Below are 54,249 nucleotides of genomic sequence, written 5' to 3'. Positions count from 1 at the left end.
TCGCCGGGCTGCTCTCGACGCTGCTCAACCCGAAGGTCGGCCTGTTCTTCCTCGCGGTCGTCCCGCAGTTCGTCTCCGCGCACGCCGGCTTCGGCGAGACCATGCTGCTCGGCGCGGTGGACGCGGTGGTCGGCGGCCTCTACCTGGTCGCGGTCACCGTGCTCGCCTCGCGGCTGGTCGCCTGGCTCCGGCGCCCGCGGGTGACCCGCATCCTGGAGCGAGTGTCCGCCGGCGTGCTCGCCGCGCTCGGCATCGGCACGGTCGTCGCGGGCGCCGAGGGCTGATCCCGCCGGTCAGGGCGAGAATGGACGCATGCCCATCCTCAACAAGGACATGCAGGTCTGCATCTCCCTCGCCGGTCGCCCGAGCAACATCGGAACGCGTTTCCACAACTTCCTCTACGACGAGCTCGGTCTGAACTTCGTCTACAAGGCGTTCAGCACCGACGACCTGGAGGGCGCCGTACGCGGCATCCGGGCGCTCGGCTTCCGCGGCTGCTCCGTCTCGATGCCGTTCAAGGAGGCGATCATCCCGCTGGTCGACAACCTCGAGCCGTCCGCCCTCGCGATCGAGTCCGTGAACACCGTCGTCAACGAGGACGGTCTGCTCACGGCCTCGAACACGGACTACGAGGCGGTGGCCCTGCTGCTGACCCAGCAGCGCGTCGACGCCGCAAAGAGCGTGCTGGTGCGCGGCTCCGGCGGAATGGCCAAGGCCGTGGTCGCCGCGTTCCGGGGTTGTGGATTCGAGAACGTCACGGTGCTCGCCCGCAACGAGCAGGCCGGCCCCGCCCTCGCCGAGAAGTACGGCTATCGCTGGCTGGCCGACGACCCGGCTCCCGCCCACGACGTGATCGTGAACGTGACACCGCTCGGGATGCGCGGCTCCGAGGAGCGGACGCAGGCCTTCTCCGACGAGCAGATCCGGCGTGCGGACACCGTCTTCGACGTCGTGGCCTTCCCGGCGGAGACACCGCTCGTCGCCGCCGGACGCGCCGCGGGGAAGACGCTGATCACCGGCGCCGAGGTGATCGCGCTGCAGGCGGCCCGCCAGTTCGAGCGCTACACGGGCGTCGCGCTGACCGCCGACCAGGTGGCCAGGGCTTCCGAGTTCTCCCGCGCGGAGTGAGGCGCGAAATCGCCCGTGCCAGGAGGCGAGCGCGCGGAGTAGCCTGAGCGCCACCGGACGGGGAGGGCACGATGGGCATCGGAAGCGGCATCTTCATCTTCGTGGTCGGGCTGATCCTGGCATTCGCCCTGAACGTCGAGATCAGCTGGATCGACCTTAAGGTGACCGGCTACATCCTGATGGGGGCGGGACTGCTCGTGTTCGTGCTCTCGCTGTTCCTCACGTTCCGCAGGCGCACCCGCACGGTGACGACCCGGGACACGATCGATCCCGCCAGCGGCGAGCGCACCGAGCAGCGCCGGACCGACGATCGGTGACCGCGGGCGCGCCTAGAATGGCCCTCGTGTCCGATGATCTGCTCGCCCTGGAGAACCAGGTCTGCTTCGGCCTCGCCGTGGCCGCACGCAGCGTCATCGCGCTGTACCGGCCGGTGCTCGAGCCGCTGCAGCTGACGCATCCCCAGTACCTCGTGATGCTCGCCCTCTGGGAGGCGGAGCCGCGGTCCGTCAAGAACCTCAGCGACGCCCTGCAGCTGGAGCCGGCGACGCTCTCCCCGCTGCTCAAGCGCCTGGAGGCGACCGGCTACATCGAGCGCAGACGCAGCTCGACGGACGAGCGGGCGCTCGAGGTCACGCTGACCGAGCGCGGCCGCGCCCTGCGCGCCGAGGCGGAGACCATCCCGCCGCGCATCGTCGAGCGCCTCGGGCTGCCGCCGGCCGATCTGGTGAACCTGCGGGAGAGCCTGCACGCCATCATCGCCGCAGCGGTGCGCGCGGAGTAGCGCTCAGGCGATCTGCGCGGCCTCCGGGCACACCAGCCGGGTCGCGTCCCGCTGACCGCCGGGGCGGAGCACCGTGTGCTCGGTCATCGGGCGGCCGCACATCGGGCACGGGGATGCAGTGGAACGCACGTCGGGACCCTCCGGGTGACCGGCTCCGAGCTGCGCGGGACCGGCGACACGGATGAGCTTCTCGTTCCAGCGCGAGTACCAGCTCGCGAAGCGTCCGGACATCTCTCCTCGATTCATTAGGGCACTAACTAATAGTGTAGCGCGCGTTGACCCTGACCCGGTGGGGAAGGTTTACGCTGTGGGCGGAGGATCCCGATGCAGATCAGCGAGCTCGCCACGCGGGCCGGCGTGACCGTCAAGGCGGTGCGATACTACGAGCGCCTCGGCCTGCTCGTGCCGCAGCGCCTCGCGAACGGCTACCGCGACTACGGCGCCGAGGAGTTGCGCGCCGTCCGCGAGATCCGCGAGCTCGCCGCGACCGGGATCCCGCCCGGCAAGGCGGCCCCGTTCATCGCCTGCCTGCACTCCGGTCACGAGCGCAGCGACGAGTGCCCGGCATCCGTCGAGGCCTACCGCGACGGCATCGCCGAGCTGGACGCCGCGATCGAGACCCTCGCGCGCCGACGCGAGCAGCTCGCACGCCGCCTCGCAGACACCGAAGGGCATCCCGTGGCCGCGCCGGAACCGCTGTGCGGGCTCGCGCTCAGCGCCACTGCACCGAGATGAAGAACGCGCCGGCGTCCTGGAAGCCGGTGATCCCGCCCTCGACATCCACCTCGATGGAGCCGGTCGACGTGATCGTCCCTGTCTCCCCCGTGGCGGGGATGCTGTAGTCGGCCGAGAAGTCGGCGGCCCCCGCGGACGCCGTCTTGACCGGCCAGCACCCGGTGCCGTCGCGCTGGCCCGGCAGGCCGCACTGGTCGCTCCACGCCGAGACGGTCACCTTCGGCGCGGTGGCCAGCGTCCACTTCTGGTTCGTCCAGACCTCACCGTCCGTCGCGCCGTCGGTGAGGCCGAAGGAGCATCCGCTCGGCTTCGGGCCGCCCTGCATGCACGACTGGACCCACGCGTTCGCGGCGGCGACGGCGGCATCCGCGCCTTTCTGCGTGAGCTCGGCGGTCGCCGTGAGCTCCTCGCGCTGCTGGAAGCCGGTTATGGCCACGCTCGACCCCTTCACCGTGAACCACGGGCTGCCGCCGGGAACCTCGATGGCGTAGCGCCCGGGGAAGGCGAGAAGTGCGGGATGGCGCGCCGCCTCCACCTTCGCCCCGGCGATGGTCGCCGTGATGCTGCCGGGCGCGCCGACGTGCACGTCGATCATGGAGAGCTCCGCGGGCTGCAGCCGCCACGCGACGATGCCGAACAGCGCCGCAGGGGTCCAGCCCCCGCTCTTCAGCGACAGGCTCGAGTGGGCCGTGTGGCCTCCCGCCGTCGTCTGCACGTCGACGACGGCGCGATCCCCGTTCGTGCGCACCCGGACGACGCGGAAGCCGGAGAGCCGCTCGGTCGCCTTCGCGTACGCCGCATCGGTGAGCAGCACCTCGTTCGGGTCGGTCTTCCTGCCCTCCATCCGCATCGCGGCCTCGACATGCCCCGCACGCACCTGGCCGAGGTAGGCGGTCACGATGCGTGCAGGATCCGCGGCGGCCTTCGCCTGCAGCATCAGCACGAACGAGGTCACGCCGAGCGCGAGCAGCAGCGCCATCCCCCCGGCCACCAGCGCGATCCACAGCGGTCGTCTCATTCCGTTCCCCCTCGACGGACGAATCATACCGACGGATGACCCGCTCCCCACCACGGGTGGATGTGCCGGCCCACGCCCCCGGCTTGACTGGATCCATCGGCCAGAGAAGGGGAAGGACATGACGACACTGGAGCACCGCATCCCGCTGCGGGGGGTCGCGCGGAACCGGGGGGTTTTCGCGTCGCTCGCGGGGAACGCCTATCTGAGGCTCATCGCTGTGCTCGTCGTCATCGCGGCCGGCGCCGCGCTCCTCACCGTCGGCATCGGACTGGCGCTCGACGTCATCGTCCCTGTGCTGTTCGGCGACGAGCTGCACGCGCTGGCCGCGCTCCTCCCCCACGGCTGATCCCGCCCTCCCGGCCCTAGCCCTGCGCCTGCCGCGGTCCTAGAGTCCAGCCATGGCTCTGCTCTATACAGCGAACACCTCGTTGGATGGTTACACGGTCGACGCGTCGGGATCGTTCGACTTCACGGTCCCCTCCGAGGAGGTCCACGCGTTCATCAACGACCGCCAGCGTCCCGTCGGCACCTATCTCTACGGGCGCAGGATGTACGAGACGATGCGGGTCTGGCAGGAGATGCCCGCCGCAGGGGATGCGGATGTCGTCGTCGACTACGCCGCCATCTGGAAGGCGGCCGACAAGGTCGTCTACTCGTCCACGCTGACCGAGGTCAGCACCCCGCAGACCCGGGTGGAGCCGCGTTTCGACCCCGCCGAGGTCCGCGCCCTGGTCGACGCGTCGCCGACGGATGTGGAGATCGGCGGTCCGACCATCGCGGCCGCCGCGTTCCGCGCCGGTCTGATCGCCCAGGTCGAGCTCTTCGTCGCTCCGGTCGCGGTCGGAGGCGGCCTGCCCGCACTCCCCGCCGGCCTGCGCATCGACCTGCGCCTGCGCGATGAGCGCGTCTTCGAGAACGGCACCGTGTACCTGCGCTACGACGTCAGCGCACCTGCAGGGTGACGCTCGGCCGGTCGAGCGCGCGCTCGAGGTCGTCGACAGTCACACCGTGCTCGCCGAGGATCGCCACCGGATAGAAGAAGGAGTCGAGACCGGCGGGGGTGCGCGGCGGCGCCATCCCGTCCACCTCGAACGGCAGCGGATGACCGGACGTGCGCGCGACCAGGCCGCCGTCGTCCCCGAGCTCCAGCGACACCGATCGGGTCGGCGCGCCGCGCTCCAGGAACGCCCAGCTCATCGCCGGGAGCCGCACGTCGATCATCGCGCGGTAGACGTCCCGCTGCTCGCTGAGCAGCGCGGCGGCCCCGCCGACCGTCTCGCTCGCGCCGTGCAGCAGCATCCACCCGTTCATGGACGACGTCAGCACCAGCAGGCCGGCGCCCTGCCCGAGGTGCGGGTTCTCGCACCACGAGAACTGCTCGTCGAGGATGTCCGCCTCCAGCTCCGTCGCGAGCCCGCGCGCGGGCAGGGCGGGCAGGAAGACCCAGCTGCCGCCCGCGAAGATCTCGAAGAGCGCGTCGCTCAGCACCGGGACGTCCTCGGACACGCCACGAGTCTACGGTCCCGCCGGGCCGCGGTCAGCGCTCCGCCGACTCGAGCTCCGCGCGCAGCCGCCGCGCCAGCTCCACCGCCGCGGAGAGCTCGTCGAGGGATGCGGCGCGAGCGGTGCGCGCAGCCCACGCCTTCCGCCGGGGCCGGATGCGCGCCAGCACCGCGCGCCCCTCCTCCGTGAGGGAGACGAGCGGCGCCCGCGCGTCCCGAGGGTCGGGCGTTCGGGCCACCAGCCCTGCGGCCTCTAGCTGCGCGACACTCTCGCTCGCCGACTGCCGGCGCATCCCCCGCCGCCTGGCGATCTCCGCGACGCTGAGCGGACCGGAAACCAGGGCGCCCAGCGTCCGCCACCGGGATGCGCTCAGGCCCTCCTCCGCCACGATCGCGTCCCCGGCCCTGGCGAGGGCGTCGGAGAGCCGGAAGACCTCGTCGACCAGCTCGGTGAGGCGCTCCCCTTCTCCACTCACGGGGTCTCGCTCAGGCAGACGACGTGCCCGTCGGCGTCCCGGACGACCGCCATCCGCTCTCCCCACGGCCGGCGTTCGGGCGCGTCGATCAGCGAGCCGCCGGCCGCGACCCAGCGCGCCACCACATCGTCGAGGCGAGAGACGGCGAAGGTCACCGCCACCGCGGTGTCGGACGCCGCCGCCGGGCGCTCGTGCAGCATGATCTCGACGCCGTCGGCGCTGCGCAGCCACGCGAAGCCGTCCGCCCGGCGCTCGAGGAGCAGACCGAGCACTCCTTCATACAGGGGCAGCGTATCGGCCAGGTCGGACGACGAGACGATCACGCGATGGAGGGCGGCAGCAGGCATGCGGCCATCCTGCGCGGATTGACAGGAGCCTGTCAATATGGGAAATCAGCCCCGTTTGGGGGGCACGCGCACTCTTGTCCTCATTTTGGAGGACAGCCTAGGGTTGCCGCACTAGGGACCACACTGAGGAACAGGCAGGAAGGACCCGACGATGATCAAGACCGGCAGCCCCGTTCTGGACACCCGCCTCATTCACGCGCTGGTCGGCCTGGAACCCGGCGCGCCGGTGGTCTTCGTCGCCTCCAACACCCGGCTCCGAGCCTCGACGATGATCGCGACGGGAGCCGGTCTCGAGGATCTCGCTTCCGTCCTTCTCGACGTCGTGAGCGTCTCCCCGACCGCCCCGCTGTGGGGCTGGCTCGCGGACCCGACGGACGACGAGGTGTACGACCTCGCCTTCGCGATCCAGGGGCTCGCCGCCGATGCGACGCGCCGCCACCTCCGGATGCGCCTGCTCGACCATGCGACGTTCGAGGCGGAGCTCCCCCGGAACGCCCTGGTCATCGAGGTGCCGAACCTGCACTCGGGATGGGCGTTCGCGGTCTTCACCGACTGACCGCCGCGCGCATACGGCGCGGTGCGGCTCCGAGGACCGTCCAGGGAAAAGCAGAAGGCCCCGGGATACCCGGGGCCTTCACGTCCGTGCGCGAGGGGGGACTTGAACCCCCACGCCCTTGCGGGCACTGGCACCTGAAGCCAGCGCGTCTGCCAATTCCGCCACTCGCGCGAACCAAGGAAGACTAACACGACGACAGCGCGGTTCACGAATCGGCGCCGTCATCCCCCGGGCGGATCTTCACCCGATACGCAGGGGCCGTGGGTGCCTTTCCAAGCGATCCGACTAACATGCATGTAGCTAGCAAGCCGGGAGCGGGAGACTGTGGGCATACTGGACAACTTCGAGCGGGGGCTCGAGCGCGCCGTCAACGGCGCGTTCGCGAAGACCTTCCGTTCCGGGCTGCAGCCTGTCGAGCTCACGAGCGCCCTGCGCAAGGAGATGGACACGAAGGCGGCCGTCGTCTCCCGCGACCGCGTGCTCGCTCCGAACCGCTTCGTGCTGCGGATGTCCGGCGCCGACCACCAGCGCATGCAGTCGATGGGCGCTGCCCTCACCGACGAGCTCGTCACCTTCGTGCAGAAGCACGCGGCGAGCCAGCACTACCAGTTCGCCGGCGGCATCTCGATCGAGCTGCAGGAGGATTCCGACCTGTCGGTGGGGATGCTGCAGGTCGACTCCGAGAACGTCAAGGGCGACGTGGCCTGGACGCCGGTGCTGGATGTGAACGGCCGTCACTACCCGCTCTCGCGTGCCCGCACCGTGATCGGCCGCGGCAGCGACGCCGACATCACCGTGGACGACACCGGCATCTCGCGCCGGCACGTCATGATCACCTGGGACGGCCACCGCGCCCAGGTGGAGGACCTCGGCTCCACCAACGGCTCGAAGCTGAACGGCGAGCCGGTCAAGAAGGCCATCCTCGACCCCGACTCCGTCATCACGATCGGACGCACCCGCATCGTCTTCCGCGTGCTCCCCCAGGCCTCTGCCGCCCCCCGCGCCTCCGCGGGTGACAACTTCTGGGGACCGGCATGAACCCCAGTGAACTCGCACTCCTCGTCCTGAGGTTCGGCTTCCTGCTGCTCCTCTGGCTGTTCGTCTTCGGCATCATCTACGCGCTCCGCACCGATCTCTTCGGGCAGCGGGTGCGCAAGCTCCCGGAGCCGCAGGCCCAGGCGTCCCCGTTCCCCGCTGCCGCGCCCGCCGCAGCGAGTGCGGTGCCGGCCGGACCGACCGAGGCGGTCATGCAGCACGCTCCGGTCTCGTCCCTGCCCTCCGGCGCGAACACCGTCTCCGGCGGTTCGAACGCCAGCACCCAGACCGCACGCCGCCTCGTGCTGACCTCCGGTCCGCGCGCAGGGACGGAGCTGCCGCTCGGCCGCGACCCCATCACCATCGGACGTTCCAGCGAGTCGGGGCTGGTCATCCGAGACGACTACACCTCGACCCACCACGCCCGCCTGCTCCTGTGGAACGACGAGTGGATGATCCAGGATCTCGACTCCACGAACGGCACGTTCCTCGACGGCCGGCGCGTGACGGTCCCGACCCAGGTCCCACTCGACACCCCGATCAAGATCGGCACGACCACATTCGAGCTGCGACGGTAGCCGTGGCAGCAGCGAATCGCGCGGCGGCCGTCTCCCACATCGGGAAGATCCGTTCGAACAACCAGGACTCGGGCTACGCAGGCCGGGACCTGTTCGTCGTCGCCGACGGAATGGGAGGCCACGCCGGCGGTGACGTCGCGAGCGCGATCGCGGTGACCCGCATCCGCGAGGCCGACCGCGAGTACGAGACGGCCTCCGAGGCGGAGTTCGCGCTGCAGTCGGCGCTGATCGCGGCGAACTCCCTGCTCGCCGAGACCGTGTTCGAGCACCCGGAACTGACCGGGATGGGCACCACGGTCAGCGCCCTCATCCGCGTCGGCGACCGGATCGCCCTCGCACACATCGGCGACTCCCGCATCTACCTGTACCGCGACGGCGAGCTCAAGCAGGTCTCCACGGACCACACGTTCGTCCAGCGCCTCGTCGACAGCGGCCGCATCACCGAGGAGGAGGCGATGGTCCATCCGCGCCGCTCCGTGCTGATGCGCGTGCTCGGCGACGTGGACGCCTCCCCCGAGATCGACACCTGGATCCTGGAGACGCAGCCGGGCGACCGCTGGCTGATCTGCTCCGACGGCCTGAGCGGCGTCGTCAAGAACGACGACCTGAAGAACGCCCTCGCTGCCAAGGAGGGGCCGAAACAGGTCGCCGACAAGCTGCTGAAGCAGAGCCTCGACGCCGGCGCTCCGGACAACGTGACGGCGGTCATCCTCGACATCGCCGACGTGTCGCGCGGCGAAGTCCTCAAGGAGCCGCTGACGGTGGGCTCCGCCGCCGCGCCGCTGCAGTTCGGCGAGCCCAAGCCGGCCGCGCGCGCGTCCCGGCTCCCGACGCTGCGCCTGCATCCGATCCGTCCAGCGACGGGTCCGACGCACTTCGAGCCGCAGTCGGAGGACTACCTCGACGAGCTGATCGAAGAGGATGAACGCCGCGCTCGCCGTCGGCGACTGACGTGGATGATCGGGCTCGCCGCGGTGGTCGTGGCGATCGTGCTCGCCGTGCTTTTCGGCTACCAGTGGACCCAGTCCCGCTTCTTCGTCGGCGAATCCCCGGCCGGCAAGGTCGCCATCTTCCAGGGTGTGCAGCAGAACCTGGGCCCCATCGTCCTCTCGCACGTCTACGAGGAGTCGGATGTGACCGTCAAGAGCCTCCCCGCTTACGACAAACAGCTTGTGCAGGGGACCATCAACGCGGACGACCTCGCCGCGGCCCAAGCGATCGTGGATCAGTTGAGCGATGCCGTCAAGAAGTGATGTCTCCGAGCGCCGCCAGGCCAGGCCGGACACCGGCCCGGTGAAACGGCTGCGCCTTCCCGCGAAGCTCCGCAACCTCGAGCTGTTCCTCCTGCTGATCGCCTGCGGGATCAACGCCGCGGCCGTCGTCCTCGTCCAGCTGGGCGCCGAGGGACACGTCGACCTCACCCTGGTCTACTACGGCGCCTGCCTCTCGGCCCTGGTCCTCGGGATGCACGTCGCCCTGCGTTTCGTCGCCCCGCAGGCCGACCCGTTCCTGCTGCCGATCGCGACCGTCCTCACCGGGATCGGGATCGCCGAGATCTACCGCATCGACATCCACTACAAGGTCACCGGGTGGGAGTCGGACGGCATCAAGCAGATCGTCTGGGCAGCGATCGCGATCGCCTGTGCGATCGCCGTCATCATCGTGATCCGCAACCACCGGGTCCTGCAGCGGTACACCTACATCTTCGGCCTCGCGGCTCTCGTGCTCCTGCTGCTGCCGATGCTGCCCGGGATCGGCCAGGAGATCTTCGGCGCACGCGTGTGGATCCGGATCGGCCCGTTCAGCTTCCAGCCCGGCGAGATCGCCAAGCTCTGCCTCGCCGTCTTCTTCGCCGGCTACCTCGTGCAGGCACGCGACTCGCTGTCGGCCGTCGGCAAGAAGTTCCTCGGGATCCGCTTCCCACGGGCCAGAGACCTCGGGCCGATCCTCATCGTCTGGCTGATGTCCATGGCCGTGATCGTCTTCCAGCGCGACCTCGGAACCGGTCTGCTGATCTTCGGCCTGTTCCTCGTGATGCTGTACGTGGCCACGGCGCGCATCAGCTGGGTGATCCTCGGCGTGCTGCTCATCGTGGGCGGCGCGGTCGTCGCCAGCCAGCTCCTCGTCTACGTGCACGACCGCTTCGAGAACTGGCTCGACCCCTTCGCTCAGAAGGTCTACGACGCCCAGGGCGGCAGCTTCCAGCTCGTGCAGGGTCTGTTCGGGCTCGCGCACGGCGGCCTGATCGGGACCGGCCTCGGTCAGGGCCAGCCGTGGGTGACGCCGGTCGCGCGCAGCGACTACATCATCGCGAGCCTGGGCGAGGAGCTGGGACTCGCCGGCCTCTTCGCCATCTTCGCTCTGTACCTCGTCTTCGTGGCGCGCGGTCTGCGCATCGGCTTCGCCGGGCAGGACGACTTCGGCAAGCTCCTGGCCGTCGGCCTCTCCTTCATCGTCGCGCTGCAGTGCTTCATCGTCATCGGCGGCGTGACCAGGGTCATCCCACTCACGGGTCTGACGACGCCGTTCCTCGCTGCGGGTGGATCCTCGCTCGTGGCCAACTGGATCATCGTCGCCCTGCTGCTGCGCCTCTCCGATACGGTCCGCAACCAACCCCGGCTGGTGGTGAACTGACATGAACCGCGAGATCAAGCGTGTCAGCACGATCGTGCTGGCCATGTTCCTTGCCCTGCTCGTCTCGACCTCCATCCTGCAGGTCTTCCAGGCGGACACCCTCTCGGCGGACGCCCGCAACACCCGCGCCAGGAACGACAGCTACTCCGCGCAGCGCGGTGCGATCCTCGCCGGCGGTCAGCCCATCGCGCAGTCGGTGCCGTCGAAGGATGTGTACAAGTGGCAGCGGGTCTACAGCAACGGGCCCCTCTACTCCGCGGTCACCGGGTTCTACCCGATCGACGGCGAGGCGACCGGGCTCGAGGGCGCCCTGGACGACAAGCTCAGCGGGTCGTCCAACTCCCAGTTCTTCGAGCGCATCAACTCGATCTTCACCGGAAAGAACCCGCAGGGCGCGACGGTGGAGACCACCATCGACCCGGTCGCGCAGCAGGCGGCGTGGGATGCGCTCGGCGACTACCAGGGCGCCGTCGTGCTCCTCGAGCCCAAGACCGGCCGCATCCTCGCGATGGTCTCGAAGCCCAACTACGACCCGAACACGCTCGCGTCGCACGACACCGAGGCGGTGAATGCGGCCTACCAGCAGCTGCTCGACGCTCCGGGCGACCCGCTGATCAACCGCACCATCGGCGGCGACCTCAACCCACCGGGATCCACCTTCAAGCCGGTGATGAGCTCGACGGCACTCGGCACGGGCGACTACACCAAGGACAGCCAGTTCCCGAACCCGTCGTCGCTGCAGCTGCCCGGGTCGCCGACGGTGGTCAAGAACGACTCGCTGACCACGTGCGGGCCGGGCGCGACCGTCTCGCTCGCAACGGCGCAGATCCTCTCCTGCAACATCCCGTTCGCCGAGCTCGGGATGCAGCTGAAGCCGGAGGTCATCAAGGACCAGGCCGACAAGTTCGGCTTCAACCAGCCGCTCAGCATCCCGATCCCCGTGGAGAAGAGCGTGTATCCGCTCTACACCAACCCTGCCGAGCGTGCGCTCGGCTCGTTCGGCCAGAAGAACGACAAGGCCACGCCGCTCCAGATGGCGATGGTCTCGGCCGCCATCGCGAACGGCGGCACGCTGATGACCCCCAACCTCGTCGACTCGATCCGCTCGTCGGATCTGCAGCCGATCGAGACCTTCCAGGCGAAGGAGTTCTCGCAGCCGCTGAGCCAGGCGAACGCCGACACGGTGAAGCAGATGATGGTCGACGGCGTCGATCACGGCGTAGCGAGCAATGCAAGAATAGACGGGGTCGAAGTCGGCGGAAAGACGGGGACGGCGCAGAACGGGGAGAACGACCCCTACACGCTGTGGTTCACCGGGTTCGCACCGGCGAACGACCCTCGGTTCGCTGTTGCAGTTGTCGTGGAAAATGGCGGTGGACGCGGTCAGAGCGGCACGGGGAACTCCATCGCCGCGCCGATCGCGAGAAAAGTACTAGAGGCGGTGCTGAATAAATGAGACCCACAGCAGGGCTCACCTTCGGAGGACGTTACGAGCTGCAGTCGCGGATCGCGATCGGCGGGATGGGCGAGGTCTGGCAGGCCACCGATCTGGTGATCGGACGCACCGTCGCCATCAAGATCCTCAAGGACGAGTACCTCGGCGACCCCGGCTTCCTCGAGCGCTTCCGTGCCGAGGCCCGCCACGCAGCGCTCGTCAACCACGAAGGCATCGCGAACGTCTACGACTACGGCGAGGAGGAGGGCAGCGCCTTCCTCGTCATGGAGCTGGTCCCCGGCGAGGCGCTCTCCAGCATCCTGGAGCGCGAGCACATCCTCAGCACCGACCGCACCCTGGACATCGTCGCGCAGACCGCCGCCGCGCTGCACGCCGCCCACGCCGCCGGGCTCGTGCACCGTGACATCAAGCCGGGCAACCTGCTGATCACGCCGGACGGCCGCGTCAAGATCACCGACTTCGGCATCGCCCGCATCGCCGACCAGGTCCCGCTCACCGCGACCGGCCAGGTCATGGGCACCGTGCAGTACCTCTCGCCGGAGCAGGCCTCCGGCCACCCGGCATCGCCGACGACCGACATCTACTCGCTCGGCATCGTCGCGTACGAGTGCCTGGCCGGCCGCCGGCCGTTCACCGGCGAGTCGCAGGTGGCCATCGCGATGGCGCAGATCAACGAGGCGCCGCCGGAGCTTCCGGCCACGGTCGCGGAGCCCGTCCGCAACCTGGTCTTCGCCTGCATCGCGAAGAACCCGGCCGACCGGCCCGCCTCCGCGGCCCACCTCGCTCGCGCCGCCCAGGCCTTGCGTCGCGGAGACGTGCGCGCCGCTGCCGCGTCGGTGCCCGCCGTGTTGGGCGCGGCGGCGGCCACGGATGCGGCCACCGTCCTGATGACCTCGCCGGGCAGCGCCCCGACCCAGGCAACGACCGTCCTCCCGGCGACCGCCGCCCAGACGGTCGAGGAGGAGACCGAAGAGGCTCCGGTCGAGGAGAAGAAGCGCAGCCCCTGGACGTGGCCGCTGATCGCCCTGATCGCGCTGCTCGCCCTCGTGCTCATCGGCACGCTGATCGCCCTGCTCGTCCAGCCGAAGTCGGCGCCGAGCACGCCCACGACGACCGCGGCCACCGCCCCGTCCCCCAAGCCGACCTCCCCGTCCCCGACGCCCAGCCCGACGAGCAACACCGTGCAGATCACCGAGAGCGACTTCCTCGGCCTCTCCGCGGACGAGGCGCGCGCCAAGCTGCAGGATCTCGGGATGGTCGCCAACGTCCAGCAGGGCACGGCCGCGACCTCGGCCAAGCAGGTCAACACGGTCTACTCCGTGAACCCGACCGGCCCGGTCCCGGTCGGCACCCAGGTCACGGTGAAGGTCTACTCCGACCTCACCCCCATCCCCACCCCGACCGACACGGTCTCGGCGAACCCGCCGTCCGGCCAGGGCATGGCGAACTCGCAGATCACGGTCTCCTTCGGTTCGGCCACCTGCCCCGCGGGCCAGAAGCTGACCGGGCGCCGTCTGTTCATCAACGGTCAGGCGCAGGCCCCCGTCCAGGACACGAAGTTCACGTGGACCCCGAACGCCGCAGGCGACTACTCGCTGACGTACTCGGTGTTCTGCAACCAGGGCGAGTCCGTGGAGTCGGGACAGAGCCCGGCGGCGTCCTACACGGTGCTCCCCGCAGTGGGACCGACCTCGCCGCCGCCGACGCCCTGACGCCAACCCCCTGACGTCGACCCCCGCACGAGGGAGATCTCTCAGAATCAGCCCGCTACACTAGCCGGAGCCACCACCCGTAAGGAGTCCGCATTGAGCCCAGATAGCCGCCTGCTCGCAGGCCGATATCAGGTGGGCGAACTCATCGGACGCGGCGGGATGTCGGACGTGCACCGCGGTCAGGACACCCGCCTCGGGCGCACCGTCGCCATCAAGCTGCTGAAGCCCTCGCTCGCCACCGACCCGGCGTTCCGCACCCGGTTCCGGCAGGAGGCGCAGGCAGCGGCCCGGATGGCGCATCCCACCATCGTGCGCGTCTTCGACGCGGGCGAGGAGACGGTCCGCGAGCCGAACGGGCACGAGGCGCAGCTGCCCTTCATCGTGATGGAGTACGTCGACGGCGTCCTTCTGAAGGATCTCATCAAGCAGGGACCGCTGGAGCCCTCCGAGGCGGTCCGCATCACCGAGGGCATCCTGACGGCGCTCGAATACAGCCACCGCGCCGGCGTCGTGCACCGCGACATCAAGCCGGGCAACGTCATGATCACCAAGACCGGGCAGGTCAAGGTGATGGACTTCGGCATCGCGCGCGCGATCAGCGACTCCTCGGCGACAGTGGCGCAGACCACCGCCGTTCTCGGTACCGCGAGCTACTTCTCGCCGGAGCAGGCCAAGGGCGAGACGGTGGATGCGCGCACCGACCTGTACTCGACGGGCGTCGTCCTGTTCGAGATGCTGGCCGGCCGCCCGCCGTTCCGCGGCGACACCCCGGTCGCGGTCGCCTACCAGCACGTCAGCGAGACGGCAGTGGCGCCGAGCTCCATCAACCACAAGGTCTCGCCGGCGATGGATGTCGTGGTCGCGCACGCGCTCGCGAAGGATCGCTTCGACCGGTACCAGACCGTCGCCGACTTCCGGCACGACCTCGAAGAGGCAGCCGCGGGACGCGTCCCCGTGCACAAGAAGGAGGACGACTTCGCGGAGAACCTCTTCGGAGCGCCTCCGACGACCTCGTCCGGCCCAGAGGCGGCCTTCCGGCAGCTCGCCGAGGACCAGACCATGGTGCGCACGCAGCGACGCCCACCGGTGATCTGGATCTGGGCCGGCGTCGCCGTGATGGCGGTCGTGATCGTCGCCGTCCTGGCCTGGGTGCTCCGCCTCGCGCCGAGCACGACGATGCCCGAGACCTCGCGCCCCGTCCCGAACCTGTCGGGGCAGACCGTCGACGCCGCGGGCAAGAAGCTCGAGGACCTGAGCCTCAAGTGGACGCAGACGCAGGAGGAGAGCTCCACGTACCCCTCCGGCGAGGTGATCCGCACGGATCCCGCCGCGGGCATCGTCATGGCGAAGGGCGAGACGGTCACGCTCATCGTGTCCACCGGGAAGAAGGCCGTCCAGGTGCCCGATGTGACGAACATGACGGCGGACGCCGCGAAGCAGGCGCTGCAGGCCGCCGGCCTCACGGTCGGACCGACGACGACGGAGAACTCTCCGAGCGTCGCCGCCAACGTCGTCATCTCCTCGAGTCCGGCGGCGGGCCAGAACGCGCACGAAGGCGACGCGATCGGGCTCACGGTCTCGAGCGGCAAGGTGACCTTGGCCGATCTGACCGGCCAGTCCATCCAAGCCGCGTCGGGGATGCTCTCCCAGCTCGGGCTCACGGCCGCTCCGAAGGCGGACCCGTCATGTCCGCAGGACAAGGGAGCGCCGCTGGTCCACACCCAGTCCGTCGTGCCGGGCGATGTGCCTCAGGGCACTACGGTCGAGCTCACCTACTGCTCCGGTTGACACCGGTCGGGTGAGCCGGCCGCTCAGCCGAGCTTGACGAGCGGGTTGAGCGCACGGGACGCCTCGGCCGCGCCGGCGAGACCGGCGGCCTCCAGCCAGTTGCCGAGCATCCGGTAGCCGCCCTCGGTGAGCACCGACTCCGGGTGGAACTGCACCCCGTAGATCGGCGCCGTCCGGTGCTGCAGCGCCATGATGACGCCGCCGCCCGTACGCGCCGTGATGACGAGCTCCTCCGGCATCGTGCCGTCCACCACCGCGAGCGAGTGGTACCGCGTCGCCGTGAACGGCTGCGGGACGCCGTCGAACAGCGCGCTCTCGTCGTGCTCGACCTGCGAGGTCTTGCCGTGCATGAGCTCCTCGGCGTTGGTCACGACACCGCCGAACGCCTCCGCGATGGCCTGGTGCCCCAGGCACACACCGAGGAGCGGCTGCCCCGTCTCGAGCGCTCGCTCGACCACCGGGATGGAGACGCCGGCGTCCGCGGGCTTGCCCGGTCCGGGGGAGATCAGGACCGCGTCGTACTCCGCCAGCCGGGCCGGAAGGTCCTCGACCGGGATGTCGTCGTTGCGCACGACGTCCGTCTCCGCACCGAGCTCCTGAAGGTAGCCGTTCAGCGTGTAGACGAAGCTGTCGTAGTTGTCGATGACGAGTACGCGGGTCACGGGCCCACGGTACCTTCCTGTGGACCCAAGAGCGAATCCACCCAGGGGAACACCCAGGTCACCAGCGCGAACAGCACCGCGACCACCAGCACGAGCACGAGCACGATGCGCAGCCACAGCGGCCCGGGGAGGATGCGCCACAACGCTCCGTACATCTCAGCCTGCCTTCACGATGGAGGCGAGCGCGGCCGGCACGTTCTGCGGCGCGGCGTAGCTCTCGAACACGTTGTAGGCGATCAGCCGCTCGCCGGCGTGGAAGGGCGGGTTGCACGTGGTGATCGTCATCAGGCGGTCCACCGGCCGCACATCGGGGTGGCGTGGCACCGCCGCGACCACCTCGATGGCCGCCGGCTGCACGAACTCGAAGTTCCGGAACACGTACGTGTACCAGCCGTCCTTGGTCTGCACGTAGATCTTGTCGCCGATGTGCAGCTTCGAGAGGTCGATGAAGGTGTTGCCCCATCCGGAGTCGTGCCCGGCGACGGCGAAGTTGCCGACCTGTCCCGGCATCTGGGTGTCGGGGTAGTGGCCGACCCCGGCCGTGTAGCTGTTCAGCACCTGCTCGACGTCAACCGTCTGACGGATGGTGCGCTTCCAGTCCGCCCCGAGCCGCGGGATGTAGATCACCGCGAACGCCTGGTAGTCGGCCGGCTGCGCCATCACCGGCGGGTCGACCGCGGCGGTGCTGGCAGAGGTCTCCACCGGCTTCGGCACCTTCATCGCGTCGTCCAGCCACTTCTGGCTCTGCTCTGCGGCCGCGGAGGTCTGCTGGCCGGCCATGACCATGTTGTTCCACCACACCTGCCAGCCGAGGAACAGCCCGACGAGCACACCCGCGGTTATGAGGAGCTCGCCGACGACACCGAGGAACGTCACGCGTCGTGCCGGGCGGCGCCGCGACCGCGCGCGCGGGCGGCGCAGCTCGGGTTCCGTCGGATCGCTCATATGACAGATTCTAAGGCGACACCCTCAGCGATAACCCTGGCGTTTCCCGGGAACCGGCGAGGCTGCGGGATGCGAACCTTCAGACCGGTCCCGCTACACTTGTCAGCTATGGCCCGCAGCAAGTCGAAGACCAAGCCCGAGCGCACCGTCCGCGCCGAGCGCAGCTCCGCCGCGTCCGGAGAAGAAGCGCCGAACCCCGTCTGGTTCAAGCCGGTGATGTTCGGCTTCATGCTGCTCGGACTGGTCTGGATCATCGTCTTCTACGTCAGCCAGAACCAGTACCCGATCCCCGCCCTCGGCGCGTGGAACATCCTCGTCGGGTTCGGCATCGCCTTCATCGGCTTCCTGATGACCACACGCTGGCGCTGACGCGCCTCCCGCTGCGCGAAGAGCCCGGGTCCGGCTTCGGCCGACCCGGGCTCTTCTGCGTCCGGAAGCGCTTATCCACAGGATCGTTCCACAGGTCCCCCAGGGAGCCACGCCCGTTCTCCCCAGTGTTAATAAGCCTGTGGAGAGTTACACCCGTGTAATTATCCCCACTGTTAATAAGGCTGTGGATAACTTATCCACGCATTGTGGGGAATTACACGAAGTGCAGCAGGCTGACAGCGAGGAGCAGCAGGCACAGCACGATGATCAGCGGCAGCTGCCACCGGCGCCGCGAGGGCCTGCGCGTCTCGACGTAGATGAGGCCGACGAGCAGGCCGCCGATGAAGCCTCCGACGTGCGCCTGCCACGAGATGTTGAACCCCGGGATGAACCCGATCGCCAGGTTGAGCGCCACGAGCACCAGGATCTGCGTCGCGTTGCCGCCGAGCCTCCGCTGGATGATGAAGAAGGCGCCGAACATCCCGAAGATCGCCCCGGAGGCGCCGAGGACGGGCTGGTTCAGCGGGGTGATGAGAAGGACGGCGACGGACCCGGCGAACCCGCTGATGAGGAACAGCCCGAAGTAGCGCAGGCGGCCCAGCATCGGTTCCAGTGCGATACCGAAGATCCACAGCGTGTACATGTTCAGCGCCAGATGGATCAGGTTGGCGTGGGCGAAGATCGAGGTGATCATCCGCCACGGTTCGAACCCGATCAGCGGCGACAGTGTCCCGGTCGGGTACGAGTACGCGCCCGCGTAGATCAGGGCATTGGTGACCTGCCCACCGATGAACGGCAGGTTCTGCAGGATGAACACCACCACGCACACGGCGATGATGCCGTAGGTGACGACAGGCGCCCCGGGCCCGGTGAACCGGCTGAGCCACGCCGGGCGCGCGGCGCGCGGAGCGGTCGAGCGCTGCTGCGCCATGCACTCCGGGCAGACCACACCGACGGCTGCCGGAGTCTGGCACTCACCGCAGATGGTGCGCCCGCAGCGCTGGCACAGCACATAGCTCACCCTGTCCGGGTGGCGATAGCAGACGCTCGGTGGTGCGTCGACGGGCTGAGACATCCTTCCTCTCCGCCCGCCCTCTCTCAGACCTGCTCGATCTCGACCGACTCGATGACCACGTCGTCGAGCGGCCGGTCGCGCGCGTCCGTCGGCACCTCGGCGAGCTTGTCGACGACCTTGCGCGACGCGTCGTCCGCGACCTCGCCGAAGATCGTGTGCTTGCCCTGCAGCCAGGTGGTCGGGCCGACGGTGATGAAGAACTGCGAGCCGTTCGTGCCGCGGCCGCCCTGGATGCCGGCGTTCGCCATGGCCAGCATGTACGGCTGGGTGAAGTCGAGCTCGGGGTTGATCTCGTCGTCGAACTGGTAGCCCGGTCCGCCGATGCCCTGGCCGAGCGGGTCGCCGCCCTGGATCATGAAGCCGGGGATGATGCGGTGGAAGATCACGCCGTCGTAGAGGTGCGCGTTCGTCTTCTCGCCCGTGGCCGGGTGCGTCCACTCGATCTCACCGGTCGCCAGGCCGACGAAGTTCCTGACCGTCTTCGGAGCGTGGTTGCCGAAGAGGTTGACCTTGATGTCTCCGTAGTTAGTGTGGAGCGTGGCGACAGCGGTGTGCTTAGACATGGCACCAATTCTTGCACAGGGGGGTAGAGGGAACTCCGAGGGTCTGTCCGGCTCTCGGGTCATCCTCAGCCCTTTCGGTGGCAAGATGGAGTGGAGTTCGCTATTCCGACGCAATGGAGGTCCCGAATGAGCCTGACACGGAAGCGCCAGAAGGAGCTGAAGCGACTGCGCAGTAACGCCGAAGACCTGTGGGGGCAGCAGCAGGAAGTGCTGAGCAACGCGAACGCCCTCGCCGCCGAGGCTCGCAAGCAGGCCGCCTACTACACGCGGGAGGAGATCGCGCCGCGCGTCCGTGAAGGCTACGACTCCTACGTGCGTCCCGCCGCCCAGACGGCGCGCGACACCGCGGGCAAGTACGCGGGTGTCGCCCGCGACCGCCTCGTCGGAGACGTCATCCCGGCCGTGGGGACCGCCGTCGGGACCGCGCTTTCGGTCGTCGACCACGCGCGCGCCGCCCGCTCGGCCGCCTTCGCCGGAGACTTCAAGAAGGCCGGCAAGGAGCTGACGCGCAAGGCGTCCGTCGCCAAGCAGAAGTCCGGCCCCGGCGCCGGAACCGTCATCGCCGTCGGGCTCGGCGTCATCGCCGCCGCCGGCCTGCTGTATGCCGTGTGGCAGACGTTCCGCGCCGACGACGAGCTGTGGGTCGCCGACGAGGAGCCCACCACCCCGCCCGCCGAGTAGCGACGATCGTCGCCGACCCGGAGGGTGGGCCTCCGGGTCGTTTCGGGGGTTTCCCCGATTCCGCTCGTCGCGGCGTTCCACGAGGCTGGACTCATGAACAGCCTCGAACGTCCTCGTGATGGCCGCATCCTCGGCGGCGTCTGCGCCGCGCTCGCGCGTCGCTTCGGCATCCAGCCGCTGACCGTGCGCGTGCTCTTCCTGATCTCCTGCCTGCTGCCCGGTCCCCAGTTCATCGCCTATCTGGCGATGTGGATCATCATCCCGTCCGAACGGGAGCGCCCGGTGACCGTCTAGGCCAGCCCCGCCATCCCGAGCGCGATGTCGACCAGCTCCACCCGCCGGTTCGGCAGCGCGGACAGCGGGAACCACCGCGCTTCGTCGGTGGAGCCGTCTCGCTCGTTCGTGAGCGTTCCGCCCAGCACCGCTGCGCGGTACACGATCCGCAGGGCATGCAGCGGGCCGGCCTCCGGCACGAAGCGGGCCTCGGCGGGGATCACCTTGGAGTCGATGCCGAGCAGCTCGTCCGCCCTGGCGGCGTAGCCGGTCTCCTCCGCGATCTCGCGGACGACGGCGTCCACGGGATCCTCGCCAGGATCGATTCCGCCGCCGGGCAGCGTCCATCCGGATCGGCCGCCCTCGTTCCAGTGCGCGAGCAGCATGCGATCGCCGTCGAGGATCACTCCGTAGGCGGCGATCCTGATATCCATTCCGTCACCCTACTGCGCGAAGTCGGACGGGAGGGGCAGGATGGGGTGGTGCCCGAACTTCCGGAAGTCACCGCTCTCGCCGCCGACCTCGGCGGGCGATTGGCCGGGCGCACCATCGATCGTCTGAGCATCGTCGCGTTCTCCGCCCTCAAGACGTTCGAGCCGTCCCCGGATGCGCTGCGCGGCACGACGATCTCCGGCGTCTCCCGCCATGGCAAGTTCCTCGACATCGCTGCGGACGACCTCCACATCGTCATCCACCTCGCGCGGGCGGGCTGGATCCGCTGGCGTGAGGGGGCTCCTCCCCCGCCGACCGGCCGCCCGAGCAAGGGCCCGCTCGCGGCTCGGCTCGTGCTCGACGACGGCTCCGGACTGGACATCACCGAGGCCGGGACCAAGAAGAGCCTGGCCATCTCGATCGTGCGCGACCCCGCCGAGGTGCCCGGCATCGCGCGGCTGGGCCCGGATCCGCTGGACCCGGCGTTCACCCGCGAGGTCTTCGCCGGCATCCTCGCGGGCCAAGGTCGCGCCCAGATCAAGGGTGTGCTCCGCAACCAGTCCCTGATCGCCGGCATCGGCAACGCGTACTCCGACGAGATCCTGCACGTAGCGAAGATGTCCCCGTTCAAGCCGGCGGCGATGACCGACGACGAGATCGACCGCCTCTACGCCTCGCTCGAGTCCACCCTCCGGGACGCGCTCGCCCGCGCCGATGGCCTCGCCGCGTCCGAGCTCAAGGGCGAGAAGAAGTCCGGGATGCGCGTGCACGGCCGCACGGGCCAGCCGTGCCCGGTCTGCGGGGACACCATCCGTCAGGTGATCTTCCACGACTCGACGCTTCAGTACTGCCCCACCTGCCAGACCGGCGGGAAGCCACTCGCCGATCGGGTGCTGTCCCGGCTGCTCAAGTAGTCAGCAGGCGCACGCCGCCGCATCGACGGGTGCGGTGAGCGGATCGGAGGCCCGGTTCACCGGTCCGTTGTCGTCCTCGACGGGGAGTCCCTCACGCGCCCAGTACTCGAACCCTCCGATCATCTCGCGAACCTCATAGCCCAGCAGGCTCAGGGCGAGCGCCGCCTTGGTCGAGCCGTTGCATCCCGGCCCCCAGCAGTAGACGACGACGGGCACGCCCGCCGGGATGCTGTGGGCGGCGCGCTCGGCGATCTCCGCGGTCGGCAGGTGGATGGCGCCGGAGGCCCTCCCCTGGCGCCAGGCCGCCTCACCCCGGTTGTCGACGAGCACGAATCGCTCGCCGGCCTCGAGCGCCGCCTGCACGTCCGACGGGTCGGTCTCGAAACGGAGCTTGCCGGCGAAGTGGCGGGCGGCGGAGGAAGCGGTTTCGGTCATGACACGAGATTAGGGTGGTCGATCGGCGAGAGGAACAGACGATCGACGGGCTTCGGTGGCTCGCACCGGCGAATCACTGGAAGAATCACCGCATGGCCGTGAATCCTCCATTCGAAGCGGATGCTGTCGACAGAGCCGTCCTGGCCGAGCTCCAGCGCGACGGCCGCATCACCGTCGCAGAGCTCGCCAGAACCGTCCACATGTCGAGCAGCGCCGTCGCCGAGCGCGTCCGCAGGCTCGAGGACGCGGGTGTCATCACCGGCTACCGCGCAGTCGTCGACCCGGAGCGCCTCGGCTACGGCATCCTGGCGTTCCTGCGTCTGCGCTACCCGAGCAGCCAGTACGGCCCACTGCACGACCTGCTCGCCGCGACCCCGGAGGTCGTCGAGGCGCACCACGTGACGGGAGACGACTGCTTCATCCTCAAGGTCGTCGCAACGTCGATGGGCCACCTGGAGGAGGTCAGCGGATCCGTCGGCACGCTCGGCAGTGTGACCACGAGCATCGCCTACTCGAGCCCGTTCCCGGAGCGGCCGATCGTGGCGCCGGAGTGACGAGCTGGAGCGGAGAAGGGTGGAGCCTAGGAGATTCGAACTCCTGACATCCTGCTTGCAAAGCAGGCGCTCTACCAACTGAGCTAAGGCCCCGTGAGAGGGAGTGGTGGGGATACGAGGACTTGAACCTCGGACCTCTTCGTTATCAGCGAAGCGCTCTAACCGCCTGAGCTATATCCCCGAATGGGCAGATAAGAGCCTACCTGATCTGCTCCACAATTGGCGAATCGACGGATTCAGTTGTTGGTGAAACCGACGAGCAGGCCGCCGGTGATCTTCACGGAAAGGTTGTACAGCAGCGCGAAGACGGCGCCGAGGGCGGTGACGACCACGATGTCGAGGATCGCCACGATGAGCGAGAAGCCCATCACCTGGCCGAGGCCCAGCACCGAGCGGAGGTCTCCCCCGCCGGCGCCCGCCACGTCCTTCACGAGGCCGTTCAGCTGATCGAAGATGCCGGTGCGGTCGAGCACCGTCCAGATCAGGAACGTGCCGACGATCGCGATGATCGCCAGGCAGATCCCGGCGAGGAACGCCAGCTTCACCGTCGACCAGAAGTCGATGTACACGAGCTTCAGCCGCACCTGCTTGGCGGATGCTGGCCGTCGGGACGACTTCTTCGCGAGTTTCTCGGCGACGCTACTGCTCATCTACGGTTTCTTCCTTCCCGACGTCCCCCATGCTCTCGCCGGGAACGGACTCCGTCTCGGCGTCCGATTCTGCATCAGTTCCCTGGGAATCGAGGTTACGTTCGGTGTTCTTCGCCAGAGCGATGATCTTGTCGGACTCGGCGAAACGTGCAAAGACGACACCCATGGTGTCGCGGCCCTTGGCGGGTACCTCGGCCACGGCAGAGCGTACCACCTTGCCGCTGGCAAGAACCACAAGGACCTCGTCATCGTCCTCGACGATGAGAGCACCCACCAGGTCTCCCCTGTCATCGCTCAGCTTGGCGACCTTGATGCCGAGTCCGCCGCGGTTCTGCAGACGGTACTGGTCGGCGGAGGTCCGCTTCGCGTAACCGCCCTCGGTCACCACGAACACGTAGCCCTCGTCCGAGACGACGGACGCGTCGAGCAGCTTGTCCTCGCCGCGGAAGTGCATTCCGATGACGCCGGAGGTGGAGCGCCCCATCGGGCGCAGCGCCTCATCGCTCGCCGTGAAGCGGATGGACATGCCCTTCCGCGAGACGAGCAGCAGGTCGGAGTCCTCCTCGACCAGCAGAGCCGAGACGAGCTCGTCGTCCTCGCGCAGCTTGATCGCAATGATGCCGCCGGAGCGGTTGGTGTCGTACTCCTCGAGCGCGGTCTTCTTGATCAGGCCGTCGCGGGTGGCGAGCACCAGGTACTTCGCGGCCTGGTAGTCGCGGATGTCGAGGATCTCGGCGATCTCCTCGTCCGGCTGCATGGCGAGCAGATTCGCGACGTGCTGGCCCTTGGCGTCGCGGCCGGCCTCCTGCACCTCGTACGCCTTGGCGCGGTAGACGCGGCCCTTGTTCGTGAAGAACAGCAGCCAGTGGTGCGTCGTCGTCACGAAGAAGTGGTCCACCACGTCCTCGCCGCGCAGCTGGGCGCCCTTCACTCCCTTGCCGCCGCGGTGCTGGCTGCGGTAGTTGTCGCTGCGGGTGCGCTTGATGTAGCCGCCGCGCGTGACGGTGACGACCATCTCCTCTTCGGGGATGAGGTCCTCCACGCTCATGTCGCCGTCGAAGCCGAACATGATCTCGGTGCGGCGGTCGTCCCCGAAGCGATCGACGATCTCCGTGAGCTCCTCGCTGACGATCGCGCGCTGGCGCGCGGGGTCGGCAAGGATCGCCTTGAGCTCGGCGATCTCGAGCTCGATCTGGTCGTGCTCCTCGATGATCTTCTGGCGCTCGAGCGCGGCAAGACGACGCAGCTGCATGGTGAGGATCGCGTCGGCCTGGATCTCGTCGACGTCGAGCAGCGTCTTCAGTCCCTCGCGCGCGTCCTCGACGGTCGGCGAGCGGCGGATGAGCGCGATGACCTCGTCGAGCATGTCCAGCGCCTTGAGGTAGCCGCGCAGGATGTGCGCCCGCTCCTCCTTCTTGCGCAGCCGGTACTGCGACCGGCGGACGATGACATCGATCTGGTGGTCGACCCACGCCGTGATGAAGCCGTCGAGCGCGAGCGTGCGCGGGACATTGTCCACGATCGCCAGCATGTTCGCGCCGAAGTTCTCCTGCAGCTGGGTGTGCTTGTAGAGGTTGTTCAGCACCACCTTGGCCACGGCGTCGCGCTTCAGCACGATGACGAGGCGCTGACCGGTGCGGCCGGAGGTCTCGTCGCGGATGTCGGCGATGCCGCCGATGCGGCCGTCCTTCACCAGCTCGGCGATCTTGATCGCGAGGTTGTCCGGGTTGACCTGGTACGGCAGTTCGGTGACGACCAGGCAGACGCGGCCCTGGATCTCCTCGATGTTCACCACCGCGCGCATCGTGATCGAGCCGCGCCCGGTGCGGTAGGTGTCCTGGATGCCCTTGACGCCGAGGATCTGAGCACCGGTCGGGAAGTCCGGTCCCTTGATGCGGCGGATGAGCTCCTCCAGAAGCTCCTCGCGCGACGCGTCCGGGTTGGCCAGGTGCCACAGCGCGCCATCCGCGACCTCGCGAAGGTTGTGCGGCGGGATGTTCGTGGCCATGCCGACCGCGATGCCGACCGAGCCGTTGACCAGCAGGTTCGGGAACCGACTCGGGAGGACAGCGGGCTCCTGCGTGCGGCCGTCGTAGTTGTCCTGGAAGTCGACGGTCTCCTCGTCGATGTCCCTGACCATCTCCAGCGCGAGCGGCGCCATCTTGGTCTCGGTGTATCGCGGGGCGGCGGCGCCGTCGTTACCGGGCGAGCCGAAGTTGCCCTGGCCGAGCGCGAGCGGGTAGCGCAGGCTCCACGGCTGGACGAGGCGGACCAGTGCGTCGTAGATCGCCGAGTCTCCGTGCGGGTGGAACTGGCCCATCACGTCGCCGACCACACGGGCGCACTTGGAGAACGCCTTGTCCGGCCGGTAGCCGCCGTCGAACATCGCGTAGATGACCCGGCGGTGCACGGGCTTCAGGCCGTCACGCACCTCGGGCAGCGCGCGCCCGATGATGACGCTCATCGCGTAGTCGAGGTACGACCGCTGCATCTCCGCCTGCAGGTCGACCTGGTCGATCCGGCCGTGGATGCCGAAGCCCTCGCCGGTGGTCTCTTCGTCCGTCACAGTGTTCTCCCCGCCGCTGCCGTTGTCGTCAGATGCCGAGTTGTCAGATGTCAAGGAAACGCACGTCCTTCGCGTTCTTCTGGATGAACGAGCGGCGCGACTCCACGTCCTCGCCCATCAGGGTGGCGAAGATCTCGTCCGCGGCGGCCGCATCGTCGAGCGTGACCTGCAGCAGGGTGCGGGTCTCCGGGTTCATCGTGGTCTCCCAGAGCTCCTTGTAGTCCATCTCGCCGAGACCCTTGTAGCGCTGCACGCCGTTGTCCTTCGGGATGCGCTTGCCGGCCGCGAGTCCCTCGGCCAGGAATGCGTCGCGCTCCCGGTCGGAGTACACGTACTCGTGCTCGGCGTTCGACCACTTCAGGCGGTAGAGCGGCGGCTGCGCGAGGTACACGTAGCCGAGCTCGATCATCGGGCGCATGTAGCGGAAGAGCAGCGTCAGCAGCAGGGTCGTGATGTGCTGGCCGTCCACATCGGCGTCGGCCATCAGCACGATCTTGTGGTAGCGCGCCTTCTCCGGGTTGAAGTCCTCGCCGATGCCGGCACCGAACGCCGTGATCATCGCCTGCACCTCGTTGTTCGCGAGGGCGCGGTCGAGCCGGGCCTTCTCGACATTCAGGATCTTTCCGCGCAGCGGCAGGATCGCCTGCGTCTCCGGGTTGCGGCCCTGGACCGCCGAACCGCCTGCCGAGTCGCCCTCGACGATGAAGATCTCCGAGATCGTCGGGTCCTTCGACTGGCAGTCCTTGAGCTTGCCCGGCATCCCGCCGCTCTCGAGCAGTCCCTTGCGCCGCGCGGTCTCACGGGCCTTGCGTGCCGCGATGCGCGCGGTCGCCGCCTGCAGCGCCTTGCGGATGATCTCCTTGGCCTGGTTCGGGTTGCGGTCGAACCAGTCGCCGAGCTGGTCGCCGACGACCTTCTGCACGAACGCCTTGGCCTCGGTGTTGCCGAGCTTGGTCTTGGTCTGTCCCTCGAACTGCGGCTCGGCGAGCTTCACCGAGATGACCGCGGTCAGTCCCTCGCGCACGTCGTCGCCGGAGAGGTTGTCGTCCTTCTCCTTGAGGATGTTCTGCGCACGCGCGTAGCGGTTCACCAGCGTGGTGAGCGCGGCCCGGAAGCCCTCTTCGTGGGTCCCGCCCTCGTGCGTGTTGATGGTGTTCGCGTAGGTGAACACCGACTCGTTGTAGCCCGTGGTCCACTGCATCGCGACTTCCAGAGCGATCTTGCGCTCGGTGTCCTCGGATTCGAACGAGATGATCTCGTCGTGGACGACCTCCGCCTTCTTCGCGGAGTTGAGGTAGTGGACGTAGTCGGTCAGACCGCGCTCGTACAGGAAGACATCGCTGCGGGCGGTGAACTCCTCCGCCTCCTCCTCGATCTCGCCCTCGACGGGCTCGAGCTGGGGAGCGCGCTCGTCCGTGATCGCGATGCGGAGTCCCTTGTTCAGGAACGCCATCTGCTGGAAGCGGGTGCGGAGCGTGTCGTAGTCGAAGACGACGGTCTCGAACGTGTCCGGGCTCGGCCAGAACGTGATGATCGTTCCGGTCTCCTCCGTCGGCTCGCCCTGCGCGAGAGGCGCCTGCGGAACACCGTTGCGGTAGCTCTGCGTCCAGGAGAAGCCCTGCCGACGCACCTCGACGTCCAGCCGGCTGGAGAGCGCGTTGACGACGGAGCTGCCGACGCCGTGCAGACCGCCGGAGACGGCGTACCCGCCGCCGCCGAACTTTCCGCCGGCGTGCAGGATGGTGAGGACGACCTCGACGGTCGACTTCTTCTCGGTCGGGTGCTCGTCCACCGGGATGCCGCGGCCATTGTCTGCGACGCGCACGGCGCCGTCCGGGAGGATGGTCACCTCGATGTTGTCCGCTGCGCCGGCAAGGGCCTCATCGACCGAGTTGTCGACGATCTCGTAGACCAGGTGGTGCAGACCGCGGGGGCCGGTGGAGCCGATGTACATTCCGGGTCGCTTGCGGACGGCTTCGAGACCCTCGAGGATCTGGATCTCATTCGCGCCGTAGTCGTGTTCCGCTTCGGCCTTGTTCGGTTCCATCGTCATATGAAATTAGGCTCCTGACCGCACTCACTAGTGACGTTCCATTCTACCAAGCGCGGGAAGCCGAAATGCCGAAAATCGCCCTTCTGACGCGTTTTCTTCGAGGGGGCGACCTAATTTGTGCACTCAGCCGTAAGTATCGCGTGGACCACGCCCTGGAATCGACCTGGGGCCGCGTTTCCAAGAGGGGGCGTCCGGCCCTTGGAAACGGATCGACTGGATGTCCGCGTCAGGGAACCGCTCCGCGATGCGCGCGAGCAGCTCGGAGCGCATCATCCTCAGCTGCGTCGCCCAGGCGGTCGACTCGCAGCGCACGACGAGCACACCGTCCGCGATCTGGTCGGGGACGGCATGCTTCGCGGTCTCCTCGCCGGCCAGTTCCACCCAGCGGTCGAGGAGGTCGGACTTGGCGAGCGCACCCGTCCAGCCCATCTGCGCGGTGAGCGCCTCCATCACATCGCCGAGGCCTCGGGGGTCCCGCCCGGCGCCGAAAGGCCGGCTCGCCGCAGGATCCTCAACGGCCTTCCTGGACCGGCGGCTGCGCCCGGCGGTGCCGGCGAACAGCTCCTTCATCCGCAGGTAGACGGCGGCCGCCTCACTCATGCCGACTCCACGATCGCGCCCGCTTCGATGCGGACGGTGTGGGCCGTGAGCTCGTCCGGCACGTCGTCGTAGACGGCGGCCGTGATCAGAACCTGCTCGTAACCTGCTACGGCGGTTGCAAGCATTCGTCGTCGCGCCTGGTCGAGCTCGGCGAAGACGTCGTCGAGGATCAGCACCGGGTCGCCCGTCGAGGACTCGTGCCGGAGCAGGTCGGCGGACGCCAGTTTCAGCGCGAGCGCGAACGACCACGATTCGCCGTGGCTCGCGTACCCCTTCGCCGGCAGCCCGTTGAGCTCGAACAGCACGTCGTCACGGTGCGGGCCGATCAGCGTGAGCCCGCGCTCCAGCTCCTTCGGGCGCACGGCGGTGAGCGCCTGACGGAACGTCTCCGACGTGTCACCGGATGAGGTGGTTACAGCGGCGTCGTCATCGTCGTCCTCATCCTCCACGTGAGCGCCGCGGATGGTGAGCTGCGGCAACAGCCGCGGGTGATGGTCGTCGCCGGCGACGGACCGGTAGGCCGAGACGACCGGGCCGGACAGCCGGCCGACGAGGTCGAGCCGCGCGTCGATGAGTTCGGACCCGAGCGCGACGAGCCGGTCGTCCCAGATGTCCAGGGTGCTCAGCTGGTCGGGACGGACGCGGGACGCTCGCGCCGACTTGAGGAGTGTGTTGCGCTGCTTGAGGACGCGCTCGTAGTCGGCGATCACGGCGGAGAAGCGCGGATTGCGCTGGATGAGCAGCTGATCGAGGAAGCGCCGTCGGATGCCCGGCTCACCCCGCACCAGTGCCAGATCCTCCGGAGCGAACAGCACGCTCGAGAAGTAGCGCGGCAGCTCCCGCGGCTTGATCGCCGCGCGGTTCACCTGCGCCCGGTTCGCGGCCCCGCGGTTGAGCTGCACCTCGACGAGGAGCTCGCGACCCTCGTGCTGGATGCGCGCCCGCACGACGGCGGACTCCGCGTCCTTGCGGATCATGGCCGCGTCGCTCGACACCCGATGCGACCCGAGGGTGCTCAGGTAGCCGAGCGACTCGACCAGATTAGTCTTGCCCTGGCCGTTGCGGCCGACGAACAGATTCGCGCCGGCCGCGAACGGCACCTCCGCCGTGCGGTAGTTGCGGAAGTCGGTCAGGGAAAGATGCGTAACTCTCAAGGAGGGTTAGTCCACGGCCTTCACGGCGTGGCCACCGAACTGGTTGCGCAGAGCGGCCACGGCCTTCATCGCGGGCGAGTCCTCCTGGCGCGAGACGAAGCGGGCGAAGATCGACGCGCTGATCGTCGGCAGAGGGACCGCGTTGTTCAGGCCCTCCTCCACGGTCCAGCGACCCTCGCCGGAGTCCTGCACGTATCCCTCGATGTGCTCGAACTCGGGATCCTGCTCGAGCGCGCGCACCAGCAGGTCGAGCAGCCAGGAGCGGACGACCGTGCCGCGCTGCCACGCCTTGAAGGTGCCGGTGACGTCCTTGATGATGTCCTTGCGCGTGTCCAGGAGCTCGTAGCCCTCGGCGTACGCCTGCATCAGCGCGTACTCGATGCCGTTGTGCACCATCTTCGCGTAGTGCCCCGCGCCGACCTCGCCGACGTGGACGAAGCCTTCCTCGCGCGGACCCTCCGGCCGCAGCGCGTCGAAGACCGGCATCACGCGCTCGACCTGCTTCTTGGAGCCGCCGACCATGAGCCCGTAGCCGTTCTCGAGACCCCAGATGCCACCGGAGACGCCGGCGTCCATGAAGTCGACGCCCTTGGGGGCGAGCAGCTCGGCGTGCTTGAAGTCCTCGGTGAACTTGGAGTTGCCGCCGTCGATCACCAGGTCGCCCTTCTCGAGCAGCGGCTCCAGGTCGGTGATCACGGAGTCCGTGATCTGGCCGGCGGGAACCATGACCCAGACGGTCCGCGGTGCCGGGAGGGCCGCGACCAGGTCGGCGAGCGTCGCCACATCCGACACCTCGGGGTTCGTGTCGTAGCCGGTGACCTCGATTCCGTTCTTCTCGAGGCGGGCACGCATGTTGTTGCCCATGCGTCCGAGACCGATGAGGCCGATGTGCATGATTGTCCTTCTTCTCTCGTGGAGCGGGACCGGGCCGCCTTAGCGCAGGAGCAGGTTGGGCTGCAGGAGGTACTTGTAGGAGTCCGCGCCTGCCTGGTCCTTGGATGTCTGGCTCGTGATGAGCACAGGGCCCGGCTTGTTGGGGTTCTCGGTCTTGGTGAACGAGATGCGCACGAATTCCGAGTGCACGGCACCGAGACCATCGAGCAGGAACTGCGGCTTCAACGAAACCACCGTCTCCTGGCCAGTGAGGAGAGCGTCGATGCTCTCGGATGCTTGCGCCTGCTCCGAGCCGATCGCTTCGAGCGTCAGTCCGTCGGCGGTGAAGGTGTAGCGGAGCGCGGCCTCGCGCTCGAGGACGAGGGAGACGCGGCGCGTCGCCTCGATGAGCTCTGCGGTGTTCATCACCGCGTAGTTGTCGACCTGCTCGGGGAACAGCCGGCGCACCGGCGGGAAGTTGCCCTTGATCAGGAGGGACGTCACGGTCTTCTTGTCCGCGGTGAATGCGATCAGCTCGCGGTCGTCGCGGTTGGTGATCGAGATGGAGACGTTGCCGGAGTGGCCGAACGTCTTCCCGATCTCGGTGAGGGTGCGCGCCGGGACCAGGGCGGTCTGGGCCTCGCCGCTCGTGGTGCCGTTGTCCCAGTCGATCTCGCGAACGGCCACCCGGTAGCGGTCGGTGGCGACCAGACCGAGTGTGTTGTTGCCGACCTCGAGCTGGACACCGGTGATCACCGGGGTGACATCGTCGCGGGACGCCGCGACGCCGACCTGGGCGACGGCCTCCGCGAATTCCTCCGCGGGCACGAGTCCGGCCTCACCGCCGATCTGCGGGATGCTCGGGTATTCCTCGACCGGCATGGAGAGCAGCGTGAAGTTCGCGGATCCGGCGCGCACCACGATCTTGGACTCCTCGGTGGAGAACTGCACGGGAGCGTTCGGCAGCTTCGCCGCGATCTCGGCGAGGAGGCGTCCGGAGACGAGGACACGACCAGGCTCCTCCACCTCGGCGGCGATCTCCGTCTGTGCAGAGACCTCATAGTCGAAGGACGAGAGCTGGAGTCCGCTGTCCGTGGTCTCGATGAGCACGCCGCTCAGGATGGGGAGGGTGGTCCGCTGCGGAAGAAGCTTCACGGCGAAGGAGACGGCCTCACTGAAGACATCCCGGTTGGCTTGGAACTTCACGAAGTCTCCCCTGGTCGGCGCTCGGTTACGGATCGCAACAAATCCTAGCGCTTGGCCTCTGGCGCAGAAGTTTGTGATTCGCTCGAGCGCTTGAGGTTGTCGGCCGGCCTTAATCCAGAAGAGTTAATGATTAATGGGCTTAACCGCTGTGGAAAATGTGGATAACTCTGGGGATAGCAGGAAAACAGCGGGAACTACAGGGTCGTGAGTTGTTGATGACCTGAGGAATCCACCTGTTCACAGTCGGGGACGGTGGAGGGTCGTCCAAGCCGGTTTTCACAAGTCGAGGCGGACCGTCCCCATTAATCGGCCGACTTTCCGGAACTTCTCCACAAGTTATCCCCAGATGTTAATAACGAGCTCTCCCCACTCTGGGGATGAATCTGTGGATAACTCGTCTCGACCGGCCGGGCGTGGCGCACGGTCGCCGGGGCTATTTGCCGTAGCGGTGGTTCTGCTTGATGCGGCTGGTGAGCTCGGTCACCTGGTTATAGATCGAGCGCCGCTCCTTCATGAGCTCGCTGATCTTCTTGTTGGCGTACATCACCGTCGTGTGGTCGCGGCCGCCGAACAGCTGCCCGATCTTCGGCAGCGACAGGTTGGTCAGCTCGCGGCACAGATACATCGCGATCTGCCGGGCGGTCGCGACCGCCTGCGACCGGCTGGAGCCATACAGGTCGTCGACGCTGAGCTTGAAGTACTCGGCGGTGTTGGTGATGATGTCCGTCGGCGCGATCACGTTGTCGTCGTCGAGCGTGATCAGATCCTTGAGCACGGTCTGCACGAGAGGCATGTCGACCGGGGTGCGGTTGAGGCTGGCGAACGCCGTGACGCGGATCAGCGTCCCCTCGAGTTCGCGGATGTTGCTCGACACCTTCGACGCCATGAACTCGAGGATGTCGTCCGGCACCTGGATCTTCTCGCTCTGCGCCTTCTTGCGGAGGATCGCGATGCGGGTCTCGAGGTCGGGGACCTGGACGTCGGTGATCAGGCCCCACTCGAACCGCGAGCGCATCCGGTCCTCGAAGCCGGTGAGCATCTTGGGCGGCAGGTCGCTGGTGATGACCACCTGCTTGTTGTGGTCGTGCAGCGTGTTGAAGGTGTGGAAGAACGCCTCCTGCGTCTCCACCGCCCGCTGCAGGAACTGGATGTCGTCGATCAGCAGGATGTCGATGTTCCGGTACCTCGCCTGGAACGACGAGCCGCGGTTGTTCGCGATCGAGTTGATGAAGTCGTTGGTGAACTCCTCAGAGCTCACGTAGCGGACGCGGATGCCCGGGTACAGGCTCATGGCGTAGTGGCCGATGGCGTGCAGGAGGTGCGTCTTGCCGAGACCGGAGTCGCCGTAGATGAACAGCGGGTTGTAGGCCTTCGCCGGTGCCTCGGCCACGGCGACCGCTGCGGCGTGCGCGAAGCGGTTGGACTGGCCGATGACGAAGTTGTCGAAGCTGTACTTGGAGTTGAGGCGGGTGTCGCCGTTGCGCGGGGGCGCCGTGATCTCGGTGGGCGGGGCCACCGTGGGGGCGGCCGAGTCTAGGTACGGGGCGGGTTCCGGTTCGGCCGGCCCGGACATCGTCTCCTGCTGGATCTCCGGATTGACGACGATCGCGAAGGTGTTCACCTCGAACGCGTCATCGAGCGAGCCGATCGCGCTCAGGAGCGGGACGCGTGAACGCTGCTCGATCATCCCGCGGGTGAACTCGTTGGGCACCTCGAGATAGAAGGTGCCCGCCATGATGCCCTTGGGCTCCACCAGGCTGAGGAATCCGTACAGCTGCGGGGTGATGCGATCGTCCGTCTCGAGTTTTCCGAGCACGTTCTGCCATGCCGCGGAAATGGACTCTTCGCCGCCTGCCATCGTTCCCCGTCTTCGTATCGTGTGGATGCCGTCACCCGGGACCGAGAGACGAGTTGACCCCCGTCTGACTCTCGGCGGGCTGGCGGCTGGGATGCCGCCGATGGGTATTCACAGAGTTATCCACCGCTGTGTTGCAATACCGTAGCGATCTCCTGCCGCTTTTGGGATAGGGCTGGGGATAACTTTCGGACCTCACGGTAACTTGTCCACAGGTGCGGATCAAATTCGGTTCCCGGAATACGACGGCGCGTCGGTTGGCATGTTCCTGCCAATCCCGTGCATAATCAGACGTTTCGGCGGCGTCGGTTTGACCTCGGTCGGCTCAGGTCGTACTTTTAATCAGTTGACTTCAGCCGTTTCGGCTGCCCAGAAGCTTTCCTGGCCTCCCCGTGCTGGCACCTGTACTCAGCACCGGCCTGTGAAGAGACCACCACGGAGATTGATATGAGCAAGAGAACGTTCCAGCCGAACAACCGCAAGCGCGCCAAGACCCACGGCTTCCGCCTCCGCATGCGCACGCGTGCCGGCCGTGCCATCCTGTCGGCTCGTCGCGCCAAGGGCCGCGAGAAGCTCTCGGCCTGACCTCTCGGTCGGGGGGCGCGGCGGGTGCTCGCGAAGGTCAATCGCATCACGCACGGGTCCGACTATCGGGCGACTGTGCGACGCGGTGCTCGCTTCACGGGAGCGAGCACCGTTTCGTACGTCCGCTCGAATCGTGACACCGACGCGGTGCGCTTCGGCTTCATCGTGAGCAAGGCCGTCGGCAACGCGGTTCGCCGCAACCTCGTCCGTCGTCGGCTCAAGGCCGCCGCCTACGAGGTGCTCCCTCAGCTGATGGAGGCCTCGCGCGACGGAGCCGGGATGGACATCGTGATCAGGGCATTACCAGCGTCCGCTCAAGCGACCTGGGCTACCCTTCACGAAGAGGTCTCGCGTGGCGCCGCCCGCATCCTCAGCCGCCAGCCGACCGGTCAGCGAGCAACCGTCACAGCGTCACCAGCGAAGGCTAACGTCCGTCCATGAACACCGCGATCGCAGCAGTGCTCCTCGTGCCACGGAACGTCGCCGTCCTCGTGCTCCGGGCGTACCGGGCTGTGATCTCCCCTCTCTACGGGGACGTGTGCCGCTATTACCCCTCGTGTTCCGCGTATGCGCTCCAGGCGATCCAGGAGCACGGCGTCGCGGTCGGGAGTGTTCTCGGTGTGCGCCGCATCCTCCGTTGCCACCCGTGGGCAGCGGGCGGGGTCGATGACGTCCCCCTCAAGAAGAAGCGCCGGTACCGGGTCACTCCGTTCGGATTCGTCGTCGCGACAAGCCACGGAAAGGCTTAACAACCAGACATGGACATCATCGGTACGATCCTCTGGCCCATCAAATGGGTGGTGGAACTCATCCTCGTCGCCTTCCACTGGCTGTTCAGTGCGATCGGTCTGGACCCCGCGGCGGGCATCACCTGGGTTCTCGCGATCGTCGGTCTGACCGTCGTCGTCCGTGCCGCGCTCATCCCGATCTTCGTCCGGCAGATCAAGAATCAGCGGCGGATGCTCGAGATCGCTCCGCAGCTGAAGAAGATCCAGGACAAGTACAAGGGCAAGAAGGACCAGTTCTCCCGCGAGGCGATGTCGCGCGAGACGATGGAGCTCTACAAGAAGACGGGTACCAACCCTCTGAGCTCGTGCCTCCCGCTGCTGCTGCAGATGCCCGTGTTCTTCTCGCTGTTCCAGGTGCTGAACGGTGCGCAGGGCGGCCACGCCGGTGTCGGCCCGCTGAACGCCGAGCTTGCAAAGCAGTTCGGAAACGCCACGCTCTTCGGCGTCGCTCCGCTTCACCAGAGCTTCCAGGGCGCGATGAACGCCAACCCGCCGCAGGTGGCGGTGATGGTGATCGCGGCCGTGATGGTCGTCCTGATGACGGGCTCGCAGTTCCTCACGCAGCTGCAGATCGTCTCCAAGAACATGTCGCCGGAGACCAAGGCGAGCCCGCAGTTCAAGCAGCAGCGCATCCTGCTCTACCTGCTCCCCTTCGTCTTCCTGTTCTCCGGCTTCGCCTTCCCGCTCGGCGTGATGTTCTACTGGCTGACCTCGAACCTGTGGACCATGGGCCAGCAGTTCCTCGTGATCCGGAACATGCCGACGCCCGGTTCGGATGCGGCCAAGGCGCGCGAGGCGCGTCTCGCCCGCAAGGGCAAGCTCGTGCAGGCGGACGGTTCGGTCGTCCTGACCGTCGAGGAGTCGACGCCGCAGCAGAAGACCACCACCCAGCGTTCGCAGCCGGTGAGCAAGAACCGCGCGAAGAAGCAGGCCGGAAAGAAGTAGGGATCGCCATGACCGACGTGCAGACCGAGGCCGGCGCCGCAGAGGCGGACGCCGTCGACCACTCCCCCGCCGCCGATGAGGTGCAGCCGACCGTCGCGGATCTCGACCGCGAGGGAGACATCGCCGCCGACTACATCGAGGAACTGCTGGACATTGCCGACATCGACGGTGACATCGACATCGACACCCGCAATGGTCGTGCCTACATCTCGGTGAACGCCGAGGACGGCGCAAACCTGCAGGTGCTCTCCAAGCCGGAGACGGTTGCCGCCCTTCAGGAGCTCACGCGGCTGGCCGTGCAGAATAAGACCGGCCAGTTCTCGCGGCTCATCCTCGATATCGCCGGCTCGCGCGACGCTCGACAGGCCGAACTGGCTCAGCTGGTCGACCGCGCGATCGCGAAGCTGGATGAGGGCGCGGCTCAGGCCTCGCTGCCTCCGATGTCCTCCTACGAGCGCAAGCTCGTGCACGACATCGTGTCCGAGCGTGGCTATGTCTCGACTTCGCACGGCGAGGGACGTGACCGCTACACCGTCATCACCGCCGCCTAGTTTCACGTGAAACCGTGACGGAGGCAGTTGAGGCCGAGCCTCAGGCGGCGGCCGCATTGTTCGGCGATCGCCTTGAGGTCGCTCGCGTGTTCGCAGCGAATCTCGCCGAGCAGGGTGAGGAGCGCGGTCTGATCGGACCGCTCGAGCTCCCGCGACTCTGGTCTCGCCACATTCTCAACTGCGCCATTGTTGCGCCACTGCTCCGACCCGGACGCGTCGGCGACGTCGGAAGCGGTGCGGGCCTACCGGGCCTGGTGCTCGCGATCGCTCGACCCGATGTCCATTTCGTCCTGATCGAACCGATGGAGCGACGAGTCGCCTGGCTCACCGAGCAGACCGATGAGCTCGCCCTGGACAACGTCGCCGTGGTCCGGGCCCGGGCCGAAGAGGTGAAGCTGGATCAGCCCCTCGACCAGGTGACGGCGCGCGCGGTGAGCGCGTTCCGGAAGCTGATCCCGTTGACCGCTCCCCTGGTCCGGGACGGCGGCGAGCTCGTCCTGATGAAGGGTGCGGGTGCCGCTGCGGAGATCGAGGCGGCCGGCAAGGAGATCCGGAAGTTCAAGCTTCGCGATCCCGAGGTTCTGGTGCTGGGTGAGGGTGTTCTCGACGACGTCACACGCGTGATCCGCGCGACCGTGCGCTGACAGACGACGCGCAGAACGCCTCTGACACACGCGAAGCACGCGCTTCGCGTGTGTCAGACGCGCAGAACGCCTCTGACACACGCGAAGCACGCGCTTCGCGTGTGTCAGAGCCATTCTCCGGGCCGGATTCATGAAGCGGACCGGCGAAAATCGGCCCGGAACCGGCCGTGATCCGACTCCTTTGCAGGGGACCACGCGCGGTATGCGGAGTTTTGGGGCGCGTGTGCGGCGTCGTTGCGATCTGCCGGTGATTGTTCGTTCGTGCGGTGGATCGAACCGGAACGTTCGCGCCGAGCACGACCGCCCGTCGCAGTACCCCCAGCGATCCCGTCACCTCCGGCGTCCCCGTCGGTTCGGATGCGCACCATCCGAAGGCACGCGCGTGGCGTGCACCATAAGACAGCGGGCTTTCAAGCCTGGGAGTGAGACCTTCGTCCCTAGACCCTGGTTCGCTTGCGGGCGCCGCCGACCCCTCCTTCGAAGGCCGCTTCGCGGGTCAACCGCCATCCACGCGCGTACCGATGACGATCCGCGAACCGGCGCTGGTCGCGGCGGTTGTGTCGGCGCCGCCATCGGTGCTTCGCACTCTTCGCGTGCGCGGCCTCGAGACCCTGCCCATCCGTGAGTTGACGGTGTGACGCATGGCGCCCCTGAGTGCGCCGCCGGGTGATGTCGGTTGCACCTGGAACCGGATGCAGATGCTGCCATGCATTCCTGCGCTGACGAGCTGCGGCGTGTAATTCGTGCGGCGAGCACTCCGGGCCGTTGGTACGCGGCGCGGGAATGGTGCGCGTTGTGACATGACGCGACGTGCCCAAGTGAATGTTGCTCCCCGACTAGGCGAGACTTCGCTCCCTGGCGCAGGTTTCACGTGAAACGCGATGGCCGCTGCGGGATGCGCAGCGTCGCTGACCGTACGCGCATCGATCGCACAGCGTGCGCCGTTGGGCAGTCCTGTCGCATTGCGCAAGGGGCGCTGCGGCCTGTCTCCGCTGCGGTGCGGCGCGGTGCGGTGTGATGCGGCGCGGCCCGTCTCCGCTGCGCTGCGGCGCGACACGGTGTGATGCGGCGCCCCCGTCCCCGCGGCGTTGCGGCACGGTGCGCCACGCGTGGGCGCGGGCCACTGGGTTGCGGCTGACGTTTCACGTGAAACAAACCGGGCGGGGTGTTCCGCGATGGATACCGGCGTAGCTGGTGGCCCGGCAGGGTGCCGAGGCTCCACCCGGCTATCCAATCGCGCGCGATGCTGCGCGATGGTGGTCGGTTCCGTGCGAGTGACTGCGCGATGATGGCGATGGTGGTCGGTTCCGTGCGAATAGCTGCGCGATGATGGCGCGATGATGGTGGCCACTCCCATGTGAAGGAGGGCGCAATGATGGTGGCCACTCCGTGTGAAGGAGGGCGCGATGGTGGCCTGTTCCGCGCGTCAGTAGCTGCCAGCCATGAGATGACGCCCCTGGCTCTGCGCGCAGCGCACGTCGACTCCATCCAATACGACCATGTCGATGACGGCCTGTCGCCCAGCTCGTTTCACGTGAAACATGTACTTGGCTGCGTTGCCTGGGATTCAGGGTGCGCGCGCTCCCCCGGTCCTCCCACAGCCATTTCCCGGACAAATCCTCTCATCGCGGCGATCGTCAGACTGTCGTCGGATGCGCAAGATAGAGTTGTCACGTGGTGCGCTTCATGTGTGCCGATTCCCGATAGCGGCTCTGCCGTGTACCAGATCGAGCGACGAGGTTTCACGTGAAACAACCGGATCAGGATGTCCCCGAGGAGGCGGGCACGACCGCCTTCGACACGTCCACTCCGTTGGCGCGGGAGATCCAGGATCTCGCTCGCCGACGGAAGGCGATCGCCTCGGAGACACTCCCCCTGCCCGCCCGGACGCGCGTCTTCACCATCTCGAACCAGAAGGGCGGGGTGGGAAAGACCACGACGGTGGTGAACCTGTCCGCCGCGCTCGCGAAGTCGGGCGCACGTGTGCTGGTCATCGATCTCGATCCCCAGGGAAACGCGTCCACCGCGCTCAGCGTGGAGCACCGCGAGGGTACTCCGAGCGTCTACGACGTGATCGTGAACGACAAGGAACTCGACGAGGTCATCCAGAAGAGCCCGGAGTTCGACGGCCTGTTCGTGATCCCCGCGACGATCGACCTCGCCGGCGCGGAGATCGAGCTGGTTTCCATGGTGGCTCGCGAACAGCGTCTCTCGCGCGCGCTCAACAGGTTCCTCGATGAGTACGACATCGACTATGTCCTGATCGACTGCCCGCCGTCGCTGGGTCTGCTCACCATCAACGCCTTCGTGGCGGCGACCGAGGTGCTCATCCCGATCCAGTGCGAGTACTACGCGCTCGAGGGCCTCAGCCAGCTGCTGAAGAACATCCAGCTCATCGAGCGCCACCTCAATCCCAAGCTGCGCGTGTCGACCATCCTGCTGACGATGTACGACATCCGCACGAATCTGGCACACCAGGTCGCGGAGGACGTGCGAGCGCACTTCCCGAACGAGGTGCTCGACACGATCATCCCCCGCTCGGTCCGCATCTCCGAGGCGCCGAGCTACGGCCAGAGCGTCATCAGCTACGATGCCAACTCGTCCGGCTCGCTCTCCTACCTGGAGGCGGCGGCCGAACTCGCAAGAAGAGGAGCACCCCGGTAATGGCAGCCAAGCGCACTGGATTGGGTCGCGGCATCGGTGCCCTGATCCCGACGACGGACCAGTCGGCCCGTCCCGTCGACGTGTTCTTCCCGTCGTCCTCGCCGGCACCCGCCGACGAGCTCGTCGCCGTACCCGGTGCACGTCTCGCGAGCCTCTCCCCTCTCGACATCGTTCCCAACGCCGTGCAGCCGCGCACCGAGTTCGATCGGGAGGCGCTCGACGAGCTCGTCGCCAGCATCCGTGAGGTCGGGGTGCTGCAGCCGGTCGTCGTTCGGCCACTGGCTGGTCAGCCCGACAAGTACGAGCTCATCATGGGCGAGCGTCGCCTTCGTGCGACCAAGGAGCTCGGTCTGGCGAGCATCCCCGCGGTGATCAAGGACACCGCCGACGAGGACATGCTGCGGGACGCGCTCCTGGAGAACCTGCACCGCTCTCAGCTGAACCCACTCGAGGAAGCCTCGGCGTACCAACAGCTCCTCGCCGACTTCGGCATCACCCAGGAGGAGCTGGCGACACGCATCGGCCGGTCGCGCCCCCAGATCACCAACACGATTCGCCTCCTGAAGCTGCCGGCGCCCGTGCAGACCCGCGTCGCGGCTGGCGTGTTGAGCGCAGGTCACGCGCGCGCGATCCTCTCCGTGGGCGACGATGAGGACGCCATGGTGCGCCTCGCCGACAAGATCGTCAACGAGGACCTTTCCGTCCGCGCTGCGGAGGCGGTGGCGAGCAAGGAGCCGAAGCCGGCCCGAACCAAGGCGACCGCGGGGAAGCACCGTGGACACCTCGACGAGGTCGCGGAGAAGCTCGGCGACCGCCTCAACACCCGCGTGAAGATCACCCTGGGCGCACGGAAAGGCCAGATCGTCGTGGATTTCGCGACGATCCAGGACCTGAACCGGATCCTCGAAGAGATCGGCCAGCCCAGCTACAGCTGAGCCGAACGTTTCACGTGAAACTCCGGTCGCCTCAGCCCGCGATAGCCGCCGTCGCCAGCGCGGCGTAGACGGCGCCGAGGTCCCTGCCGGACGCCGCGATCGCCTGGGGCATGATCGACGTCTCCGTCAGTCCCGGAAGCACGTTCGCCTCGAGGAACCAGGGTGTCCCGTCGGCGTCCACGATCAGGTCGATCCGCGAGAGATGCCGCAGGCCCAGCGCCGTGTGGGCGGTCGTCGCCGCCTCGGCGGCCGCGGCGGCCACGTCCGGCTCGAGCCGCGCTGGAACGTAGAAGCGCGTCTCGCCCGCATTGTAGCGGGCATCGAAGGTGTACTCCCCCGCGATCGGCTCGATCTCCACCGCGGGAAGCGCCTCGGGCCCGTCACCGGTGTCGATCACGGCGATCGACACCTCGACACCCGCGACCTTCCGTTCGATCAGGGCGACCTCGCCGTAGGTGTACGCGTCAACCATGGCCCGCGGCAGTTCTTCCGCCGAGTCGAGGATGGTCACGCCCTGCGCAGAGCCGCCCTTGGCGGGCTTCACGACCAGCGGCAGGCCGAGTCCGTCGAGAACGGTAGCGAGCACGCTGTTGGCGCCGAGCTCACGGAACGTCTCCTTGGGCAGGGTGATGGAGGCGGGCGTCGCGATGCCTGCGCGGGCGACGATCGCCTTCGCCGTTGGCTTCGACCAGGCCAGACGCGAGGCGTCCATCAGCGACCCGACGAACGGAACGCCGGAGAGCTCGAGCAGTCCGCGCAGAGCACCGTCCTCCCCGCTCGCCCCGTGCAGCGCGGGCCAGATGACATCCGGCCGGCTCTCGGCGACGAACGCCAGCAGAGAACCATCGGGTTCGCGTACCGTCACGTGATGGCCGAGCGACGCGAGTCCGTCGGCCACGCGGCGACCGCTGCGCAGCGAAACGTCCCTCTCGTGGGAGATCCCACCGGCGAGTACGACGATGTCGAGTGCCTCTTTTTCGGCCATGATCAGCTCTTTCTCAGCGGAGGTCTGTCGGAGGGTTCGGGGAGGTCCTTGACGGGCGCGACGCGGTGAGCGGGCCCGTTCCGGCGAAGGTGTCGAGCAGATCCTGCTCGCCGTTGATCACGGTGGCGAGGCGGCGGATCCCGACCCTGATGTTCTCCGGGGTCGGATAGCAGAACGAGAGCCGGATGTTCTGCGCGCCCGAACCGTCCCCGTAGAAGGCCGTGCCGGGTGTGTAGGCCACAAGCTCGGTCACCGCGCGCGGCAGCATGGCCTTCGAGTCGAGATGCGGCGGCAACGTGAGCCAGACGTAGAACCCGCCGTTCGGGTTGGTCCAGGTGAGGTCGGGCAGGTGCTCCTCCAGCGCCGAGATCATCGCCTCCTTGCGCTCACGGTACACGCCCCGGAAGGTGTCGATCTGGCCGCGCCAGTCGGCGTCCCGCAGGTACTCGGAGATCACCAGCTGGCTGAACGAGCTCGGGCTGAGGACGGCCGCCTCGTTGGCGAGGATGAGCTTCTCGCGGATGGCGTGGGGTGCGAGCGCCCAGCCGACGCGGAAGCCGGGCGCGAGAGTCTTCGAGAACGTGCCGAGGTACACGACGCCGTCGCGCTCGACGGACCGCATCGCCTCCGGCGGCCTCTCGCCGAAGTAGAGCAGGCCGTAGGGGTTGTCCTCGAGCACCAGGATGTCGTTCTCGCGCGCGATCTCGAGGATCTCGAGCCGGCGCTCCCACGAGAGCGTGACCCCGGCCGGGTTGTGGAAGGTCGGCACGGTGTAGAGGAACTTGACCCGGCGGCCGGCTGACTTCAGGCGGGCGATGTGCTCGCGCAGCGCCTCCGGGATGAGCCCGTGCTCGTCCATCGGCACGTGGTCCACCTCCGCCTGGTACGAACGGAAGATCACCATCGCCGTGACGTAGCTCGGGCCCTCGGCCAGGACGACATCCCCCGGATCGATGAACAGCTTGCTGAAGAGCTCGAGTGCGTGCTGCGAGCCGGTAGTCACCACGACGTCGTCGGCGCTCCCGCTGATGCCCTCGAGCGCCATGACGTCGAGGATCTGCTCGCGGAGGGCGGGGACGCCCTGGCCGGAACCGTACTGGAGGGCGACCGGTCCCTGCTCGCGCATGACGCGGTCCATCGCGCCGACGACGAGATCCTCCGGGAGCGCCGCGACGTACGGCATGCCGCCGGCCAGCGAGACCACCTCGGGGCGGCTGGCGACGGCGAACAGGGCTCGGACCTCACTGGCGGCCAGGCCGCTCGTGCGCTGCGCGTAGTGGTGATACCACGGGTCCAGATTGTTGCCCTGCTGCCGCGGGCTGCCCTGTTCAGTCACGGATCGATCCATTCCTCACGTCGTTCAGCAATGCTATGGGGGTGGTGCATCCCCGCCGAAATCGGGGACGTCCGTGTACGAAAAAGACCCGCCCGGCGGGTGAGCGCCGGACGGGTCTGAAGAAGACGGTCGCGCTACGCCAGGTAGGCGGCCAGGTCGGCTTCGAGGGCGGGCTTCGGCTTGGCGCCGATGACGGTCTTGACGACCTCGCCACCCTGGTACACCTTCATCGCGGGGATGGAGGTGATCTGGTACTTCGCGGCGGTCTGCGGGTTCTCGTCCACGTTGAGCTTCACGATCTCGATCTTGTCCGCGTGCTCCGCGGCGATCTGGTCGAGGATGGGGCCGACGGCGCGACACGGGCCGCACCACTCCGCCCAGAAGTCGACCAGGACGGTCTTGTCGCTGTTGATGACGTCCTGCTCGAAGCTGGCGTCCGTGACCGAACGTGCTGCTGACATTTTCTTGATTCTCCTTATGCGGTGGTCGTGAGTTCGAGGTCGCCGGATGCGCCGTCGGAGGCGGCGTCCAGCAGGTCCTTGGGGAGGGTGGTCAGGTAGTGCTCCGCGTCGAGAGCGGCGACCGTTCCCGACGCCGCGGCGGTGACCGCCTGGCGGTAGCTGGGGTCGATGACGTCTCCCGCAGCGAACACGCCCGCGACCTTGGTCTTCGAGCTGCGTCCGGCGACCGCGATGGTGCCGTCCGACGTCAGGTCGAGCTGACCGTGGACGAGGTGGACGCGCGGGTCGTTTCCGATCGCGATGAACAGGCCCTGGATCTCCAGCTCGCTCTGCTCACCGCTCTCCAGGTTGCGGAGAGTGACGCTCTTCACCTGCTCGTCGCCGTTGATGCCGACGACCTCGGAGTTCCAGACGAACTCGATCTTCTCGTTGGCGAAGGCGCGCTCCTGCATGATCTTGGAGGCGCGGAGGCTGTCGCGACGGTGGATGACGTAGACCTTGTCCGCGAAGCGGGTCAGGAAGGTGGCTTCCTCCATCGCCGAGTCGCCGCCGCCGACGACCGCGATGGTGCGCTCGCGGAAGAAGAAGCCGTCGCAGGTGGCGCACCAGGAGACGCCGTGGCCGGACAACCGCTCCTCGTCCTCGAGCCCGAGCTTGCGGTACGCCGAACCCGTCGCGAAGATCACGGACAGTGCCTGGTGCACCGCGCCGGAGCCGAGAGTGACGGTCTTGACGTCACCGGTCAACTCGACGGACACGACGTCGTCCAGGACGATCTCGGTGCCGAACTTCTCGGCCTGGGCCTGCATCTTGAACATCAGGTCCGGACCCATGACGCCGTCCGGGAAGCCGGGGAAGTTCTCGACATCCGTGGTGTTCATCAGTTCACCGCCGGCCTCGACGGAGGAGGCGATCAGCAGCGGCTTGAGGTTGGCGCGAGCCGCGTAGATGGCCGCGGTGTAACCGGCTGGGCCGGAACCGATGATGATGATCTGCCGCACAGCGGAACTCCTTGTGATCGAGTGGCCGCCCCGTCGCGGAGCTGCCGACCTGTAGAACACATCCTAGGCGGATGCTATTCCGTGTCACCTGTGCGTCGAGGAACGCGCAGGAAGGCGGTTCAGAACCGGTTCCACGGCGGCCTCCAGGTCGGAGGATCGGAGGATCGCGAGGAAGCCGACGTAGACGATCAGCATGACGACGCCGACCACCAGCGACGCGACGATGGCGGGGATCGGTCCGCTCACCGGGAACGAGCCCGGCTCGACGCCGCCGAGGATGACGAGGAAGCCGGCGCCGGCGATCAGTGCGGCCAGGCCGGCGACGAGGAACCGCCACAGTCCGCTCACGATGCGGCGGCCATCCACTCCCCCGGTGCGCCGGCGCAGCAGCGCGAACGCGAGCACCGCCTGCACGACGCTCGCCAGCGAGACGACCAGCGCGACCGCCGCAGCGCGGAGGTCGGCCGGCACGGCGAAACAGGCGAGCACGCCGACCACGATCACGATCGACTGAGCGACGGTGAAGAAGAAGGGCGTGCGGGTGTTCCCGAGCGAGTAGAAGGCGCGCTGCGCCATGAACACCAGCGAGAACGGCACGAGGCCGATCAGGTAGGCGATCAAGACGTTGCCCATCGCCTGGTAGGAGGACGTGAAGACGCGGGCGACCGGATAGGCGATCACGATCAGCACGACGGAGGACAGGACGATGAGGAACATGATGGACCGAGCTGCGCGGGAGAAGTCGTCGCGGAACTCCGCGACCGAGCCGCGATGGGCGTGCTCGGCCATCCGGGTGTAGAAGGCGGTGACGATCGACACCGCGATGATGCCGTGCGGGAGCATGAAGATCAGCCAGGCGTTCGACATCACGAACGAGCCTGCGTACGCCTCGCCGGCCGAGTTCGCCACGTTCGTCTCGACGAGCCCGGCGAGCTGGGAGACGATGAGCATCCCGAACGTCCATCCCGCCGCCCTACCCGCGGAGCCGAGATTCACGCCGCGCCAGCCGAAGTCGAAGCGGAACCGCAGGCCGACGCGCCGCCAGAAGACGAACAGGATCAGCGCCTGCACCGCGACACCGAGCGTGGCCCCGCCGGCGAGCAGGGCGATCATGCCGGGCGTCCAGGTGCTGTGGGCGTTCCCGCTGCCGAACGCGCCGAAGCTGACGATGAACACGGCGAGCATCACGATGGCGACGATGTTGTTGACGACAGGCGCCCACGTGAACGGGCCGAACGACTTGCGGGCGTTCAGCACCTCGCCGAGCAGCGTGTAGAGGCCGAGGAAGAAGATCTGCGGGAGCGACCAGTACGCGAACGACGTGGCGAGCTCCGCCTGCCCGCCGCGCAGGCCGTACAGACGCACGAGCACCGGCGAGAGGAACGTGGCGACGACCGCGACCGCGGCGAACACGACGATGCCGAGCGTGACGAGTTTGTTGATGTAGGCGCGGCCGCCGTCCGGGTTCACGGAGGCGCGGACGATCTGCGGCACCAGGATCGCGTTCAGGATGCCCTGGGCGATGATCGCGTAGACCGTGTTCGGGACGATCGTCGCCGTCCCGTACGCGTTCGCCGCGAAGCTGATCGCGCCGATGGCCTGCACGAGCAGCCAGGCCTTGGCGAAGCCGAGCAGGCGCGAGACGAGGGTGCCGGACGCGAGCATCGCGCTCGCCCGGCCGACGCTAGCCATCCGCGCGGTCCTCCGGGCCGTCGGTCGGCGCAGGCTTCGCGTCGTCGGCAGGCGTGGCGTCGTCCACCGGCTCGGCGTCGTCCGCAGGCTCGCTGTCATCCCCCGGCTCGGCGTTGGCGGCATCATCCGCCTTCTCCCCGCGTCGCTGCGAGCGGCGGCGCAGGATGTTGCGTACGATCCCGAAGCCGAACAGCAGGACCAGGAGGCTGCCGAAGATCAGGGCGCCGATGCCCTCCCAGTCGGCGTGCACATCCACGGTCGCGTAACTGGGGTAGCCGATCGGGACGCCGGCGGGGCTGTAGAGCTGGAGCGAAAGGATGACCTGGCCGTTGCCGACGCGAGCCTTGACGGGCACCAGGACGGTGACCCGCGAGTCCTTCGGGATGGTCTTGGTGGTCGGCTGGTCGATCTCCAGGCGCCCGTTGGACGGTGACGCGCTGAGGACGATCGTCGCCTCTTCGTCCGGGAGCTCATTGCTCACGGTGAAGGGGATGGAGCCCTGTGCGCTCACCAGGTTGATGTTGTCCGTGGGCAGGATCTTGATCGAGTGCAGGGTGTCGTCGGTGGCGGCGCGGCTCTTGGTCACCGCTGCCGTCCAGTCGGCCCGGGGATTCAGCCAGGACACGGCGAGCAGAGACAGCAGCTGCGCCCGGGTGCGCCCGACCAGGGTCGAGGGGTCCGTGAGCACGGAGGCGAAACCGTCCAGCGCCTTCTCGTCGTCGAGGAGCCCGCGGATGGCGTCGATGCGCGCCTGGCTCTCCGGAGCATCCGTGAGCGCCAGCTGGGACGACTGCGCCGCCGTGAGGAGGGTGGGGAAGGTGCTGGGGGTCGACCAGGGAGAGGTGAACAGGGAGTCCAGCGTCCGCTGCAGCTGCGTCCCGCTCGACGGCCAGGAGCGATCCATCGCGAGGAGCAGATGGTGCGGCGTGGAGTCCTCGCCGCTCACCAGTTGGAGCTGCGCGTTCAGGGTGGACATCGCCGAGTTCCAGGCGAGATCGCTCGGAGCGGAGACGGCGGCGCGGAGCGCGTCCGAGAGGCCCTGGTCCGAGACGGCGAGCGTGCTCGCGCCGGAGCGGAGCGCAGCGTTCGGCGTGCCGTCGAGGCTCGCGGCGTTGGTGTTGCTTCCCGAGACGATGGCGGTGCCGAGGCCGGCGGCGGCGAGCGGTGCGAGATCGGCGGCCCGCAGGGTCTTGTCGCCCGGCCAGGCGACGCCCTTCAGCGAGTAGTCCCAGGCGAGCAGCTTCTCCAGCGTGGGGAGCTCTGGGCCGGCGCCTGCCGTCGGCGTCGGGCTGGGAGTGGCCGTCGGGGTGGACGTCGTGGATGGCGGTTCGCCGATGGAGGTCGGGGCCGGCGTGAAGTTCCTCGGGTCCAGTGCGTAGCCGAGCGCCGTCGGGCCGAGGGGCGCGGCCAGCCCGGACTGGATCTGGCCCGCGACGTCGGCATCCCCGTACTGCAGCGCGAAGGTGTCGTTCGGCAGCGAGGCCAGACGGTCGAGCCAGGCGGTCGCCGTGGGCGGTGCTGCGTTCCCCAGCACGCGGATCGACGCGATGATCATCGGGTCGATGCCGACCGTTACAGTGCTGTGGTCGGCGAGGCCGTCGAGATCCCGTGTGAGCACGCCGTTCGGTTCGGTGTACGTCGCCAGGTCGTCGGAGGAGATGAGACCGCTCGACGTGGAGGGACTGACGATCGGCATGACCACCGCCACCGCCGAGCGCGACGTCGGTTTCCCCGTCGACCAGACGACGGAACTGCGCGCCTCCGCCACCGACTCCCCGGCGTCGACGGCCGCGCCGATGCCGAACACCGCCGACTGGGGGTGGGAGGAGAAGGGGAGGGCCGCGGCGGGAACGGTGACCGAGACGACGCTGCTGGACCCCGGCTCGAGCGTCGGGAGGGCGACCCTGCCCAGGGTCTTCTTGTCGGCGACGGCATCCTTCGACACCAGCCACGCGGAGAGCCCGGTGCGCGACGACTGCGGCTCCGGGTCCAGCCAGACGGTTGCGGAGCCGGAGCTGTACGCGGTGTCCGTCGGATTGGTCACCGTGACCGAGACGAGCAGGGGACGCCCGGCGGACACCACTCCCCCGTTGTCGGCCGTGACCGTCGCCGTGAGCCCCGGTGCCGCCGCGGAGCGCGCAGACGCCACCGGGGCGGCGGCCGTCGCGGCGGACGCCGGGCCACCGCCGGAGAAGAGGGCCGTGGTCGCCAGCACCGCGCTCACCAGCGCAGAGGTGAGTCGCGCACCCCGGAGGGTGAGGCCGGGTACGCTCATGCGACGACGCGCGATCCCGTGACGGCCTCCATGACCACGATTCTAAAGGTCGGCCCCTGAGAGACCCGGACGAGCGCGCCCGTTAAGAGGACCCTGCCTCCGCATCCCCGTTTCGGCGCCGGCTCATGGTGCGCCCTCTAAACTGAGGCACCATGCAGTCCGTCGCCGAATCCCTCGAGCGCCTCGGCGCCCTCGCGAACTCGCCGACGGTCGCCCGCGTCGCAGACGCGTTCCAGTCGGCAGGCCACGAGCTCTCGCTCGTCGGAGGCCCCGTGCGCGACGCGCTGCTCGGCCGTGCCGTGCACGATCTGGACTTCACGACCGACGCGCGTCCGGACGCCATCCTCGCCGTCGTCCGGCCCATCGCGGACGCCGTCTGGGACATCGGGCGCGCGTTCGGGACCATCGGCGCGCGCTTCGGGGACGACACCGTCGAGATCACCACGTATCGCACCGACAGCTACGACGGCGAAACCCGCAAACCCGAAGTCGAGTTCGGCGACACGCTGGAGGGCGACCTGCTGCGCCGCGACTTCACGGTGAACGCCCTCGCCCTGCGCGTGCCGGAGGTGCGCCTGGTGGACCCCTCCGGCGGTGTGGAGGACCTGCTCGCGCGCGTCATCACTACGCCCTCGAGCCCCGAGGTGTCGTTCGGCGACGATCCGCTCCGGATGCTGCGCGCCGCACGGTTCACGTCTCAGCTGGGTTTCACGGTGGACGACGAGACGCGTGCCGCGATGAGCCGGATGGCCGACCGCATCTCCATCGTGAGCGCGGAACGCATCCGCGACGAGATCGCCAAGCTGCTCATGACGGACGAGCCGCGTCCTGGCATCGAGCTGCTGGTGGAGACCGGGCTCGCCGACATGGTGCTCCCCGAGGTGCCCGCTCTCCGGCTGGAGGTGGATGAGCACCACCACCACAAGGACGTCTACCAGCACAGCCTCACGGTGCTCGACCAGGCGATCGGATACGAGAAGGAGCGCCACCCCGGCGAGGCGCCGGATCTCGTGCTGCGGCTGGCCGCCATCCTGCACGACATCGGCAAACCCGCCACCCGGCGGTTCGAGCCCGGCGGCGCCGTCAGCTTCTACCACCACGATGTCGTCGGGGCGAAGCTGGCGAAGAAGAGGTTGACCGCCCTGCGCTTCGACAAGTCGACCATCGAATCGGTCGCGCGGCTGATCGAGCTGCACCTGCGCTTCTTCGGCTACACGGACGCGAACTGGACGGACTCGGCCGTCCGTCGCTACGTCCGGGATGCGGGCGACGAGCTGGAACGACTGCACATGCTCACCCGCGCCGACGTCACCACGCGGAACCGCCGCAAGGCGGATCGCCTCGGGTTCGCCTACGACGACCTGGAGCAGCGCATCCGCGAGCTCAAGGAGCAGGAGGAGCTGGACGCCGTACGTCCGGACCTCGACGGCCAGCAGGTCATGGCGGCGCTCGGGCTGCGGCCGGGGCGCCAGGTGGGGCAGGCGATGAAGTTCCTGCTGGAGCTGCGGCTGGATGAGGGTCCGCTCGGCGAGGAGGAGGCAACGCGGCGGCTACTCGAGTGGTGGGCGTCCCAGTCCTCCACAGAAGGGCCAACGGGCTGACTTCTCCACAGATCGGCGCCCGACTGCGCGAGGGCGACCCCCGCGCGGAACGCTGGTCGCATGAGCATCGCAGACACCATCCCCTCTCCTCGTCACGACGGCCTCGGCTGGCGCGGCGTGTCGGCATCCGTTACGCTAGGTAAGTTGCCCGGGCAGAACTACGCCCAGGCGCGTGATGTGAAACCCTCCTGCTGCAGAACGTCTGCAGCCGCCGAGACCAGAGGAGGTGGGTTAGTCATGCATCAGTACGAGCTGATGGTCATCCTCGATCCCGAGATCGATGAGCGCACCGTTGCTCCCAGCCTTGACAAGTTCCTCAACGTCGTCCGTAACGACGGTGGAACGATCGACAACGTCGACATCTGGGGCCGTCGCCGCCTGGCGTACGAGATCAACAAGAAGTCCGAGGGCATCTACGCCGTCGTGCAGCTCACGGCGACCGGTGACACCACCAAGGAGCTCGACCGCCAGCTGAAGCTCAGCGAGGCCGTCATGCGCACCAAGGTGCTCCGTGCCGAAGAGGCCATCGCCCAGGTCGCGGCCGCCGCGAAGCTGGCCGACGAGAAGGCCGCCCGCAAGGCCGCAGCCGCCGAGAAGGCGAGCGCGTAGCCCCATGGCCGGCGACACCATCATCACCGTGGTGGGCAACCTCACGGCCGACCCCGAGCTGCGCTACACGCAGAACGGGCTGGCCGTCGCGAACTTCACGATCGCGTCGACTCCGCGCACGTTCGACCGTCAGGCGAACGAGTGGAAGGACGGGGAGGCCCTGTTCCTCCGCGCGAGCGTGTGGCGCGAATTCGCCGAGCACGTGGCCGGGTCGCTGACCAAGGGCTCCCGGGTGATCGCCCAGGGCCGGCTCAAGCAGCGCTCCTACGAGACGAAGGAAGGCGAGAAGCGCGTCTCCGTCGAGCTCGAGATCGACGAGATCGGGCCGTCGCTGCGCTACGCCACCGCTCAGGTGACCCGTACGCAGTCCTCGCGTGGACCGGGCGGACAGGGTGGATTCGGTGGCGGTGCTCCCGCCGTCGAGGAGCCGTGGGCCGCATCCGCCCCCGCGGACCCGTCCGCCGGAGCCGACGTCTGGAACACCCCGGGCGCCTACAACGACGAGACCCCGTTCTAACGGGTCCCCAACACTCATGTGCCCCGCCGGTCTGGCCGGCGTGGGCGTGACAAGCAAAGGAAATCATGGCTGGAAAGTCGAGCGGCGACCGCCGCAAGCCGATCCGCAAGGGCAAGGACGGGAAGAACGCCGCACCGGCGAAGTCCGTCCGCGTCGGTGTCATTGACTACAAGGACGTCGCCACCCTGCGGAAGTTCATCTCCGAGCGCGGAAAGATCCGCGCGCGCCGTATCACCGGTGTCTCCGTCCAGGAGCAGCGCCTCATCGCCCGTGCCGTCAAGAACGCACGCGAGATGGCTCTCCTCCCCTACGCCGGCTCCGGCCGTTAAGGAGACTCACGATGTCGAAGGTCATTCTCACTCACGAGGTCACCGGCCTCGGTTCTGCCGGCGATGTGGTCGAGGTCAAGAACGGGTACGCCCGTAACTACCTCGTCCCGCAGGGCTTCGCTATCGCGTGGACGCGCGGTGGCGAGAAGCAGGTCGACCAGATCAAGGCCGCGCGCACCGCGCGCGAGCTGCACTCCGTCGAGGCCGCACAGGACCTCAAGGCGAAGCTCGAGGCCACCAAGGTCAAGCTGGTCGTGAAGGCGGGCCGCGAGGGCCGTCTGTTCGGCTCGGTCAAGACCGGTGACGTCGCCGACGCGGTCAAGGCCGCGGGCATCGGCGAGCTCGACAAGCGCAAGATCGAGCTCCCCAACGCGATCAAGGTCGTCGGTGACCACGAGGCCACCGTCCGCCTGCACGACGACCTCTCGGCCGTCATCAGCCTGCAGGTGGTCGCCGCCAAGTAGGCAGCGGAAACAGCGCAAGTGTAGCGGTGGGCTCCGGCCCACCGCTACACCGCGTTAAGGGAGTTTTCCCCGGCTCCATCCACAGTCCGACACGCCCGGCGAACAAGGTTCGACACAGGCTTCAAGGAAGTTTCTACACACAGGGTGTGGAAAGTAAAACACCTGGTCACAAGTAATAAACGCTTCAAAGTTTTCTGACTGTCCACAGATTTCCCCCCAGGTTGTGCACAAGCGTCACGGCGTTTCGCGCAGATTCTCCACACAGTTATCCACAGGCCGAGTTGTGAGGTCGGCAGCGGCTTCATAAGGTGGAGCGACGTCGAAAGGACGGCTGCTGGTTTCCGTGAGCAAGGAGGCCGGCGGGAGTTGTCGGTGGCCGTCCGTAACCTGCGATCACGCCCGCGCGACGTACGACCGGGGTCGTCCGATTCGTGACACGGTTCGGCGCTATCCGGGCGTGCCCCGGGGGCCGATCGCGTGCGACCGGAGCAGGCTGGAGTCATCGGATGCGAAGACCACGTATCCACCGCGAGAAGTGAGGAGAGAGAACGTGTCGATCGCCCACATCGGTCTCGCTGACAACCGCGAGCAGGGCGAGCCCCGCTCCCCCGAGCGGACTCCCCCCCACGACCTGCTTGCCGAGCAGAGCGCCCTGGGCGGCATGCTGCTGAGCAAGGACGCGGTCGCGGACGTCGTCGAGGTCGTGCGCGGCACGGACTTCTACATCCCGAAGCACGAGATCATCTACGACGCGATCCTGTCGCTGTACTCGCACGGCGAGCCGACCGACGTGATCACGGTGACCGACGAGCTGACCAAGCTGGGCGAGCTGTCCAGGGCGGGTGGCGCCGAGTACCTCCACACGCTGACCAGCCTGGTGCCGACCGCGGCCAACGCCGGCTATTACGCCAACATCGTCGCGGAGAAGGCCCTGTTGCGCCGGCTCGTCGAGGCGGGCACCCGCATCACGCAGATGGGCTACAAGGCCGAGGGCGAGGTCCTGGACCTGGTCAACAACGCGCAGGCCGAGATCTACTCCGTCACCGGTGCGCAGGAGGCCGAGGACTACGTCCCCCTGACCGAGGCGGTCACCGTCGCGATCGACGAGATCGAGGCGGCGAAGCACAAGGACGGCTCGATGACGGGCGTCCCGACCGGTTTCGCCGAGATGGACGAGCTGACCAACGGCCTGCACCCGGGTCAGATGGTCATCGTCGCCGCGCGTCCCGCGCTCGGCAAGTCGACGCTCGCGCTCGACTTCGCGCGCGCCGCGGCGATCAAGCACGACATGCCGACGATCTTCTTCTCGCTCGAGATGGGGCGCAGCGAGATCGCGATGCGCCTGCTCTCCGCCGAGGCCTCCGTCCCGCTTCAGCACATGCGCAAGGGGACGGTCGACAACCGCGACTGGACCACCATCGCGGCAACACGCGGCCGCATCAACGACGCCCCGCTCTACATCGACGACAGCCCGAACATGACGCTCGTCGAGATCCGCGCGAAGTGCCGCAGGCTCAAGCAGCGCGTCGGACTCAAGATGGTCATCATCGACTACCTGCAGCTGATGACCAGCGGTAAGCGGGTCGAGAGCCGTCAGCAGGAGGTCAGCGAGTTCTCGCGTGCACTGAAGCTGCTCGCGAAGGAGCTCCAGGTCCCGGTGATCGCGCTGTCGCAGCTGAACCGTGGACCGGAGCAGCGCGCGGACAAGCTCCCCGCCCTGAGCGACCTGCGCGAGTCCGGATCGATCGAGCAGGACGCCGACGTCGTGATCCTGCTCCACCGCGAGTCCGCCTACGAGAAGGACAACCCCCGCGCGGGCGAGGCCGACCTCATCGTCGCGAAGCACCGTAACGGCCCGACCAAGACGGTCACCGTCGCCTTCCAGGGCATGTACTCCCGCTTCGCCGACATGGCGCCGATGTAGCGAGGCGTACGCGGCGACGTCTCACGCATAGCCGAACTGCTTGCGGGTGAGAGCGTCGAACGCGCGGTCGGGCAGGATCGTGGCGAGCGCGACGGCGATGTTCGAACCGGGACCGATGCGGTACCGCGTGCGCGGCCGGCGCGTGGACGCGGCCTTCGCGACGAGGGCGGCGACCGCGTCGGGCGTCGTGAACTGCCTGGCCAGCGCCGGGTTCGCGAAGTAGCGGCGCATGGCGGCCGCCATGGACGCGTAGGGGCCGTGCGCCGACACGCTCTCCAGCCGCTCCATCGCGTCGTCGTGCCAGCCGGTCGCGACGTAGCTCGGCTGGACAACGGTG

The 54,249-nt window shown here is 68.0% G+C and carries 61 protein-coding genes and 3 tRNA genes (2 of these 64 only partly in view); 34 read left to right on the top strand and 30 right to left on the bottom strand.

The window, feature by feature from the left end:
- From AAME72_RS07440 to AAME72_RS07425, 4 genes are all read left to right on the top strand, one after another.
- Positions 1–284, top strand: the 3' end of a protein-coding gene (locus AAME72_RS07440) for a LysE family translocator (RefSeq protein ID WP_348789600.1). 355 nt of this gene lie to the left of the window's left edge; only the last 284 of its 639 coding nucleotides appear in the window; its start codon lies beyond the left edge, outside the window; it ends in the stop codon at positions 282–284.
- Between the two features lie 28 nt (positions 285–312).
- The gene (locus AAME72_RS07435) at positions 313–1,128 is read left to right on the top strand and encodes a shikimate 5-dehydrogenase (RefSeq protein ID WP_348789599.1); all 816 of its coding nucleotides are present in this window, start codon (positions 313–315) and stop codon (positions 1,126–1,128) included.
- 71 nt (positions 1,129–1,199) lie between these two features.
- Entirely contained in the window at positions 1,200–1,445 is a 246-nt protein-coding gene (locus tag AAME72_RS07430; RefSeq protein ID WP_348789598.1) for a DUF6458 family protein, read from the top strand.
- Positions 1,446–1,462: 17 nt separating this feature from the next.
- Positions 1,463–1,909 (top strand): MarR family transcriptional regulator, encoded by a 447-nt coding sequence (locus AAME72_RS07425; RefSeq protein ID WP_348789597.1) that lies wholly within the window; start codon positions 1,463–1,465, stop codon positions 1,907–1,909.
- Between the two features lie 3 nt (positions 1,910–1,912).
- Here the strand turns inward: AAME72_RS07425 and AAME72_RS07420 are convergent, their stop codons facing one another.
- Positions 1,913–2,140 (bottom strand): hypothetical protein, encoded by a 228-nt coding sequence (locus AAME72_RS07420; protein ID WP_348789596.1) that lies wholly within the window; start codon positions 2,138–2,140, stop codon positions 1,913–1,915.
- A 93-nt stretch (positions 2,141–2,233) separates the two neighbouring features.
- Here AAME72_RS07420 and AAME72_RS07415 point away from each other — a divergent pair, with 93 nt between their 5' ends.
- On the top strand, positions 2,234–2,644 hold the full coding sequence (locus tag AAME72_RS07415; protein ID WP_348789595.1) for a MerR family transcriptional regulator: 411 nt from the start codon (positions 2,234–2,236) through the stop codon (positions 2,642–2,644).
- Here the strand turns inward: AAME72_RS07415 and AAME72_RS07410 are convergent.
- Positions 2,622–3,662, bottom strand: coding sequence for a hypothetical protein (locus tag AAME72_RS07410; RefSeq protein ID WP_348789594.1), 1,041 nt, complete (start codon positions 3,660–3,662; stop codon positions 2,622–2,624). The two genes, AAME72_RS07415 and AAME72_RS07410, sit on opposite strands and share 23 nt — an antisense overlap.
- Before the next feature lie 118 nt (positions 3,663–3,780).
- Between AAME72_RS07410 and AAME72_RS07405 the strand changes: the two genes are divergently transcribed.
- Together AAME72_RS07405 and AAME72_RS07400 are read left to right on the top strand one after the other, a co-directional pair.
- Positions 3,781–4,008, top strand: a complete 228-nt coding sequence (locus AAME72_RS07405) for a hypothetical protein (RefSeq protein WP_348789593.1) — start codon at positions 3,781–3,783, stop codon at positions 4,006–4,008.
- 52 nt (positions 4,009–4,060) lie between these two features.
- The gene (locus AAME72_RS07400; protein ID WP_348789592.1) at positions 4,061–4,624 is read left to right on the top strand and encodes a dihydrofolate reductase family protein; all 564 of its coding nucleotides are present in this window, start codon (positions 4,061–4,063) and stop codon (positions 4,622–4,624) included.
- Here AAME72_RS07400 and AAME72_RS07395 read toward each other — a convergent pair.
- From AAME72_RS07395 to AAME72_RS07385, 3 genes are read right to left on the bottom strand one after another with little or no spacing between them, the layout of a single operon-like run.
- Positions 4,605–5,168 (bottom strand): hypothetical protein, encoded by a 564-nt coding sequence (locus tag AAME72_RS07395; RefSeq protein WP_348789591.1) that lies wholly within the window; start codon positions 5,166–5,168, stop codon positions 4,605–4,607. The two genes, AAME72_RS07400 and AAME72_RS07395, sit on opposite strands and share 20 nt — an antisense overlap.
- 31 nt (positions 5,169–5,199) lie before the next feature.
- Entirely contained in the window at positions 5,200–5,640 is a 441-nt protein-coding gene (locus tag AAME72_RS07390) for a MarR family transcriptional regulator (RefSeq protein WP_348789590.1), read from the bottom strand.
- Positions 5,637–5,987 (bottom strand): VOC family protein, encoded by a 351-nt coding sequence (locus tag AAME72_RS07385; protein ID WP_348789589.1) that lies wholly within the window; start codon positions 5,985–5,987, stop codon positions 5,637–5,639. The genes AAME72_RS07390 and AAME72_RS07385 overlap by 4 nt, the downstream gene beginning before the upstream one ends.
- 151 nt (positions 5,988–6,138) lie before the next feature.
- Here AAME72_RS07385 and AAME72_RS07380 point away from each other — a divergent pair, with 151 nt between their 5' ends.
- A complete protein-coding gene (locus AAME72_RS07380) occupies positions 6,139–6,543 on the top strand; it encodes a hypothetical protein (RefSeq protein ID WP_348789588.1) in 405 nt (134 codons plus the stop codon).
- Between the two features lie 87 nt (positions 6,544–6,630).
- Here AAME72_RS07380 and AAME72_RS07375 read toward each other — a convergent pair.
- Positions 6,631–6,714: transfer RNA gene (locus AAME72_RS07375), tRNA-Leu, on the bottom strand.
- Positions 6,715–6,867: 153 nt separating this feature from the next.
- Here AAME72_RS07375 and AAME72_RS07370 point away from each other — a divergent pair.
- From AAME72_RS07370 to pknB, 7 genes are all read left to right on the top strand, one after another.
- Entirely contained in the window at positions 6,868–7,581 is a 714-nt protein-coding gene (locus tag AAME72_RS07370; protein WP_348789587.1) for a DUF3662 and FHA domain-containing protein, read from the top strand.
- The gene (locus AAME72_RS07365) at positions 7,578–8,156 is read left to right on the top strand and encodes an FHA domain-containing protein (RefSeq protein WP_348789586.1); all 579 of its coding nucleotides are present in this window, start codon (positions 7,578–7,580) and stop codon (positions 8,154–8,156) included. The genes AAME72_RS07370 and AAME72_RS07365 overlap by 4 nt, the downstream gene beginning before the upstream one ends.
- Before the next feature lie 2 nt (positions 8,157–8,158).
- Positions 8,159–9,409 (top strand): PP2C family serine/threonine-protein phosphatase, encoded by a 1,251-nt coding sequence (locus AAME72_RS07360; protein WP_348789585.1) that lies wholly within the window; start codon positions 8,159–8,161, stop codon positions 9,407–9,409.
- Positions 9,393–10,790, top strand: coding sequence for an FtsW/RodA/SpoVE family cell cycle protein (locus AAME72_RS07355; protein WP_348789584.1), 1,398 nt, complete (start codon positions 9,393–9,395; stop codon positions 10,788–10,790). Before AAME72_RS07360 ends, AAME72_RS07355 begins: the two co-directional genes overlap by 17 nt.
- A gap of 1 nt (position 10,791) precedes the next feature.
- Entirely contained in the window at positions 10,792–12,246 is a 1,455-nt protein-coding gene (locus AAME72_RS07350) for a penicillin-binding protein 2 (RefSeq protein WP_348789583.1), read from the top strand.
- The gene (locus tag AAME72_RS07345) at positions 12,243–13,958 is read left to right on the top strand and encodes a serine/threonine-protein kinase (protein ID WP_348789582.1); all 1,716 of its coding nucleotides are present in this window, start codon (positions 12,243–12,245) and stop codon (positions 13,956–13,958) included. Before AAME72_RS07350 ends, AAME72_RS07345 begins: the two co-directional genes overlap by 4 nt.
- Positions 13,959–14,051: 93 nt before the next feature.
- A complete protein-coding gene (gene pknB, locus AAME72_RS07340; protein ID WP_348789581.1) occupies positions 14,052–15,746 on the top strand; it encodes a Stk1 family PASTA domain-containing Ser/Thr kinase in 1,695 nt (564 codons plus the stop codon).
- Positions 15,747–15,769: 23 nt separating this feature from the next.
- Here the strand turns inward: pknB and AAME72_RS07335 are convergent, their stop codons facing one another.
- The 3 genes from AAME72_RS07335 to AAME72_RS07325 are packed head-to-tail and all read right to left on the bottom strand — an operon-like array spanning position 15,770 to position 17,353.
- The gene (locus AAME72_RS07335; RefSeq protein ID WP_348789580.1) at positions 15,770–16,408 is read right to left on the bottom strand and encodes a gamma-glutamyl-gamma-aminobutyrate hydrolase family protein; all 639 of its coding nucleotides are present in this window, start codon (positions 16,406–16,408) and stop codon (positions 15,770–15,772) included.
- Complete coding sequence (locus tag AAME72_RS07330; RefSeq protein ID WP_348789579.1) at positions 16,405–16,563, bottom strand: hypothetical protein; 159 nt, start codon at positions 16,561–16,563, stop codon at positions 16,405–16,407. Before AAME72_RS07330 ends, AAME72_RS07335 begins: the two co-directional genes overlap by 4 nt.
- A gap of 1 nt (position 16,564) precedes the next feature.
- Positions 16,565–17,353 carry a class E sortase gene (locus AAME72_RS07325; protein WP_348789578.1) on the bottom strand — a complete coding sequence of 263 codons (789 nt, stop codon included), beginning with the start codon at positions 17,351–17,353 and terminating at the stop codon, positions 16,565–16,567.
- A gap of 108 nt (positions 17,354–17,461) precedes the next feature.
- On the opposite strand from AAME72_RS07325, the gene AAME72_RS07320 reads away from it, so the two are divergent.
- Positions 17,462–17,722 carry a cell division protein CrgA gene (locus AAME72_RS07320; protein WP_348789577.1) on the top strand — a complete coding sequence of 87 codons (261 nt, stop codon included), beginning with the start codon at positions 17,462–17,464 and terminating at the stop codon, positions 17,720–17,722.
- Positions 17,723–17,936: 214 nt separating this feature from the next.
- On the opposite strand, the gene AAME72_RS07315 is transcribed toward AAME72_RS07320, so the two are convergent.
- The gene (locus AAME72_RS07315) at positions 17,937–18,797 is read right to left on the bottom strand and encodes a rhomboid family intramembrane serine protease (protein WP_348789576.1); all 861 of its coding nucleotides are present in this window, start codon (positions 18,795–18,797) and stop codon (positions 17,937–17,939) included.
- 23 nt (positions 18,798–18,820) lie between these two features.
- On the bottom strand, positions 18,821–19,360 hold the full coding sequence (locus AAME72_RS07310) for a peptidylprolyl isomerase (RefSeq protein ID WP_348789575.1): 540 nt from the start codon (positions 19,358–19,360) through the stop codon (positions 18,821–18,823).
- Between the two features lie 126 nt (positions 19,361–19,486).
- On the opposite strand from AAME72_RS07310, the gene AAME72_RS07305 reads away from it, so the two are divergent.
- Both AAME72_RS07305 and AAME72_RS07300 read left to right on the top strand, forming a co-directional pair.
- Positions 19,487–20,041, top strand: coding sequence for a hypothetical protein (locus AAME72_RS07305; protein ID WP_348789574.1), 555 nt, complete (start codon positions 19,487–19,489; stop codon positions 20,039–20,041).
- A 93-nt stretch (positions 20,042–20,134) separates the two neighbouring features.
- Complete coding sequence (locus AAME72_RS07300; protein ID WP_348789573.1) at positions 20,135–20,335, top strand: PspC domain-containing protein; 201 nt, start codon at positions 20,135–20,137, stop codon at positions 20,333–20,335.
- Here the strand turns inward: AAME72_RS07300 and AAME72_RS07295 are convergent.
- Entirely contained in the window at positions 20,332–20,748 is a 417-nt protein-coding gene (locus AAME72_RS07295; protein ID WP_348789572.1) for an NUDIX hydrolase, read from the bottom strand. The two genes, AAME72_RS07300 and AAME72_RS07295, sit on opposite strands and share 4 nt — an antisense overlap.
- A 48-nt stretch (positions 20,749–20,796) precedes the next feature.
- Between AAME72_RS07295 and AAME72_RS07290 the strand changes: the two genes are divergently transcribed.
- Positions 20,797–21,660, top strand: a complete 864-nt coding sequence (locus tag AAME72_RS07290) for a DNA-formamidopyrimidine glycosylase family protein (protein ID WP_348789571.1) — start codon at positions 20,797–20,799, stop codon at positions 21,658–21,660.
- Here AAME72_RS07290 and AAME72_RS07285 read toward each other — a convergent pair whose 3' ends face one another.
- Positions 21,661–22,095: a rhodanese-like domain-containing protein gene (locus tag AAME72_RS07285; RefSeq protein ID WP_348789570.1), complete on the bottom strand. Its 435-nt coding sequence runs from the start codon at positions 22,093–22,095 to the stop codon at positions 21,661–21,663.
- A 92-nt stretch (positions 22,096–22,187) separates the two neighbouring features.
- On the opposite strand from AAME72_RS07285, the gene AAME72_RS07280 reads away from it, so the two are divergent.
- A complete protein-coding gene (locus AAME72_RS07280) occupies positions 22,188–22,649 on the top strand; it encodes an Lrp/AsnC family transcriptional regulator (RefSeq protein WP_348789569.1) in 462 nt (153 codons plus the stop codon).
- A gap of 20 nt (positions 22,650–22,669) precedes the next feature.
- Here the strand turns inward: AAME72_RS07280 and AAME72_RS07275 are convergent.
- The 10 genes from AAME72_RS07275 to dnaA all read right to left on the bottom strand — a co-directional run bounded on the left by AAME72_RS07275 (position 22,670) and on the right by dnaA (position 33,609).
- A tRNA-Ala gene (locus AAME72_RS07275) sits at positions 22,670–22,742 on the bottom strand.
- Between the two features lie 11 nt (positions 22,743–22,753).
- Positions 22,754–22,830 (bottom strand) — tRNA-Ile (locus AAME72_RS07270).
- 55 nt (positions 22,831–22,885) lie between these two features.
- Positions 22,886–23,299 (bottom strand): DUF3566 domain-containing protein, encoded by a 414-nt coding sequence (locus tag AAME72_RS07265; protein ID WP_348789568.1) that lies wholly within the window; start codon positions 23,297–23,299, stop codon positions 22,886–22,888.
- On the bottom strand, positions 23,289–25,865 hold the full coding sequence (gene gyrA / locus AAME72_RS07260) for a DNA gyrase subunit A (RefSeq protein WP_348789567.1): 2,577 nt from the start codon (positions 25,863–25,865) through the stop codon (positions 23,289–23,291). Before gyrA ends, AAME72_RS07265 begins: the two co-directional genes overlap by 11 nt.
- Before the next feature lie 43 nt (positions 25,866–25,908).
- Entirely contained in the window at positions 25,909–27,918 is a 2,010-nt protein-coding gene (gene gyrB, locus AAME72_RS07255; RefSeq protein WP_348789566.1) for a DNA topoisomerase (ATP-hydrolyzing) subunit B, read from the bottom strand.
- Between the two features lie 123 nt (positions 27,919–28,041).
- Positions 28,042–28,518, bottom strand: coding sequence for a DciA family protein (locus AAME72_RS07250; protein ID WP_348789565.1), 477 nt, complete (start codon positions 28,516–28,518; stop codon positions 28,042–28,044).
- Entirely contained in the window at positions 28,515–29,672 is a 1,158-nt protein-coding gene (recF, locus tag AAME72_RS07245; RefSeq protein WP_348789564.1) for a DNA replication/repair protein RecF, read from the bottom strand. Before recF ends, AAME72_RS07250 begins: the two co-directional genes overlap by 4 nt.
- Before the next feature lie 6 nt (positions 29,673–29,678).
- A complete protein-coding gene (gene gnd / locus AAME72_RS07240) occupies positions 29,679–30,566 on the bottom strand; it encodes a phosphogluconate dehydrogenase (NAD(+)-dependent, decarboxylating) (RefSeq protein WP_348789563.1) in 888 nt (295 codons plus the stop codon).
- A 39-nt stretch (positions 30,567–30,605) separates the two neighbouring features.
- Positions 30,606–31,751, bottom strand: a complete 1,146-nt coding sequence (gene dnaN, locus AAME72_RS07235; RefSeq protein WP_348789562.1) for a DNA polymerase III subunit beta — start codon at positions 31,749–31,751, stop codon at positions 30,606–30,608.
- 433 nt (positions 31,752–32,184) lie between these two features.
- On the bottom strand, positions 32,185–33,609 hold the full coding sequence (dnaA, locus tag AAME72_RS07230) for a chromosomal replication initiator protein DnaA (RefSeq protein WP_348789561.1): 1,425 nt from the start codon (positions 33,607–33,609) through the stop codon (positions 32,185–32,187).
- A gap of 444 nt (positions 33,610–34,053) precedes the next feature.
- On the opposite strand from dnaA, the gene rpmH reads away from it, so the two are divergent.
- From rpmH to AAME72_RS07190, 8 genes are all read left to right on the top strand, one after another.
- Positions 34,054–34,191, top strand: coding sequence for a 50S ribosomal protein L34 (rpmH, locus tag AAME72_RS07225; protein WP_055922080.1), 138 nt, complete (start codon positions 34,054–34,056; stop codon positions 34,189–34,191).
- A 24-nt stretch (positions 34,192–34,215) separates the two neighbouring features.
- On the top strand, positions 34,216–34,632 hold the full coding sequence (gene rnpA, locus AAME72_RS07220) for a ribonuclease P protein component (protein WP_348789560.1): 417 nt from the start codon (positions 34,216–34,218) through the stop codon (positions 34,630–34,632).
- Positions 34,629–34,940, top strand: coding sequence for a membrane protein insertion efficiency factor YidD (yidD, locus tag AAME72_RS07215; RefSeq protein ID WP_348789559.1), 312 nt, complete (start codon positions 34,629–34,631; stop codon positions 34,938–34,940). The genes rnpA and yidD overlap by 4 nt, the downstream gene beginning before the upstream one ends.
- Positions 34,941–34,949: 9 nt before the next feature.
- A complete protein-coding gene (gene yidC, locus AAME72_RS07210; protein WP_348789558.1) occupies positions 34,950–35,924 on the top strand; it encodes a membrane protein insertase YidC in 975 nt (324 codons plus the stop codon).
- Positions 35,925–35,932: 8 nt separating this feature from the next.
- Positions 35,933–36,475, top strand: coding sequence for a R3H domain-containing nucleic acid-binding protein (locus tag AAME72_RS07205; RefSeq protein ID WP_348789557.1), 543 nt, complete (start codon positions 35,933–35,935; stop codon positions 36,473–36,475).
- Between the two features lie 14 nt (positions 36,476–36,489).
- Positions 36,490–37,119: a 16S rRNA (guanine(527)-N(7))-methyltransferase RsmG gene (gene rsmG, locus AAME72_RS07200; RefSeq protein WP_348789556.1), complete on the top strand. Its 630-nt coding sequence runs from the start codon at positions 36,490–36,492 to the stop codon at positions 37,117–37,119.
- Positions 37,120–38,865: 1,746 nt separating this feature from the next.
- A complete protein-coding gene (locus AAME72_RS07195) occupies positions 38,866–39,783 on the top strand; it encodes an AAA family ATPase (RefSeq protein WP_348789555.1) in 918 nt (305 codons plus the stop codon).
- Positions 39,783–40,718 (top strand): ParB/RepB/Spo0J family partition protein, encoded by a 936-nt coding sequence (locus tag AAME72_RS07190; protein WP_348789554.1) that lies wholly within the window; start codon positions 39,783–39,785, stop codon positions 40,716–40,718. The genes AAME72_RS07195 and AAME72_RS07190 overlap by 1 nt, the downstream gene beginning before the upstream one ends.
- Positions 40,719–40,749: 31 nt before the next feature.
- On the opposite strand, the gene AAME72_RS07185 is transcribed toward AAME72_RS07190, so the two are convergent.
- The 6 genes from AAME72_RS07185 to AAME72_RS07160 all read right to left on the bottom strand — a co-directional run bounded on the left by AAME72_RS07185 (position 40,750) and on the right by AAME72_RS07160 (position 48,468).
- The gene (locus AAME72_RS07185) at positions 40,750–41,703 is read right to left on the bottom strand and encodes a D-alanine--D-alanine ligase (protein ID WP_348789553.1); all 954 of its coding nucleotides are present in this window, start codon (positions 41,701–41,703) and stop codon (positions 40,750–40,752) included.
- Positions 41,704–41,716: 13 nt separating this feature from the next.
- Positions 41,717–43,039 (bottom strand): PLP-dependent aminotransferase family protein, encoded by a 1,323-nt coding sequence (locus AAME72_RS07180; protein ID WP_348789552.1) that lies wholly within the window; start codon positions 43,037–43,039, stop codon positions 41,717–41,719.
- A 134-nt stretch (positions 43,040–43,173) separates the two neighbouring features.
- A complete protein-coding gene (gene trxA, locus AAME72_RS07175; RefSeq protein ID WP_348789551.1) occupies positions 43,174–43,500 on the bottom strand; it encodes a thioredoxin in 327 nt (108 codons plus the stop codon).
- Positions 43,501–43,514: 14 nt separating this feature from the next.
- Entirely contained in the window at positions 43,515–44,501 is a 987-nt protein-coding gene (trxB, locus tag AAME72_RS07170; protein WP_348789550.1) for a thioredoxin-disulfide reductase, read from the bottom strand.
- An 84-nt stretch (positions 44,502–44,585) separates the two neighbouring features.
- The gene (gene murJ / locus AAME72_RS07165; protein WP_348789549.1) at positions 44,586–46,193 is read right to left on the bottom strand and encodes a murein biosynthesis integral membrane protein MurJ; all 1,608 of its coding nucleotides are present in this window, start codon (positions 46,191–46,193) and stop codon (positions 44,586–44,588) included.
- Entirely contained in the window at positions 46,186–48,468 is a 2,283-nt protein-coding gene (locus tag AAME72_RS07160; RefSeq protein ID WP_348789548.1) for a DUF6049 family protein, read from the bottom strand. The genes murJ and AAME72_RS07160 overlap by 8 nt, the downstream gene beginning before the upstream one ends.
- Positions 48,469–48,620: 152 nt before the next feature.
- Between AAME72_RS07160 and AAME72_RS07155 the strand changes: the two genes are divergently transcribed.
- The 6 genes from AAME72_RS07155 to dnaB all read left to right on the top strand — a co-directional run bounded on the left by AAME72_RS07155 (position 48,621) and on the right by dnaB (position 53,912).
- Positions 48,621–50,069 carry a CCA tRNA nucleotidyltransferase gene (locus AAME72_RS07155; RefSeq protein WP_348789547.1) on the top strand — a complete coding sequence of 483 codons (1,449 nt, stop codon included), beginning with the start codon at positions 48,621–48,623 and terminating at the stop codon, positions 50,067–50,069.
- A 237-nt stretch (positions 50,070–50,306) separates the two neighbouring features.
- Entirely contained in the window at positions 50,307–50,678 is a 372-nt protein-coding gene (gene rpsF, locus AAME72_RS07150) for a 30S ribosomal protein S6 (RefSeq protein WP_314146148.1), read from the top strand.
- A gap of 4 nt (positions 50,679–50,682) precedes the next feature.
- A complete protein-coding gene (locus tag AAME72_RS07145) occupies positions 50,683–51,195 on the top strand; it encodes a single-stranded DNA-binding protein (protein ID WP_348789546.1) in 513 nt (170 codons plus the stop codon).
- Between the two features lie 65 nt (positions 51,196–51,260).
- On the top strand, positions 51,261–51,524 hold the full coding sequence (gene rpsR / locus AAME72_RS07140; protein ID WP_018189012.1) for a 30S ribosomal protein S18: 264 nt from the start codon (positions 51,261–51,263) through the stop codon (positions 51,522–51,524).
- An 11-nt stretch (positions 51,525–51,535) separates the two neighbouring features.
- Positions 51,536–51,988 carry a 50S ribosomal protein L9 gene (rplI, locus tag AAME72_RS07135; protein ID WP_348789545.1) on the top strand — a complete coding sequence of 151 codons (453 nt, stop codon included), beginning with the start codon at positions 51,536–51,538 and terminating at the stop codon, positions 51,986–51,988.
- A 550-nt stretch (positions 51,989–52,538) separates the two neighbouring features.
- Entirely contained in the window at positions 52,539–53,912 is a 1,374-nt protein-coding gene (gene dnaB, locus AAME72_RS07130; RefSeq protein ID WP_348789544.1) for a replicative DNA helicase, read from the top strand.
- A gap of 21 nt (positions 53,913–53,933) precedes the next feature.
- On the opposite strand, the gene AAME72_RS07125 is transcribed toward dnaB, so the two are convergent.
- Positions 53,934–54,249 carry the 3' portion of an SDR family NAD(P)-dependent oxidoreductase gene (locus AAME72_RS07125; RefSeq protein ID WP_348789543.1) on the bottom strand. It continues 500 nt past the right edge of the window, so 316 of the gene's 816 nt are visible here — the last part of the coding sequence; its start codon lies beyond the right edge, outside the window; the stop codon is at positions 53,934–53,936.

The organism is Leifsonia sp. NPDC080035 (assembly GCF_040050925.1).
Classification (GTDB): domain Bacteria; phylum Actinomycetota; class Actinomycetes; order Actinomycetales; family Microbacteriaceae; genus Leifsonia.
This window is presented reverse-complemented; position numbering and strand designations above follow the sequence as displayed.

Coding starts and splice junctions, on each gene's coding strand:
- AAME72_RS07350 (WP_348789583.1), top strand. CDS start 10,792: ATGAACCGCGAGATCAAGCGTGTCAGCACGATCGTGCTGGCCATGTTC.
- trxA (WP_348789551.1), bottom strand. CDS start 43,500: ATGTCAGCAGCACGTTCGGTCACGGACGCCAGCTTCGAGCAGGACGTC.
- AAME72_RS07205 (WP_348789557.1), top strand. CDS start 35,933: ATGACCGACGTGCAGACCGAGGCCGGCGCCGCAGAGGCGGACGCCGTC.
- AAME72_RS07305 (WP_348789574.1), top strand. CDS start 19,487: ATGAGCCTGACACGGAAGCGCCAGAAGGAGCTGAAGCGACTGCGCAGT.
- AAME72_RS07400 (WP_348789592.1), top strand. CDS start 4,061: ATGGCTCTGCTCTATACAGCGAACACCTCGTTGGATGGTTACACGGTC.
- AAME72_RS07410 (WP_348789594.1), bottom strand. CDS start 3,662: ATGAGACGACCGCTGTGGATCGCGCTGGTGGCCGGGGGGATGGCGCTG.
- AAME72_RS07300 (WP_348789573.1), top strand. CDS start 20,135: ATGAACAGCCTCGAACGTCCTCGTGATGGCCGCATCCTCGGCGGCGTC.
- murJ (WP_348789549.1), bottom strand. CDS start 46,193: ATGGCTAGCGTCGGCCGGGCGAGCGCGATGCTCGCGTCCGGCACCCTC.
- AAME72_RS07320 (WP_348789577.1), top strand. CDS start 17,462: ATGGCCCGCAGCAAGTCGAAGACCAAGCCCGAGCGCACCGTCCGCGCC.
- AAME72_RS07160 (WP_348789548.1), bottom strand. CDS start 48,468: ATGAGCGTACCCGGCCTCACCCTCCGGGGTGCGCGACTCACCTCTGCG.
- AAME72_RS07265 (WP_348789568.1), bottom strand. CDS start 23,299: ATGAGCAGTAGCGTCGCCGAGAAACTCGCGAAGAAGTCGTCCCGACGG.
- dnaA (WP_348789561.1), bottom strand. CDS start 33,609: ATGGCAGGCGGCGAAGAGTCCATTTCCGCGGCATGGCAGAACGTGCTC.
- rpsR (WP_018189012.1), top strand. CDS start 51,261: ATGGCTGGAAAGTCGAGCGGCGACCGCCGCAAGCCGATCCGCAAGGGC.
- gyrB (WP_348789566.1), bottom strand. CDS start 27,918: ATGACGATGGAACCGAACAAGGCCGAAGCGGAACACGACTACGGCGCG.
- rplI (WP_348789545.1), top strand. CDS start 51,536: ATGTCGAAGGTCATTCTCACTCACGAGGTCACCGGCCTCGGTTCTGCC.
- AAME72_RS07295 (WP_348789572.1), bottom strand. CDS start 20,748: ATGGATATCAGGATCGCCGCCTACGGAGTGATCCTCGACGGCGATCGC.
- AAME72_RS07355 (WP_348789584.1), top strand. CDS start 9,393: ATGCCGTCAAGAAGTGATGTCTCCGAGCGCCGCCAGGCCAGGCCGGAC.
- AAME72_RS07345 (WP_348789582.1), top strand. CDS start 12,243: ATGAGACCCACAGCAGGGCTCACCTTCGGAGGACGTTACGAGCTGCAG.
- AAME72_RS07155 (WP_348789547.1), top strand. CDS start 48,621: ATGCAGTCCGTCGCCGAATCCCTCGAGCGCCTCGGCGCCCTCGCGAAC.
- AAME72_RS07415 (WP_348789595.1), top strand. CDS start 2,234: ATGCAGATCAGCGAGCTCGCCACGCGGGCCGGCGTGACCGTCAAGGCG.
- AAME72_RS07310 (WP_348789575.1), bottom strand. CDS start 19,360: ATGTCTAAGCACACCGCTGTCGCCACGCTCCACACTAACTACGGAGAC.
- AAME72_RS07365 (WP_348789586.1), top strand. CDS start 7,578: ATGAACCCCAGTGAACTCGCACTCCTCGTCCTGAGGTTCGGCTTCCTG.
- AAME72_RS07185 (WP_348789553.1), bottom strand. CDS start 41,703: ATGGCCGAAAAAGAGGCACTCGACATCGTCGTACTCGCCGGTGGGATC.
- AAME72_RS07430 (WP_348789598.1), top strand. CDS start 1,200: ATGGGCATCGGAAGCGGCATCTTCATCTTCGTGGTCGGGCTGATCCTG.
- gnd (WP_348789563.1), bottom strand. CDS start 30,566: ATGCACATCGGCCTCATCGGTCTCGGACGCATGGGCAACAACATGCGT.
- rpsF (WP_314146148.1), top strand. CDS start 50,307: ATGCATCAGTACGAGCTGATGGTCATCCTCGATCCCGAGATCGATGAG.
- AAME72_RS07280 (WP_348789569.1), top strand. CDS start 22,188: ATGGCCGTGAATCCTCCATTCGAAGCGGATGCTGTCGACAGAGCCGTC.
- AAME72_RS07325 (WP_348789578.1), bottom strand. CDS start 17,353: ATGAGCGATCCGACGGAACCCGAGCTGCGCCGCCCGCGCGCGCGGTCG.
- AAME72_RS07385 (WP_348789589.1), bottom strand. CDS start 5,987: ATGCCTGCTGCCGCCCTCCATCGCGTGATCGTCTCGTCGTCCGACCTG.
- AAME72_RS07435 (WP_348789599.1), top strand. CDS start 313: ATGCCCATCCTCAACAAGGACATGCAGGTCTGCATCTCCCTCGCCGGT.
- yidC (WP_348789558.1), top strand. CDS start 34,950: ATGGACATCATCGGTACGATCCTCTGGCCCATCAAATGGGTGGTGGAA.
- AAME72_RS07190 (WP_348789554.1), top strand. CDS start 39,783: ATGGCAGCCAAGCGCACTGGATTGGGTCGCGGCATCGGTGCCCTGATC.
- AAME72_RS07405 (WP_348789593.1), top strand. CDS start 3,781: ATGACGACACTGGAGCACCGCATCCCGCTGCGGGGGGTCGCGCGGAAC.
- AAME72_RS07250 (WP_348789565.1), bottom strand. CDS start 28,518: ATGAGTGAGGCGGCCGCCGTCTACCTGCGGATGAAGGAGCTGTTCGCC.
- AAME72_RS07420 (WP_348789596.1), bottom strand. CDS start 2,140: ATGTCCGGACGCTTCGCGAGCTGGTACTCGCGCTGGAACGAGAAGCTC.
- AAME72_RS07380 (WP_348789588.1), top strand. CDS start 6,139: ATGATCAAGACCGGCAGCCCCGTTCTGGACACCCGCCTCATTCACGCG.
- AAME72_RS07285 (WP_348789570.1), bottom strand. CDS start 22,095: ATGACCGAAACCGCTTCCTCCGCCGCCCGCCACTTCGCCGGCAAGCTC.
- AAME72_RS07425 (WP_348789597.1), top strand. CDS start 1,463: ATGGCCCTCGTGTCCGATGATCTGCTCGCCCTGGAGAACCAGGTCTGC.
- AAME72_RS07330 (WP_348789579.1), bottom strand. CDS start 16,563: ATGTACGGAGCGTTGTGGCGCATCCTCCCCGGGCCGCTGTGGCTGCGC.
- AAME72_RS07145 (WP_348789546.1), top strand. CDS start 50,683: ATGGCCGGCGACACCATCATCACCGTGGTGGGCAACCTCACGGCCGAC.
- rpmH (WP_055922080.1), top strand. CDS start 34,054: ATGAGCAAGAGAACGTTCCAGCCGAACAACCGCAAGCGCGCCAAGACC.
- AAME72_RS07315 (WP_348789576.1), bottom strand. CDS start 18,797: ATGTCTCAGCCCGTCGACGCACCACCGAGCGTCTGCTATCGCCACCCG.
- yidD (WP_348789559.1), top strand. CDS start 34,629: ATGAACACCGCGATCGCAGCAGTGCTCCTCGTGCCACGGAACGTCGCC.